General features: G+C 64.1%; 55 protein-coding genes, 2 tRNA genes and 1 pseudogene (2 of these 58 running past the window's edge). 22 read left to right on the top strand and 36 right to left on the bottom strand.

Annotated elements, in window-relative coordinates; translation table 11 throughout:
* The 6 genes from ACZ1JX_RS11655 to ACZ1JX_RS11680 all read right to left on the bottom strand — a co-directional run.
* Window positions 1-427, bottom strand: partial view of an enoyl-CoA hydratase-related protein gene (locus ACZ1JX_RS11655; protein ID WP_465123712.1) — the 5' portion only. It extends 356 nt beyond the left edge of the window; the window shows 427 of its 783 coding nt (coding positions 1-427); it begins with the start codon at window positions 425-427; its stop codon lies off the left edge, out of view.
* Window positions 424-1,494 carry an enoyl-CoA hydratase/isomerase family protein gene (locus ACZ1JX_RS11660; RefSeq protein ID WP_465123713.1) on the bottom strand — a complete coding sequence of 357 codons (1,071 nt, stop codon included), beginning with the start codon at window positions 1,492-1,494 and terminating at the stop codon, window positions 424-426. The genes ACZ1JX_RS11655 and ACZ1JX_RS11660 overlap by 4 nt, the downstream gene beginning before the upstream one ends.
* On the bottom strand, window positions 1,491-2,633 hold the full coding sequence (locus ACZ1JX_RS11665; protein WP_465123714.1) for an acyl-CoA dehydrogenase family protein: 1,143 nt from the start codon (window positions 2,631-2,633) through the stop codon (window positions 1,491-1,493). The genes ACZ1JX_RS11660 and ACZ1JX_RS11665 overlap by 4 nt, the downstream gene beginning before the upstream one ends.
* An 85-nt stretch (window positions 2,634-2,718) precedes the next feature.
* Complete coding sequence (locus ACZ1JX_RS11670) at window positions 2,719-3,018, bottom strand: I78 family peptidase inhibitor (RefSeq protein ID WP_465123715.1); 300 nt, start codon at window positions 3,016-3,018, stop codon at window positions 2,719-2,721.
* 11 nt (window positions 3,019-3,029) lie between these two features.
* Complete coding sequence (locus ACZ1JX_RS11675) at window positions 3,030-3,521, bottom strand: hypothetical protein (RefSeq protein ID WP_465123716.1); 492 nt, start codon at window positions 3,519-3,521, stop codon at window positions 3,030-3,032.
* Between the two features lie 77 nt (window positions 3,522-3,598).
* A complete protein-coding gene (locus ACZ1JX_RS11680; RefSeq protein ID WP_465123717.1) occupies window positions 3,599-5,095 on the bottom strand; it encodes a CoA-acylating methylmalonate-semialdehyde dehydrogenase in 1,497 nt (498 codons plus the stop codon).
* A gap of 106 nt (window positions 5,096-5,201) precedes the next feature.
* Between ACZ1JX_RS11680 and ACZ1JX_RS11685 the strand changes: the two genes are divergently transcribed.
* On the top strand, window positions 5,202-6,098 hold the full coding sequence (locus tag ACZ1JX_RS11685) for a LysR family transcriptional regulator (RefSeq protein ID WP_465123718.1): 897 nt from the start codon (window positions 5,202-5,204) through the stop codon (window positions 6,096-6,098).
* Between the two features lie 115 nt (window positions 6,099-6,213).
* Here the strand turns inward: ACZ1JX_RS11685 and ACZ1JX_RS11690 are convergent, their stop codons facing one another.
* Window positions 6,214-6,537 (bottom strand): DUF3297 family protein, encoded by a 324-nt coding sequence (locus ACZ1JX_RS11690; protein WP_465123719.1) that lies wholly within the window; start codon window positions 6,535-6,537, stop codon window positions 6,214-6,216.
* Window positions 6,538-6,636: 99 nt separating this feature from the next.
* Between ACZ1JX_RS11690 and ACZ1JX_RS11695 the strand changes: the two genes are divergently transcribed.
* A tRNA-Val gene (locus ACZ1JX_RS11695) sits at window positions 6,637-6,711 on the top strand.
* Between the two features lie 41 nt (window positions 6,712-6,752).
* On the opposite strand, the gene ACZ1JX_RS11700 is transcribed toward ACZ1JX_RS11695, so the two are convergent.
* Window positions 6,753-7,523 (bottom strand): class II aldolase/adducin family protein, encoded by a 771-nt coding sequence (locus ACZ1JX_RS11700; protein ID WP_465123720.1) that lies wholly within the window; start codon window positions 7,521-7,523, stop codon window positions 6,753-6,755.
* Between the two features lie 86 nt (window positions 7,524-7,609).
* Here ACZ1JX_RS11700 and ACZ1JX_RS11705 point away from each other — a divergent pair, with 86 nt between their 5' ends.
* The 4 genes from ACZ1JX_RS11705 (at window position 7,610) to ACZ1JX_RS11720 (ending at window position 10,674) form a co-directional block, all read left to right on the top strand.
* Window positions 7,610-8,305 carry a Crp/Fnr family transcriptional regulator gene (locus ACZ1JX_RS11705; RefSeq protein ID WP_465123721.1) on the top strand — a complete coding sequence of 232 codons (696 nt, stop codon included), beginning with the start codon at window positions 7,610-7,612 and terminating at the stop codon, window positions 8,303-8,305.
* Window positions 8,306-8,398: 93 nt separating this feature from the next.
* Entirely contained in the window at window positions 8,399-8,590 is a 192-nt protein-coding gene (locus tag ACZ1JX_RS11710) for a YgaP family membrane protein (RefSeq protein WP_465123722.1), read from the top strand.
* Window positions 8,591-8,632: 42 nt separating this feature from the next.
* Complete coding sequence (serS, locus tag ACZ1JX_RS11715) at window positions 8,633-9,913, top strand: serine--tRNA ligase (protein WP_465123723.1); 1,281 nt, start codon at window positions 8,633-8,635, stop codon at window positions 9,911-9,913.
* Window positions 9,913-10,674 (top strand): peptidoglycan DD-metalloendopeptidase family protein, encoded by a 762-nt coding sequence (locus tag ACZ1JX_RS11720; RefSeq protein ID WP_465123724.1) that lies wholly within the window; start codon window positions 9,913-9,915, stop codon window positions 10,672-10,674. Before serS ends, ACZ1JX_RS11720 begins: the two co-directional genes overlap by 1 nt.
* A gap of 10 nt (window positions 10,675-10,684) precedes the next feature.
* On the opposite strand, the gene ACZ1JX_RS11725 is transcribed toward ACZ1JX_RS11720, so the two are convergent.
* Complete coding sequence (locus tag ACZ1JX_RS11725; RefSeq protein WP_246415479.1) at window positions 10,685-11,113, bottom strand: DUF1761 domain-containing protein; 429 nt, start codon at window positions 11,111-11,113, stop codon at window positions 10,685-10,687.
* A gap of 88 nt (window positions 11,114-11,201) precedes the next feature.
* Here ACZ1JX_RS11725 and rimO point away from each other — a divergent pair, with 88 nt between their 5' ends.
* On the top strand, window positions 11,202-12,608 hold the full coding sequence (gene rimO, locus ACZ1JX_RS11730) for a 30S ribosomal protein S12 methylthiotransferase RimO (protein WP_465123725.1): 1,407 nt from the start codon (window positions 11,202-11,204) through the stop codon (window positions 12,606-12,608).
* Here the strand turns inward: rimO and ACZ1JX_RS11735 are convergent.
* The 3 genes from ACZ1JX_RS11735 to ACZ1JX_RS11745 all read right to left on the bottom strand — a co-directional run bounded on the left by ACZ1JX_RS11735 (window position 12,605) and on the right by ACZ1JX_RS11745 (window position 16,744).
* Window positions 12,605-13,897 carry an HD-GYP domain-containing protein gene (locus ACZ1JX_RS11735; RefSeq protein ID WP_465123726.1) on the bottom strand — a complete coding sequence of 431 codons (1,293 nt, stop codon included), beginning with the start codon at window positions 13,895-13,897 and terminating at the stop codon, window positions 12,605-12,607. The two genes, rimO and ACZ1JX_RS11735, sit on opposite strands and share 4 nt — an antisense overlap.
* Before the next feature lie 130 nt (window positions 13,898-14,027).
* Window positions 14,028-15,647: a M20/M25/M40 family metallo-hydrolase gene (locus ACZ1JX_RS11740; RefSeq protein WP_465123727.1), complete on the bottom strand. Its 1,620-nt coding sequence runs from the start codon at window positions 15,645-15,647 to the stop codon at window positions 14,028-14,030.
* A gap of 74 nt (window positions 15,648-15,721) precedes the next feature.
* Window positions 15,722-16,744: an SAM-dependent methyltransferase gene (locus ACZ1JX_RS11745; RefSeq protein WP_465123728.1), complete on the bottom strand. Its 1,023-nt coding sequence runs from the start codon at window positions 16,742-16,744 to the stop codon at window positions 15,722-15,724.
* A 155-nt stretch (window positions 16,745-16,899) separates the two neighbouring features.
* Between ACZ1JX_RS11745 and ACZ1JX_RS11750 the strand changes: the two genes are divergently transcribed.
* On the top strand, window positions 16,900-18,201 hold the full coding sequence (locus tag ACZ1JX_RS11750; protein WP_465123729.1) for an NAD(P)/FAD-dependent oxidoreductase: 1,302 nt from the start codon (window positions 16,900-16,902) through the stop codon (window positions 18,199-18,201).
* Window positions 18,201-18,959 (top strand): DUF1365 domain-containing protein, encoded by a 759-nt coding sequence (locus ACZ1JX_RS11755; RefSeq protein ID WP_465123730.1) that lies wholly within the window; start codon window positions 18,201-18,203, stop codon window positions 18,957-18,959. Before ACZ1JX_RS11750 ends, ACZ1JX_RS11755 begins: the two co-directional genes overlap by 1 nt.
* Here the strand turns inward: ACZ1JX_RS11755 and ACZ1JX_RS11760 are convergent, their stop codons facing one another.
* The 3 genes from ACZ1JX_RS11760 to ACZ1JX_RS11770 all read right to left on the bottom strand — a co-directional run bounded on the left by ACZ1JX_RS11760 (window position 18,960) and on the right by ACZ1JX_RS11770 (window position 21,732).
* A complete protein-coding gene (locus ACZ1JX_RS11760) occupies window positions 18,960-19,958 on the bottom strand; it encodes an anion permease (RefSeq protein ID WP_465123731.1) in 999 nt (332 codons plus the stop codon).
* A gap of 24 nt (window positions 19,959-19,982) precedes the next feature.
* The gene (locus tag ACZ1JX_RS11765) at window positions 19,983-20,630 is read right to left on the bottom strand and encodes a DUF47 domain-containing protein (RefSeq protein ID WP_465123732.1); all 648 of its coding nucleotides are present in this window, start codon (window positions 20,628-20,630) and stop codon (window positions 19,983-19,985) included.
* 127 nt (window positions 20,631-20,757) lie between these two features.
* Complete coding sequence (locus ACZ1JX_RS11770) at window positions 20,758-21,732, bottom strand: magnesium and cobalt transport protein CorA (protein ID WP_465123733.1); 975 nt, start codon at window positions 21,730-21,732, stop codon at window positions 20,758-20,760.
* Window positions 21,733-21,821: 89 nt separating this feature from the next.
* Here ACZ1JX_RS11770 and ACZ1JX_RS11775 point away from each other — a divergent pair, with 89 nt between their 5' ends.
* The 4 genes from ACZ1JX_RS11775 to ACZ1JX_RS11790 are packed head-to-tail and all read left to right on the top strand — an operon-like array spanning window position 21,822 to window position 25,398.
* A complete protein-coding gene (locus ACZ1JX_RS11775; RefSeq protein ID WP_465123734.1) occupies window positions 21,822-23,345 on the top strand; it encodes a flavin-containing monooxygenase in 1,524 nt (507 codons plus the stop codon).
* A gap of 40 nt (window positions 23,346-23,385) precedes the next feature.
* Window positions 23,386-24,147 (top strand): competence/damage-inducible protein A, encoded by a 762-nt coding sequence (locus ACZ1JX_RS11780; protein ID WP_465123735.1) that lies wholly within the window; start codon window positions 23,386-23,388, stop codon window positions 24,145-24,147.
* Window positions 24,148-24,149: 2 nt separating this feature from the next.
* The gene (locus tag ACZ1JX_RS11785) at window positions 24,150-24,848 is read left to right on the top strand and encodes a peptidylprolyl isomerase (RefSeq protein WP_465123736.1); all 699 of its coding nucleotides are present in this window, start codon (window positions 24,150-24,152) and stop codon (window positions 24,846-24,848) included.
* 16 nt (window positions 24,849-24,864) lie between these two features.
* On the top strand, window positions 24,865-25,398 hold the full coding sequence (locus tag ACZ1JX_RS11790) for a hypothetical protein (protein WP_465123737.1): 534 nt from the start codon (window positions 24,865-24,867) through the stop codon (window positions 25,396-25,398).
* Here the strand turns inward: ACZ1JX_RS11790 and ACZ1JX_RS11795 are convergent.
* From ACZ1JX_RS11795 to rplK, 3 genes are all read right to left on the bottom strand, one after another.
* Window positions 25,379-25,561 carry a hypothetical protein gene (locus tag ACZ1JX_RS11795; protein ID WP_465123738.1) on the bottom strand — a complete coding sequence of 61 codons (183 nt, stop codon included), beginning with the start codon at window positions 25,559-25,561 and terminating at the stop codon, window positions 25,379-25,381. The two genes, ACZ1JX_RS11790 and ACZ1JX_RS11795, sit on opposite strands and share 20 nt — an antisense overlap.
* A gap of 91 nt (window positions 25,562-25,652) precedes the next feature.
* Window positions 25,653-26,354, bottom strand: a complete 702-nt coding sequence (gene rplA / locus ACZ1JX_RS11800) for a 50S ribosomal protein L1 (protein WP_465123739.1) — start codon at window positions 26,352-26,354, stop codon at window positions 25,653-25,655.
* A gap of 4 nt (window positions 26,355-26,358) precedes the next feature.
* Window positions 26,359-26,790: a 50S ribosomal protein L11 gene (gene rplK, locus ACZ1JX_RS11805; protein WP_465123740.1), complete on the bottom strand. Its 432-nt coding sequence runs from the start codon at window positions 26,788-26,790 to the stop codon at window positions 26,359-26,361.
* Between the two features lie 221 nt (window positions 26,791-27,011).
* On the opposite strand from rplK, the gene ACZ1JX_RS11810 reads away from it, so the two are divergent.
* On the top strand, window positions 27,012-28,475 hold the full coding sequence (locus tag ACZ1JX_RS11810) for a S41 family peptidase (protein ID WP_465123741.1): 1,464 nt from the start codon (window positions 27,012-27,014) through the stop codon (window positions 28,473-28,475).
* A gap of 28 nt (window positions 28,476-28,503) precedes the next feature.
* Here ACZ1JX_RS11810 and nusG read toward each other — a convergent pair whose 3' ends face one another.
* The 3 genes from nusG to ACZ1JX_RS11825 form a co-directional block, all read right to left on the bottom strand.
* Window positions 28,504-29,043, bottom strand: coding sequence for a transcription termination/antitermination protein NusG (gene nusG, locus ACZ1JX_RS11815; protein ID WP_465123742.1), 540 nt, complete (start codon window positions 29,041-29,043; stop codon window positions 28,504-28,506).
* Between the two features lie 35 nt (window positions 29,044-29,078).
* On the bottom strand, window positions 29,079-29,273 hold the full coding sequence (gene secE / locus ACZ1JX_RS11820) for a preprotein translocase subunit SecE (protein WP_144905279.1): 195 nt from the start codon (window positions 29,271-29,273) through the stop codon (window positions 29,079-29,081).
* Between the two features lie 633 nt (window positions 29,274-29,906).
* Window positions 29,907-29,982 (bottom strand) — tRNA-Trp (locus ACZ1JX_RS11825).
* 68 nt (window positions 29,983-30,050) lie between these two features.
* Here ACZ1JX_RS11825 and aat point away from each other — a divergent pair.
* Window positions 30,051-30,827 (top strand): leucyl/phenylalanyl-tRNA--protein transferase, encoded by a 777-nt coding sequence (gene aat / locus ACZ1JX_RS11830; RefSeq protein ID WP_465123743.1) that lies wholly within the window; start codon window positions 30,051-30,053, stop codon window positions 30,825-30,827.
* 35 nt (window positions 30,828-30,862) lie between these two features.
* Here aat and ACZ1JX_RS11835 read toward each other — a convergent pair.
* The 4 genes and pseudogenes from ACZ1JX_RS11835 to ACZ1JX_RS11850 form a co-directional block, all read right to left on the bottom strand.
* A pseudogene (locus tag ACZ1JX_RS11835) lies at window positions 30,863-31,279 on the bottom strand (DUF2155 domain-containing protein); the annotation flags it as partial.
* Window positions 31,279-31,707, bottom strand: coding sequence for an NADH:ubiquinone oxidoreductase subunit NDUFA12 (locus ACZ1JX_RS11840; protein ID WP_465123744.1), 429 nt, complete (start codon window positions 31,705-31,707; stop codon window positions 31,279-31,281). The pseudogene ACZ1JX_RS11835 and the gene ACZ1JX_RS11840, both read right to left, overlap by 1 nt.
* A gap of 79 nt (window positions 31,708-31,786) precedes the next feature.
* Complete coding sequence (locus tag ACZ1JX_RS11845) at window positions 31,787-32,284, bottom strand: DUF192 domain-containing protein (RefSeq protein ID WP_465123745.1); 498 nt, start codon at window positions 32,282-32,284, stop codon at window positions 31,787-31,789.
* On the bottom strand, window positions 32,268-32,855 hold the full coding sequence (locus ACZ1JX_RS11850) for a regulatory protein RecX (protein ID WP_465123746.1): 588 nt from the start codon (window positions 32,853-32,855) through the stop codon (window positions 32,268-32,270). The genes ACZ1JX_RS11845 and ACZ1JX_RS11850 overlap by 17 nt, the downstream gene beginning before the upstream one ends.
* A 164-nt stretch (window positions 32,856-33,019) precedes the next feature.
* Between ACZ1JX_RS11850 and ACZ1JX_RS11855 the strand changes: the two genes are divergently transcribed.
* The 3 genes from ACZ1JX_RS11855 to ACZ1JX_RS11865 all read left to right on the top strand — a co-directional run bounded on the left by ACZ1JX_RS11855 (window position 33,020) and on the right by ACZ1JX_RS11865 (window position 37,159).
* Window positions 33,020-34,777 carry a fatty acyl-AMP ligase gene (locus tag ACZ1JX_RS11855; RefSeq protein ID WP_465123747.1) on the top strand — a complete coding sequence of 586 codons (1,758 nt, stop codon included), beginning with the start codon at window positions 33,020-33,022 and terminating at the stop codon, window positions 34,775-34,777.
* A 91-nt stretch (window positions 34,778-34,868) separates the two neighbouring features.
* Entirely contained in the window at window positions 34,869-35,135 is a 267-nt protein-coding gene (locus ACZ1JX_RS11860; protein ID WP_465123748.1) for a hypothetical protein, read from the top strand.
* An 86-nt stretch (window positions 35,136-35,221) separates the two neighbouring features.
* Window positions 35,222-37,159 (top strand): alkyl/aryl-sulfatase, encoded by a 1,938-nt coding sequence (locus ACZ1JX_RS11865; RefSeq protein ID WP_465123749.1) that lies wholly within the window; start codon window positions 35,222-35,224, stop codon window positions 37,157-37,159.
* A gap of 9 nt (window positions 37,160-37,168) precedes the next feature.
* Here ACZ1JX_RS11865 and ACZ1JX_RS11870 read toward each other — a convergent pair whose 3' ends face one another.
* Window positions 37,169-37,558: a c-type cytochrome gene (locus ACZ1JX_RS11870; RefSeq protein ID WP_465123750.1), complete on the bottom strand. Its 390-nt coding sequence runs from the start codon at window positions 37,556-37,558 to the stop codon at window positions 37,169-37,171.
* Window positions 37,559-37,722: 164 nt separating this feature from the next.
* On the opposite strand from ACZ1JX_RS11870, the gene ACZ1JX_RS11875 reads away from it, so the two are divergent.
* Window positions 37,723-39,126 carry an FAD-binding oxidoreductase gene (locus ACZ1JX_RS11875; protein ID WP_465123751.1) on the top strand — a complete coding sequence of 468 codons (1,404 nt, stop codon included), beginning with the start codon at window positions 37,723-37,725 and terminating at the stop codon, window positions 39,124-39,126.
* A gap of 264 nt (window positions 39,127-39,390) precedes the next feature.
* Here the strand turns inward: ACZ1JX_RS11875 and ACZ1JX_RS11880 are convergent, their stop codons facing one another.
* The 6 genes from ACZ1JX_RS11880 to ACZ1JX_RS11905 form a co-directional block, all read right to left on the bottom strand.
* Window positions 39,391-41,412: an ATP-binding protein gene (locus tag ACZ1JX_RS11880; protein ID WP_465123752.1), complete on the bottom strand. Its 2,022-nt coding sequence runs from the start codon at window positions 41,410-41,412 to the stop codon at window positions 39,391-39,393.
* Window positions 41,413-41,432: 20 nt separating this feature from the next.
* Window positions 41,433-42,716, bottom strand: a complete 1,284-nt coding sequence (locus tag ACZ1JX_RS11885) for an O-acetylhomoserine aminocarboxypropyltransferase (RefSeq protein WP_465123753.1) — start codon at window positions 42,714-42,716, stop codon at window positions 41,433-41,435.
* 35 nt (window positions 42,717-42,751) lie between these two features.
* The gene (gene scpA / locus ACZ1JX_RS11890) at window positions 42,752-44,893 is read right to left on the bottom strand and encodes a methylmalonyl-CoA mutase (RefSeq protein ID WP_465123754.1); all 2,142 of its coding nucleotides are present in this window, start codon (window positions 44,891-44,893) and stop codon (window positions 42,752-42,754) included.
* A 120-nt stretch (window positions 44,894-45,013) separates the two neighbouring features.
* A complete protein-coding gene (mce, locus tag ACZ1JX_RS11895; RefSeq protein ID WP_465123755.1) occupies window positions 45,014-45,454 on the bottom strand; it encodes a methylmalonyl-CoA epimerase in 441 nt (146 codons plus the stop codon).
* A gap of 1 nt (window position 45,455) precedes the next feature.
* Window positions 45,456-46,634, bottom strand: coding sequence for an acetyl-CoA C-acyltransferase family protein (locus ACZ1JX_RS11900; protein WP_465123756.1), 1,179 nt, complete (start codon window positions 46,632-46,634; stop codon window positions 45,456-45,458).
* Between the two features lie 27 nt (window positions 46,635-46,661).
* Window positions 46,662-48,188, bottom strand: a complete 1,527-nt coding sequence (locus tag ACZ1JX_RS11905) for an acyl-CoA carboxylase subunit beta (protein ID WP_465123757.1) — start codon at window positions 48,186-48,188, stop codon at window positions 46,662-46,664.
* Between the two features lie 213 nt (window positions 48,189-48,401).
* On the opposite strand from ACZ1JX_RS11905, the gene ACZ1JX_RS11910 reads away from it, so the two are divergent.
* Window positions 48,402-49,811 (top strand): helix-turn-helix domain-containing protein, encoded by a 1,410-nt coding sequence (locus ACZ1JX_RS11910; RefSeq protein ID WP_465123758.1) that lies wholly within the window; start codon window positions 48,402-48,404, stop codon window positions 49,809-49,811.
* Between the two features lie 114 nt (window positions 49,812-49,925).
* On the opposite strand, the gene ACZ1JX_RS11915 is transcribed toward ACZ1JX_RS11910, so the two are convergent.
* From ACZ1JX_RS11915 to ACZ1JX_RS11930, 4 genes are all read right to left on the bottom strand, one after another.
* Complete coding sequence (locus tag ACZ1JX_RS11915) at window positions 49,926-50,306, bottom strand: VOC family protein (protein ID WP_465123759.1); 381 nt, start codon at window positions 50,304-50,306, stop codon at window positions 49,926-49,928.
* Window positions 50,307-50,399: 93 nt separating this feature from the next.
* Window positions 50,400-51,650 carry a dipeptidase gene (locus tag ACZ1JX_RS11920; protein ID WP_465123760.1) on the bottom strand — a complete coding sequence of 417 codons (1,251 nt, stop codon included), beginning with the start codon at window positions 51,648-51,650 and terminating at the stop codon, window positions 50,400-50,402.
* Between the two features lie 39 nt (window positions 51,651-51,689).
* Window positions 51,690-53,027, bottom strand: a complete 1,338-nt coding sequence (locus ACZ1JX_RS11925; RefSeq protein ID WP_465123761.1) for an MFS transporter — start codon at window positions 53,025-53,027, stop codon at window positions 51,690-51,692.
* A gap of 46 nt (window positions 53,028-53,073) precedes the next feature.
* Window positions 53,074-53,547, bottom strand: a complete 474-nt coding sequence (locus ACZ1JX_RS11930) for a MarR family winged helix-turn-helix transcriptional regulator (RefSeq protein ID WP_465123762.1) — start codon at window positions 53,545-53,547, stop codon at window positions 53,074-53,076.
* Window positions 53,548-53,615: 68 nt separating this feature from the next.
* Here ACZ1JX_RS11930 and ACZ1JX_RS11935 point away from each other — a divergent pair, with 68 nt between their 5' ends.
* Complete coding sequence (locus ACZ1JX_RS11935; protein ID WP_465123763.1) at window positions 53,616-55,100, top strand: carotenoid oxygenase family protein; 1,485 nt, start codon at window positions 53,616-53,618, stop codon at window positions 55,098-55,100.
* Window positions 55,097-55,205, top strand: partial view of a DUF3237 domain-containing protein gene (locus tag ACZ1JX_RS11940; RefSeq protein WP_465123764.1) — the start only. Its footprint extends 353 nt past the window's final position; 109 of the gene's 462 nt are visible here — the first part of the coding sequence; its start codon is at window positions 55,097-55,099; its stop codon lies off the right edge, out of view. Before ACZ1JX_RS11935 ends, ACZ1JX_RS11940 begins: the two co-directional genes overlap by 4 nt.

Consider the following 55,205-nt stretch of genomic DNA (forward strand, 5'->3'; position numbering starts at 1 on the left):
TGCCGGGGGCGACGCCGAGCTTGATCTCGGGCTGACCGAACTTGGCGTTGTCAGACGCGATGATGAAATCGGCCATCATGGCGAGTTCGCAACCACCGCCCAGCGCAAAGCCGTTCACCGCCGCGATCCACGGCTTGCGCGTGGTCTTGACGAGGTGGCTGGTCCACTTCGAGAAGAAGTCTTCGTTGTAGAAATCGGCGGCCGGCTTGTCCGACATTTCCTTGATGTCGGCCCCTGCGGCAAAGGCCTTCTCGCCCGAACCGGTGAGCACCGCGCAACGCTGCGAGGCATCCGCCTCATAGGCAGCAAAAGCTTCGATCAGCTCGGCCAGAACCTGCGAGTTGAGCGCGTTCAGTGCCTGCGGGCGGTTCAGCGTGATGAGGGTGACGGCACCCTTCTGTTCGACGAGGATGGTTTCGTAAGTCATAGCGGTTTCCATTCGTCAGCAGCGCCCAGCGGCGCAAAGATGGCATCGAGAAGATCGTCGGTGACGCCTTCCGGCGTGGCGGGATTCCACTTCGGCGCGTGGTCCTTGTCCACGATCACCGCGCGAACGCCCTCCGCAAAATCCGGCAGGACCAGAACCTTGGCGCCCACACGATATTCCATCGCCATGTTCGCGGCAAAGTCCGGCAGAGTCAGGCTGGTGGCGAGCTGACGCAGGGCGACCTTGCAGGTCTGCGGGCTCTTGGTGTGCAGGGTCATGAGCGTTTCGGTCGCGAAGTCCGAGCCTTCTGCCTCCAGCGCGGCGAGGATGTCCTCGTAGCGGTTGGAGGCAAACAGGCGTTCGATCTCTGCGGCATGGGCAGCGATCTTCGGCTCGGGTGGAACTGCCGAAAGCTCGCGCAGGATCGCCGGGATCGAAGCGGGATCGGCAGCGATGCGTGCCTTGGCCTCAGCCAGATTGGCAGCGGGCAGATAGTGCGTCGCAAGCCCCGCCCAGAGGCATTCCGCACCATCCAGCCGTGCTCCGGTCAAGGCAAGATACTGCCCGAGACGTCCCTTGAGACGCGACAGGAACCAGCCACCGCCAACGTCCGGAAACAGGCCGATGCCGGTTTCGGGCATGGCGAGCTTGGTGTTCTCTGTCGCCACCCGGTAGGAGGCAGGGCCTGCCAGACCCACGCCGCCGCCCATGGTAATGCCATCCATGAATGCCACGACCGGCTTGCCGTAGGTCATCAGAAGATGATTGAGCTGGTACTCGTCGTGGAAGAACTTGCGCCCCGAAGTGCCGCTATCGTTGAGTGCCGAATTGCGCAGGAAGGCAATGTCCCCCCCTGCACAGAACCCGCGCGAAAGCTTGGGATCGCCGTCGGCTGCGACCTGATGGTCGAGCATGACGACGTCCACGCCCTCGTCCCCGCGCCATTCGAGCAGCGAAGCGGTCAGGGCATGGACCATGTCCAGCGTCAGCGCGTGAATGGCCTTGGGGCGATTGAGCGACAGGATGCCTGCGGCACCATTCCGCGTTGCGAGGACTTCGTCGGTCACTTGAGCAGGTCCCTTCCCACGATCATGCGCATGACTTCGTTGGTGCCCTCGAGAATGCGGTGTACGCGAAGATCGCGCCAGAAGCGCTCGATCGGATAGTCACGCAGATAGCCATAGCCGCCGAACATCTGCAGGGCGCGGTCGACGATCGAGGAGCCGTTGTCGGTCGCCAGCTTCTTGGCCATGGCCGAGAAGCGCGTCTTGTCGGGCGCACCAGACGTGACCTTGGCGGCTGCCATGTAAAGCAATGCGCGGGCGGATTCGAGATCGGTCGCCATGTCGGCCAGCACGAACTGGGTGTTCTGGAACTCGGCAATCGCCTTGCCGAACTGCTTGCGATCCTTGACGTACTGAACCGCTTCATCAAGGCAGCGCTGCGCACCACCAAGCGAACAGGCGCCGATGTTGAGGCGCCCGCCATCCAGCCCGGCCATCGCGAACTTGAAGCCATCGCCCTCTGCGCCGACGCGGTTGGCGACCGGCACGCGGACGTTGTCGAAGATGACCTGCGCGGTGGGCGAGGCGTTCCAGCCCAGCTTGCGCTCGGGCGCGCCGAAGCTGACGCCCTCCATGTCCTTGTCGATCACGAGGCAGGAGATGCCGCGCGCGCCGTCGTCGCCGGTGCGGACCATGGTGACGTACACGTCGTTCACGCCGCCGCCCGAGATGAACTGCTTGGTGCCGTTGACGACGTAGTGGTCGCCATCGAGACGTGCAGTGGTCTTCAGCGCTGCCGCGTCCGAGCCCGAGCCGGGTTCCGTCAGGCAGTAGCTTGCGATCTTGTCCATGGTGACGAGATCGGGAAGATAGCGGCCCTTAATCTCGTCCCCGCCGAAGCAGTCGATCATCCAGGCGGCCATGTTGTGGATCGAAATGAACGCGCTCGTGGCCGGGCAGCCATAGGCCATGGCTTCCATGATCAGCGCGGCTTCCAGACGGCCAAGCCCGATGCCGCCCGCTTCTTCGCTCACGTAGATCGCGGCAAAGCCCAGTTCGGCGGCAGCCTTGATCGTTTCGCGCGGGAAGATGTGGTCTTCGTCCCATTGCGCAGCGAACGGCGTTATCGCATCAGCGGTGAAGCGTCGCGCCATGTCCTGGATGGCAATCTGGTCTTCGGTCAGTGAGAACTGGTCGGTCATCTTCTCTTCCCGTCACGCAGCGTTAACCGCGCCCTTAAATCCGTCATGGGCGGCGGATATGGTCCACCGCCCATGCTGTCCAGACCTATCCGCAGGAAATGCGGACGATCGTGTAGTCATCGTCATAAGCCACTGTCAGACGGTCGGCACGGTAGTCCATCGTCACGGCGCTGCGCGGCGGAACCCAGCGCAAGGTGCGGGCTCCGCTAAGGCGCAAAAGCTCGACACCGCTCGCGGCACTGGCCTTGTGGCCGACATGCGATTGGACTGCGTCGGCATTGCAGGAGCCTTCAGGCATGGCAGGCAGGTTCTCCGGTGGCGGGGTGCCTTGCGTGCAAGCGGAAGCACCGAGCAAAGCGACAATGGCAAGAGCTGGCAGTTTCATAACACGCTCCCTCACTTGCACCGGCTGTGGCGGCGCGGGCCTTCGGGTGCGTCGGCGCCATATTCGGTCAGCACCAGCGTCTTTCCGCCATCTTCGAGCTGGTAGCTCGCTTCGCGCTGCCACTTCATGCCCTCGCCTTCATAGTCGAAGACAGCGCGAACTTCGGTGGCCGTGGCGATCTTGGCCGTGCCCAGATCTGCGACCGATTCGTAGAACTTTACCGACTTCTCGCCAACGGTGATCGCACCCTTGTCGTCCCCGCGGGTCGGGTTGCAGTCAGCCGCGTTCATGCCCCACTTGCCGCGCATGGCAGGGGGGAACGCGGCACCTTCAACCAGCGCGGCTTCGCTTGCCTCCGAAGAGGCTGGCGGCGCCATGGCTTCGCTCGCACTCACCACCGGCGCAAGGCTCGGGGTCGCAGCTTCGCTCGGCTCGGGCGATGGCTTCGAGCAAGCGGCCAATGCCAGCGGCAGGGCAAGAAGGGGAAGGACGAGACGCTTCATCGGGAAAACTCCGGTGCTGTTGCAGATGGCATAACCAACGCGCACCGGAGCATTCCTTTCCTCAAGCGGACCTGATCTTAGCCCATCGTCGGGATGACGAAGGCGTTGCCGCCATCAGGCGAGCCATCCGGCCAGCGCTGCGTGACAGTCTTGACCTTGGTCCAGAACTTCACGCCTTCCATGCCGTGCTGGTTGGTGTCACCAAAGGCCGAGCGCTTCCAGCCGCCGAAGGTGTGGTAGGCCACCGGCACCGGGATCGGCACGTTGATGCCGACCATGCCGACGTTGACGCGGGCGGCAAACTCACGCGCGGCATGGCCGTTGCGTGTGAAGATCGCCACGCCATTACCGTACTGGTGCTTGCTCGGCAGTTCGAGCGCCTGCTCGAAGTTCTCGGCACGCACGATCTGCAGCACGGGACCGAAGATCTCGTTGTGGTAGCTGTCCATGTCGGGGGTGACATGGTCGATCAGCGTCGGGCCGACGAAGAAGCCGTTCTCGTGGCCCTGCAGGGTGAAGCCGCGACCGTCAACGACGAGTTCGCCGCCTTCCTCGATGCACTTCGAGATCCAGCCTTCGACCTTCTCCTTATGCGCCTGGGTCACGACCGGACCGTAGTGCGCTTCGGGATCGGTCGAGATGCCGACCTTGAGCGCATGGATCGCCGGGATCAGCTTGGCGCGCAGACGCTCTGCGGTGTCATGGCCGACCGGGACCACAACGGGCAGCGCCATGCAGCGTTCGCCAGCCGAGCCGAAGGCCGCGCCGCACAGATCGTTGACCACCTGATCGAGATCGGCGTCGGGCATGACCACGCCATGGTTCTTGGCTCCGCCCATCGCCTGCACGCGCTTACCGGCAGCAACGCCGCGGTTGTAGACGTAGTGCGCAATGTCCGACGAGCCGACGAAGCTGACCGCGCCGATGGCCGGGTGATCGAGGATCGCGTCGACCATTTCCTTGTCGCCATGGACGACCTGGCAGATGCCTTCGGGCAGGCCTGCTTCGATGAACAGTTCGGCCAGACGCACCGGCACCGAAGGATCGCGCTCGGAAGGCTTGATGATGAAGGCATTGCCGGTGGCGATGGCAACTGCGCTCATCCACAGCGGGATCATGCCGGGGAAGTTGAAGGGCGTGATGCCAGCGCCGATGCCGATGGGCTGGCGGGTCGAATAGACGTCGATGCCCGGGCCTGCGCCGTGAGTGTACTCGCCCTTCAGCACGTGCGGGATGCCGCAGGCGAACTCGACCACTTCAAGGCCGCGCTGGATGTCGCCCTTGGAGTCGGCAATCACCTTGCCGTGCTCGGACGAGAGCATGTGGGCGAGGCTGTCCATGTTGGCCTCGACCAGTTCCTTGAAGCGGAACATCACGCGGGCGCGGCGCTGCGGGTTGGTCGCAGCCCAGGCGGGCTGGGCCTTGAGCGCGGCCTGCACCGCACGCTCGAGCGTCTCTGCGGTGCCGAGAGCGACTTCGGCCTGCACGCCGCCGTTGTTCGGATCGAAGATCTGGCCCTTGCGGGCAGGCGCGCCGCCGGGGCCGCCGACGATGAAATGGTCTACGAGACGCATGGGGAATCCTCTTTCGCCAAAAACTTGGGTTGCGTGATGCGCCGATGACGGATTGCAGGCAACAAGTGAATATGCGACATGGGCCTGCATTTTTGCAGGTGATCTCATGCAATCGAGCGACTGGAACGACTTTCAGGCATTCCTCGCCGTGGCACGAGCCGGACAACTCGCCCGCGCCGCCGCCGCCATGGGCGTTGACGCGACGACGATTGGTCGCCGCCTGCGCCGTCTCGAGACTCGCGTTGGGGCGACCTTGTTCGAGCAGACGCGCGAGGGGCAGGTGCTGACCGAAGCTGGCGAGGAGATGCTGGCCGAGGTCGAGGCGATGGATCAGGCCGCCAGCCGCATCGCCGAGCATGCCCTGAGTGGGGGGGGAGTTGCGGGTAACTTGCGGGTGAGTCTGTCCGAAGGGTTCGGGAGTTGGATTGTTGCCCCCGCCCTGCGCGGCTTCGTCGATTCCAACCCGCGCCTGATGGTCGACCTCGTAGCATCGTCGGGATTTCTAAGCCCTTCCAAGCGCGAAGCCGACCTCGCGGTGACGCTTTCGCGCCCGCGTGCGGGTCCAGTGATTGCGGGCAAGCTCTCGGACTACTCGCTGCGCCTATACGCCACGCGCGGCTACCTTTCGCAGAAGGGCCTGCCCGAAAAGCCCGCCGAACTGGCACAAGGACACCGCCTCGTCGGCTACATCCCGGACCTGCTCTATGCCCCGGAACTGCGCTATCTCGCTGAAATCGAACCGGATCTGACCGCCAACTTGCGCTCGTCCTCAATCATCGCGCAGCACCGCATGATCGCGGCAGGGGCAGGAATCGGCGTCCTGCCCTGCTTTATCGGTGATTCGGACAAGTGGCTGGTCCCGGTACTCCCGGATCAGCGCATCACCCGCTCATTCTGGCTGGTGACGCACAAGGACACGCACAACCTCGCGCGCGTACGGGCTTTCAAGGAGTGGCTGACCGCGCTGGTAGCTAGGGAGCGCGGGCGATTGTTGCCGCGATAATTCCACAAACGAAACAATGCGCCCCCGCGAAGGCGGGGGTCTCCGTCGATTTACACCAAAGCTCCGTAAGACCACCGAGGTCCCCGCCTTCGCGGGGACGCAGCAAATCGTCGGGTCAGGCCTTCGCGACCGGCGCGTCTTCGCCGAGGTCTTCGTACCAGGCTTCGACCGGGCCGTTGAGCTTGATCGTCAGCGGGTTGCCCTTGCGGTCCATGCTCTTGCCGGCCTGCACGCGCACCCAGCCTTCGGAGATCGAGTATTCCTCGACGTTGTTGCGGACCACGCCCTTGAAGCGGATGCCGACGCCACGGCGCAGCTTTTCGGCATCGAAGTGCGGGCTGCGCGGGTTGATCGCAAGGCGATCGGGCGGCACGTCCGGACCCGAGGTGACAGGTGCGGTTTCGGGCGCGGCTTCCGGCGAGGTGGTTTCTTCGGTCATGGCCAGCGCAAATATCTTGATTGCCCCACTTGTCAATCGAAGCACGCCGTCGTAGAGGCGCGCCCCTGTCAAGCGGCCAGATCGTTGGCCTTCTCTGACGGGCGCGTAGCTCAGCGGTAGAGCACACCCTTCACACGGGTGGGGTCACAGGTTCAATCCCTGTCGCGCCCACCAGAAACAGCCCGCGAACACTCGCGGGCTTTTCTGTATCCGGTTCAGTCGAGCACCGCCGGGTCCAGCCTGATCTCGCGCCGCGCCATGGCTTCCCACAGGAACGGCATTCCCAGCGGGTCGGACATGCGGGCGATGCGCAGGCTGTCGTCGTTGATGATCGGCTGCCCCGAACCCAGCACCTCGACGTGCCAGGCAAGGCGGCAACGGTGTTCCAGCGTGATGGCCCGCAAGTGCGCCTGCCGCACATCCTTTGCGACGACAAACACGCCGTGATTCTTGAGCAGCGCCCATTTGCCATCGCCCAGAGCCTCCGCAGCAGCCTGCGCTTCTTCCGCACCGTCAACCGTGCCCGCGTATTCGTCATAGAGGCGCGGGTCCTCGTCGACATGACCCGAAGTCTGGTCATAGACCGGCGGAATCCGGCCCGAAGCGGACCATACCGAGCCCCAGCGCGAATGGTTGTGGATCACCACCCGCAAATCGTGGCGGCGCTGGTGCACGGCCAGATGGAGACCGATGGCAGGGGTGACGTTCCATGCGCCTTCGACCACTTTGCCTTGTCCGTCGACGCAGATGATGTCCGATGCAGTCAATTCGTCCCACGCCAGTTCCCACGGATTGACGAGGAACGTGCCGTCATCCTGCGCAAGGGTGATGTGCCCGGCGATATGGTCGTCATAACCTTCGCGGTGCAGCGTGCGACACAGCAGCGCCAACTCCTGCGGGGCGGATAGCGGCGGCAGCAGCGGATGCCGTCCCGGATTGGGAGCCAGTTCCGCCATGGTGGGAATGCGGTTCCTGTCGAGTTCCATCTGTCTGTTCCTGCCTTTGCCTGCTTCCGGGTGGGGGGATAAACCCGTCATTGCCCCCACACTGTCACTTGCGTTACATTTGATCGATGAAATCCAACGACCGCGATGAAGCCCTGCGCGTGATCGGAAGCGCCAGTTGGCTGCAGCGCTACCCTGCGGGTCTTGCCGAGCGTCTGGTAAGCGAAGGCAGACTGGTTCCGCTCGCCAGAGGCGAATGGGCGCAAGGCGAGGGCGACCAACGCGGCGGGCTTTTCGTGGTGATCAGCGGCCTGCTCCATTCCTACTGCGCCGCGCCCGGTGATCGCGAAGTGATGATCGGCCTTGTCACGCCGGGCTCGGTGCTGGGTCATGCCACGCGCTTCAGCGGCGGCCCGCGCCTCGTCACCGCCGTATGTGTCGAACCTGCCGTGCTGCTGGAGCTGACCGAGACCGCAATCGAGCGCGTGGCCGCCGTGCATCCCGAAGTCTGGCGGGCTATTGCCGATTTCACTTATGCCAACGTCAGCCGGGTCCTGCGCATGGCAGCCGAGGCGATCTGCCTTGGGCCCCGCCAGCGCATCGCAGCGCGGCTTGTTGCTGCAGCCGAAGCGCAGGGCTTTGCAGGTCCAGCCGACATGACGATCCGGCTAAGTCAGGAACTGCTGGGCGAGATGACCGGGCTGACGCGCAAGTCGGTGAACGGTCACCTTTCGGCGCTGGAGCACGAAGGGATCATCGACGTTCTCTATGGACGCATCCGCGTGATCGATCTTGAGCGGCTGAAGCAGGTGATCGAGAGCTGACATTTGCAAAGATCGATGATGGTTTGCGCGAAATCAAGGAAGTTCTAATATAAGGGGGTATGGTGGTCTTGTTCACCAGAAGGGACCAGACCCATGTTCAATACCAATGTCGGCGGAATAGACCGCGTGCTTCGCATCGTTGTCGGCCTCGTGCTGATTGCGCTCGTCTTCGTGGGACCGCAGACGCCGCTGGGATGGATCGGGATCGTGCCGCTGCTGACCGGCCTGTTGCGAACGTGCCCGCTTTATTCGCTGATCGGGCTCAATACCTGCCCCCGCAAGTAAGCCCGCTTGCCACTCGCGGGTCGAGGCGGCATAGCGCGGCCCATGCATGATATCCGCCTGATCCGCGAAAACCCCGCCGCTTTTGACGCTGCCCTTGCCCGCCGGGGCGTGGAGCCTGCGGCTGAATCGATCCTTGCGCTCGATGCGCGCCGCCGCGAGATCGCGACGCGGATGCAGGAGGTACAGGCTCGCCGCAACGAGGCGTCGAAGGCCATCGGTGCGGCCATGGGCAAGGGCGACACGGACACCGCCGAAGCCCTGAAAGCAGAAGTCGCAGCGCTGAAGGTGGAACTGCCTTCGCTTGAAGAGGAAGAGCGGCAGCTTACTGCGCAGCAGAATGCAGCGCTCAGCGCCTATCCCAATGCGCCTGCTGCAGACGTGCCCGACGGCGCGGACGAGAGCGAGAATGCCGAAGTGCTGCGCTGGGGCACCCCGCGCGAGTTTGCCTTCACGCCCAAGGAACACGCCGATCTTGGCCCAGTTCTCGGCCTCGATTTCGAGACGGGGGCGCTGATTGCAGGCGCGCGGTTCACCTTCCTCAAGGGCGGCATGGCGCGCCTGCACCGCGCGCTGGCTCAGTTCATGCTGGACCGGCAGACCGGCGAGAACGGCTACCTCGAATGCATCCCGCCGCTGCTGGTCAAGGACGAGGCGGTGTTCGGGACGGGGCAGTTGCCCAAGTTCTCGGAAGACCTGTTCAAGACCACTGACGGGCGCTGGATGATCCCCACCGCCGAAGTGAGCCTGACCAACGCCGTGCAGGGACAGATCTTGGGCGAAGCGCAACTGCCCTTGCGCATGACGGCCCTCACCCCATGCTTCCGTTCGGAGGCGGGCGCAGCCGGGCGCGATACGCGCGGGTTCATTCGCCAGCACCAGTTCGAGAAGGTAGAACTGGTCTCGATCACGCGGCCCGAAGACTCGGAAGCCGAGCATGAGCGGATGACCGCCTGTGCCGAGGGCGTGCTGCAGGCGCTGGGCCTGCCCTATCGCAAGGTGCTGCTGTGCACCGGCGACATGGGCTTTACCGCGCGCAAGACTTACGACCTTGAAGTCTGGCTGCCCGGACAGGGTGCTTATCGCGAGATCTCGTCTTGCTCCAACTGCGGCGATTTTCAGGCACGGCGGATGAACGCACGCTATCGCCCGGAAGGCGCAAAAGGCACCGAGTTCGTTCATACTCTTAATGGTTCGGGCCTTGCCGTGGGCCGCACGCTGGTGGCAGTCTTGGAAAACTACCAGCAGGAGGACGGATCGGTGGACGTGCCTGAAGTGCTGCACCCCTACATGGGCGGGCTGACACGCCTGATGCCGCCGGCTTGATGAAGCGGATCGCGGCCGCGCTGGCGCTGCTGGCCGCCGCGCCGCTTTGTGCGCAAGGCACGTCGCGCCCGCCGATCGTGGCGTGGAGCTACACCGTGCAGGCGGGCGATACGTTCTCTGACATCGCACGGCGCTGGGGCGTGGACATCGCGTCGTTGGGTGAAGCGAACGGAATTCCCAGCCCTTACGTGATCCGCATCGGCCAGGTGCTGAAAAGGCCCGAATTGTCCGGTACGCCATTGCCCGGCACGCCCAAGCCGCGAGCGAGCGCTACGCCGACAACGCCGGTCGAAACGCCAAAGGCCGTGCCCCGCCCTGCCCCGACCCTGCGCCCGGCCCCTCCGCCGCGCCCCGCGATTGCGCCGCGCGAATCCGATGCACCGCGGCTGCAATGGCCTACGGCGGGTGCCATCGTCAGCCACTTCCGCGACCGGGTATCGGGCATACCATCAAACGGGATCGACCTCATTGCCCACCCCGGCCAGAAGGTCCGCGCCGCTGCCACCGGCACCGTGCTCTATGCCGGAAAGGAACCGGAGCGCTTCGGCCAGCTGATCCTGATCGACCATGGCGGCGGCTTCGTCACCGCCTATGCCTATCTCGGCACGATGACGGTGAAGGAAGGCCAGAAGGTCATCGCCGGGGAGCGCATCGCACTGGTCGGCAAGAGCGGCGAGGCGAAGCGGCCGACGGTCCACTTCGAACTGCGCCGCAACAACGTTCCGCGCGATCCTGAATTGTACCTGCCACCGCGACTCTGAAGCGCCTTGTTCAGCCGAGCAGGAAGAAGGCGAGACCCATCGACAGGTAGGCGAAGAGCCAGAAGCCGCCATCGATCAGCGCCAGCCGCGTGCTGATGCGCTGCTGGCTGTAGCTGATCCACAGCGACGGAATCACGAAGGCGATGGCGAGGCCTCCAGACATCATGAAGTAGAGCCACCACTTCACATCCAGTGTCGCTTCGCCGACGCGGGCGAACATGTGGCCCATCATCGTTGCGGTGATCAGCAGGAGCGCTGCGGTGATCGCGGCCGTGCGTCCGGGCGAGCGGCGAATGCCCAATTTGCCGGGGCCGACTTCCTCCAGACGCGCACGACCGAACAGCGGCCCGTACCACAAGGTGGAGAAACCCAGCGCAACCAGAGTTGCAACAATGACGCCTATCCAGTTGACCGGGCCCATCTTTTCCTTCTTTTCCAAGCCCCCGCTGCAGATCTGTTGCTACGCCCCTGACCGACGCATTGCAACGCCACTCCCGCCACAGGTGACGCGGCGTGCATTTTAGCCTATGGGCCGCGCCATAATGGCAACCCAGACTCCCCCTCTCGAGATTCCCGAAGCCCCCAAGGTCGGCATGGTCAGCCTCGGCTGTCCCAAGGCGCTGGTGGATTCGGAACGCATCCTCACCCGCCTGCGCGCCGATGGCTATGCCATCAGCGCCGACTATGCAGGCGCCGACGTGGTGCTGGTCAACACTTGCGGCTTTCTCGATTCCGCCAAGGAGGAAAGCCTTGCCGCAATTGGCGAGGCGATTGCCGAGAATGGCCGCGTGATCGTGACCGGCTGCATGGGCAACGAAGCCGACGCGATCCGCGCCAAGTTCCCCCAGGTCCTCGCGGTGACAGGTGCGCATCAGTACGAAGCGGTGGTCGAGGCCGTGCACGAAGCCGCTCCGCCGAGCATGGGGCCGTACATCGACCTGATCCCGCAGGCCGAACCGGGCGACGTCAAACTGACCCCGCGCCACTATGGCTACCTCAAGATTTCAGAAGGCTGCAACCACGCCTGCGCCTTCTGCATCATCCCGAGCCTGCGCGGAAAGCTTGCCAGCCGCCGGATCGATGCCGTGCTGCGCGAGGCCGAGAAGCTGGTGGCGGGAGGCACCAAGGAACTGCTGGTGATCAGCCAGGACACCTCGGCCTATGGCGTGGACGTGCGGCATGAAGAGCGGATGTGGAAGGGCCAGCCGGTCCGCACACACATGACCGATCTTGCCCGCGAACTGGGCAAGCTGCGCACGCCGGAAGGCGAGACGCCGTGGGTGCGCCTGCACTACGTCTATCCCTACCCCCACGTCGATGCCGTGATCCCGCTCATGGCCGAAGGGCTGGTGACGCCCTATCTCGACATTCCGTTCCAGCACGCCAGCCCCAGCGTGCTGCGCGCGATGAAGCGCCCGGCCAACGAGGCCAAGGTGCTGGACCGGATCAAGGCATGGCGCGAAGTGTGCCCGGACATCACCATCCGTTCGAGCTTCGTGGTCGGCTTCCCCGGCGAGACCGAGGCCGATTTCGAATACCTGCTCGAATGGCTCGAGGAAGCGCAACTGGATCGCGTCGGCGGGTTCCGCTTCGAGCCGGTGGCGGGGGCCGCTGCCAATGATCTGCCCAACCCGGTGCCTGAAGCGGTCAAGGAAGAGCGCTACGCCCGCCTGATGGAGAAGACCGAGGCGATCAGCGCGGCCAAGCTTGCCGCCAAGGTCGGCCGGACGATCAAGGTGATCATCGACGAGGTAGGCGAGCCCGACGAGGACGGCGATATCGGCGCGACGGCCCGGTCACAGGCAGACGCGCCCGAGATCGACGGCGCGGTCTATCTGCGCAACGTTCCTGCATCGCTGAAAGCCGGCGACTTTGCGCAAGTGCTGGTCGAGGATGCGGATGCACACGACCTCTATGGCGTGATCGAAGGCTAACAGGCCTCCTTGCAGGCCGTGGCGAACAGGGTCTCGCGCAGCTTGCCGACATCCGGCAAGTCGAGGCCCGAGAGGTCGGCAATGCCCTCGATGGCGTCGTCGCCGTAGCAGTGCGCCAGAGCGACTGTCTCGCCCTTGAGCCGTTTGCCTAACGGGATCGACCAGAAGGTGCGCACGGTCGGAAGCGCGGCATCGGCAGGGTCTTCATCGACCACCATCGCCAGCCGGTCAGACCTCAGACGGACAAACGAGCCGATCGGATAGACGCCCACCGTCTCGACGAAGCGCTCCAGGATGTCCGGATCGAACTTTTCGGGCTGGCCGCGAAGTTCGCGGATGACTTCGGCCGGGTCGAGCCTGCCTTCTGCATCGCCGCATGCGATTCGGGAATCGTAGACGTCGCAGATCGCCGCCATGCGGCTCAGCGTGTCGATCTCCGCACCGCCGATCCCTTGCGGATAGCCGCTGCCGTCGAGCCGTTCATGATGATGCAGAATGACGCGCAGCACTTGCGGGGGAATGTCGCCCGCCGCCTTGAGGAAGGAATACCCCAGCACGACGTGCTGTTCCCGCAAATCGGGACGCAACAAGGTATAGTCGCCACCAACCGACGTCAGATCGACTGGCATCTGCCCTACCCCGACATCCATCAACAATCCTGCCATTCCGGCATCGCGGATGTCGATAGGGGACATCCTCATATGCTTGGCCAAGGCGATCATCAGTGCGCTCACGGCAAGCGAGTGGCGATAGACCGGTTCGTTGTCGGTCTGGCAGCGCAGCAGGCCATTGAAGGCATAGAGGTTGCGCTGGACCGAAGCATAGACCGCATCGATCACCGGCTCGACATCATGTGTGCGAATGGCCTTGCCCAAACGCACCTGGAAGAACGCTTTGCTGACGACCCGAAGTGCATCCCCGGCAGCACGTTTGGCACGGCCGAACTCTCGGGCAACAGGCATTGCGGCGGGTGGGCGGGCGAAACCTGCGCGTTGCGGGACCGGCGCCACTTCCGGCCGTCTGGCAAGAAATGGAACTGGCGCGGGCTCACCGGCATTGCGAGGCCCGGAGATGATCTGTGCGGCTCGATCGGGCAAATCGCCCGCAGACTTTCCCCGGCTGGTATCGATGACCACCCCGTCCACCGCACTGTCGCGCAGGATTTCGAGCATGGCCGGATCATCAAGCAGGAAGCGCCGCTTCCAGAAGGGATGCTTGAACCAGCTCCCTTCCAGCTTGTGGATGAACATCCCGAGTTCGATTTCACCGGTAGAAATACGCTTCAGCATGGCTTGCCCGTTCGAGTGACGGAATAGCCTAGGTTAGCAAGCGTATGTCTGGTCCGGACAAGGCCATCCGGAAAAACGCGTAGAGGACACGTTCCCCGCCCGAATCAGGTCGGACGGGGAACGCCGTGCCTTACTGATTGGGGTCCTGCACCTTGAACGGATCGGTCGCATCCGGCTTGGTCGGCAATGGCGAGCGCGGCAGTTCCTTGTCGCTCATCGCGGCCTGCAGCAGCATGCCTGCAAGGATCACCGAAGCCTGACGCATGTCGTCCGCGCGCATGTGGTCGAGCGTGTCGAGGCTCGAGTGGTGCACGCGACTATCGTAGTCGAGCGGGTCCTGGATGAACTGGTAACCGGGCAGGCCGATGGCCTGGAGATAGACGTGGTCGGTGCCCCCGGTCTTGCTCATCACCACCTTGTCGGCGCCCAGCGAATTGAACGGAGCAAGCCATTCGCGCAGCGTGGAAGCCGCACCGATGTTGCCCTCGGCATAGATGCCGCGGAACTTGCCCGAGCCATTGTCCATGTTGAAGTAGGCCTTGAGCTGCGAATACTCCGGCTTGGGCGTGATCGGGTAGGCATTGCGCCAGGCCGCATAGCTGTCGATCCCCTTCAGACTGGGGTCGACCGGGCGTGTGGCGAGGTGTTGCTCGATGTAGGCCTTGGAACCCAGCAGCCCCTGCTCTTCCCCGCTCCACAGCGCAAAGCGGATCGTGCGCTTCGGCTTCACGCCCAGCTTCGACAGAAGCCGTGCAGCCTCGATCACGGCAACGCTGCCCGCGCCGTTGTCCGAAGCGCCATCGCCCGCGATCCAGCTGTCGAAGTGCGCACCAGCCATGACATAGCCCGCCTTGGGATCGCTGCCGGGGATTTCGGCGATGACGTTGTCGGCCATCAGATCCTTGTCATCGAAGCTGGCATCGATCGAGAGCGAGAGTTGCGGCGCGACTCCGGTCTTCTCGAGGCGGACAAGGCGGCGATAGTCCTCCTGCGCCATGTCCATCGCCGGGATCGCGAGCGTCTGGCCGGGGATGAAATCATAGCCTTCGCCATGAACCAGCTTGCCGTCGCGATAGGTCATGCGGACCATCGCCAATGCGCCTTCGGCCTTGAGAAACTCGGAAAGCTTGCGCGCAAAGCCACGGCGAGCGGTCTGCATGGCGAGACCCTCGGGATCGTGGCGCGGCAGGGTGTACTTGTCGAGCTTGCCGATGTCCTCGCCCGAGAGGCGCTCGAACACCGGGTCTTTGGATTCGCTGGTTTCGCCGGGCAGGCTGACGAGCACGATCTTGCCCGCAAGTTTGCCCTTCCACGCATCGAAATTCTCGACCTTGCTCATCGGCGCGACGATGACCGGAGCGGTGATCGTGCCGCCCGTGGCAGGCGACCATGCCACCGGGAGGACGGTAAGCGGCAGGCTGCGCGGCGCAGTCATCGTGGCGGAGTAGCTCCTGAGGTTCCACCCCAGACCAAATTCGAACGGTTCGCGGTGGATGTTCTTCAGCCCGAAGGACGCGAACTTGGCGGTGGCCCATTCCTCGGCCTTGCGGTGGTTTTCCGAATTGGTCAGACGTGGGCCGATACGATCCATCAGTTCGGAAGCGGTCTCCATCACGTCGGAGCGATTGAGGCCTTCATCGAGCAACTGGGCAATAAGCTTGTCTTCGGCAGGACCTGCAAGAACGGGTGCTGCGGTGGCGCAAAGCGCAATGGCCGCAACGCCAATGGCGATGCGCGAACGGACGGTCATGTCTGGAAAGCTCCCCTGGGCAAGTTTCTATCGCAACCAGTCTTGCCGCTATGGCGCGGATTGCCAAGTGCTTTTTACGCCGGTTTGAGCAGCCAGTGACTGACTCCCCATTCCTTGCCGCCGCGATGGCCGAACAGGCCGGCGGTGGCGAGATAGAACAGACGCCATCTGCGGAGCCAAAGCGGGGTTTGCGCGCCATAGACATCGCGAAGCACCGGCTCGATCTCTGCGACTTTCGCATCGAACAGCGCCAGCCAGTCGAGCGCGGTCTTCTCGTAATGGGTGCCCTCCCACCACCAGTCCTTTTCCAGTGCGAACAGATCGGAAAACTGCCCGATCAGGCCGTGGCTGGGCATGATGCCGCCAGTGAAGAAGTACTGCGCGATCCAGCTCGACTTGTCGGCGGTGTCGAAACGGTACGGATACTGGCGGTGACTGAACACGTGGAGGAACAGACGACCGTCAGGCCTGAGCCAGCTTTTCACCCGTCCCAGCAGTTCACGCCAGTTGGCCATGTGCTCGAACATCTCGACCGAGACGACGCGATCGAACCGGCATTCAGGCGCAAAAGCGTTCATGTCGGCTGTCAGGACGGTGAGATTGGTGATCCCCCGCGCCGCTGCCTTCGCCCGGATGTGCTCGCCTTGCGGGCGTGAATTGGACACGGCGGTGATCCGCGCGTTCGGGAAGCGCGCGGCCATGTAGAGGCTGAGCGAGCCCCAGCCGCAGCCGAGTTCGAGAATGTCCTGACCATCCTCGAGAGCAGCATGCTCGACCGTGGCAGCCAGCGCCGCCCGTTCAGCCTGCTCCAGCGTTTCGGTGCCGTTGGGATAGAGACAGCAGGAATACTTGGCGTTTGGCCCGAGGCTCAGCTCGAAAAAGCGCGGCGGGAGTTCGTAGTGCTGCTCGTTTGCGGCATCTGTGTGCTCGGCAACGGGGCGCTGTGCCATCCATGCAGCAAACCTGCCGTCCGTCGGCCGTTCCGTCAGCAGCGCTCGCAGGCGCTTCTCGCACATGAAGGTAACGCCCGCGCGAGTAAGTGCGTCGGGCAGCGGGGCTCGCTCGACGAGCGATATCACGGGGGCAAGCAGGCTCACGCAGCGGAACTAGCCATCCGGGTGTGACTTGTGTCAACCTGTCACGACGGGAGCGCTCTATAACAGATGATGGACGGGTAAGGACGCTACGGTATCGTTGCCGTGCGCGATGGGGATCTTGGGTTGTGAAGAGCCGTGGTGGCATGCCGGGGGGCATGCTTGATATTGCCGTGGTCGGGAGCGGGATCTCCGGGCTTTCTGCCGCGTGGCTGCTGTCGCAGCGGCATCGCGTCACCCTGTTCGAGGCCGCGGACCGGCTCGGCGGGCATAGCAACACGGTCGAGGCTGATGGCGTGCCGGTGGATACCGGCTTCATCGTCTACAACGAGCGCACTTATCCCAACCTCACCGCGCTCTTTGCCCATCTCGGCGTGCAGACCCGCGAGACAGTGATGAGCTTTGGCGTCACGCTTGATCAGGGACGGCTTGAGTATTCCGGCGATCTGCGAGGTCTGTTCGCGCAGCGGCGCAATCTCGTCTCCCCACGCTTCTGGTCGATGCTGCGCGACCTGGCGCGGTTCTACAAGGCGGCCCCGCGCGACCTGCCGGACCTCGGCGATCTGGGCCTGGGTGCCTATCTCGATGGCCTCGGCTGCGGGCCTGCCTTTCGCGACGATCATCTCTACCCCATGGCCGCCGCGATCTGGTCGACTCCGGTGCGCGATATCCCGCACCACCCGGCCGCAGCCTTCATCCGCTTCTTCGAAAACCATGGATTGCTCCAGTTCCGCGAACGGCCGCGCTGGCGCACGGTCGATGGCGGCAGTCGGGAGTATGTGAAACGTATCAGCGCTGACTTTGCCGAGCGCGTGCGGCTTTCATCGCCCGTGCGACAGGTTCGCCGCTTGTCTGATGGCGTGGACATCGAGGCCGGACGCGGATGGGAGCGCTTCGACCACGTCGTTCTCGCCTCGCACGCCGACCAGTCGCTCGCCATGCTGTCCGATGCCGACGCCGAGGAGCAGCGTCTGCTCGGTGCCTTCCCCTATCGCCACAACGAAGCCGTCCTTCACGCCGACCCGCGCCTCATGCCACGCCGACGCAAGGTGTGGTCGGCATGGAACTACGCGGCTGAGCGCGGTGCAGACGCGCACCAGCTTTCCGTGACCTACTGGATGAACCGCCTGCAGCACTTGCCGACAGACAAGGACCTGTTCGTCACCCTGAACCCGCTGGTAGAACCCGACCCTGCACTGGTTTACCGGCGTGAGAGCTATGACCACCCCGTGTTCGACGTTGCGGCAGGTGCCGCGCAGAAACAGCTCTGGTCCCTTCAGGGCCGCCGCCGCACCTGGTTCTGCGGGGCATGGTTCGGCGCAGGCTTCCATGAGGACGGTCTGCAGTCGGGTCTGGCCGTGGCCGAGCAGCTTGGTGGTGTGCGTCGTCCGTGGAACGTCGAGGAAGAATCCGGGCGCATCCATGTGACGCATCAGGCGCGGGTACCGGAACTGGCGTGATGGAAGATGCGGCGCTCTATCACGGCCATGTCCTCCACCGCCGTCTGCGCCCTGCCGTCCACGTCCTGCGCTATCGCGTCCTGCACCTGTTGCTGGACATTGACCGGATCGACGAGGTAGCCGCACGCCTGCGCCTGTTCTCGCGCGGGCGGTTCAACCTGTTTTCCTTCCATAACCGCGACTGCGGCGACGGCAAGGACCTGCGCGCCCATGCAGAGCACCTGCTAAGGTCGGCGGGGATCGAACCGGACGGTGGCCGCATCACGCTTCTGACCATGCCGCGCATGCTGGGTTACGCGTTCAATCCGCTCAGCACCTGGTTCTGCCACGGTGTGGACGGCGAACTGCGCGCTGTGATCTACGAGGTTTCGAACACCTTTGGCGAACGGCACAACTACGTCATCCGTGCGCAGCCCGGCGCGCGGTCGCTGCACCAGCATGCTGCAAAGAGCTTCCACGTCTCACCCTTCCTGCCTATGAACATGGCCTACGCATTCCGCGTCTCTCCGCCGGGTGAGAAGTTGGCGATCGGCATCACTGTGTCCGACGCCAGCGGGCCAGTGCTCGCCGCAGTCCACACCGCACGGCGCGAGGCCTTGACCGACGCCGCCCTGCTGCGCGGCGCCCTTGCCTACCCGCTGATGACGCTCAAAGTCACCGCTGGCATTCACTGGGAAGCGCTCAAGCTATGGCTCAAGCGCGTGCCACTGTTCCGCAAGCCACCGCCTCCCCCCGAGACGGTCACCGTCGGGCGATAATCAGAACAGCCGCGTCAGCAGGTAGAAAAGCGCGCCGACGCCAGCGCTTGCCGGGATGGTAATGAACCACGCCGTGACGACGCGCTGCGCCACGCCCCACCGCACCGCGCTGGCACGACGGGCGGCGCCTGTGCCGATCACGCTTCCGGTGATCGCATGGGTGGTCGAAACCGGGATGCCCATCGCACTCGCCCCGAGCACCACGATAGAGCCTGCCGAAGAGGCACAGAAGCCGGTGTGGTGATTGAGCTTGGTGATCTTGGTGCCCATCGTCTTGATGATCTTCCACCCGCCCGACATCGTGCCCAGCGAAATGGCAGCATAGCACGACAGCACGACCCATTGGGGAATGTGGAATTCGCCCTTCAGGTAGCCGGTCGAGTAGAGCAGCACGGTGATGATGCCCATGGTCTTCTGCGCATCGTTGCCGCCATGGCTGATCGAGTAGGCCGCCGAGGACATCAGGTGCAGGCCCTTGAACACGTTCTCCGCGCGACGGGGCTGAAAGCCTCTGAACAACCAGCTGGTGAGCAGCACGAAGAACATTGCCAAGGCCATGCCGATCATCGGCGACAGGAAGATCGCGACGAACGTCTCGATGGTCTTCTTGGATTCGATCACATCGAAACCGCCGTGCATCACGCCCGCCCCCAGCAGCCCGCCGATCAGCGCATGGCTGGACGATGAGGGTATGCCCTTGATCCAGGTCACGACGTTCCAGAACATCGCACCAACCAGCGCACCAAACACCACCGCGGGCGTCACGATGTCCTTGTCGATAATGCCTTTGCCGATGGTGTCGGCCACATGCAGGCCGACCAGCCAATAGGCGGCAAAGTTCCCTGCAGCGGCAAAAACAACCGCGGCGACAGGCGAAAGCAGCCGCGTCGAGACAACCGTGGCGATGGAGTTGGCGGCGTCGTGCAGGCCGTTAAGAAAGTCGAAGGCCAGCGCCAGGGCGATCAGGCCGACCAGCAACGGAAAGGCGATCTCGTGCATCGGATCAGCTCCTGTGCCGCGCCGTCAGGCGTGGTCGATGACGAGGGCGTCGATCTCGTTCGCGACGTCCTCGAACGCGTCTGCGATCTTCTCGAGGTGTTTGAAAATCTCGCGCGCGACGATGAACGCGATCTGATCTCCATCGGCACGGTGCCTTTGAAAATTGGCCTTGAGCCCGGCCTGATGGATCAGGTCAACCTCGCCTTCGAGCTTGACGATCCGTTCGGTAAGCGCGTGGAGACGTCCACCGTTGCGCTCGATGTCGCGCAGCAGCGGCATCGCCTCGGCAATCAGGCCGACAGCTTCGACGATCTTGTCGGCCATGGCCTGCATTTCGGGTTCGAATGCAGCAATCTCGTAAAGCTCAATGGCCGAGGCAGCCGCCTGCATCTCGTCGATCGTGTCGTCCATCGCGCCGATCAGCGACGTGATCGCCCCGCGGTCGAACGGGGTGAGGAACGTGCGACGCACAGTGAACAGCACTTCGCGGATAACGTCGTCAGCCGCATGTTCGCGGTCGCGGATCTTGCCGACCCACTGCGCCGCATCGCCGTGCGATCGGGTCAGCTTTGCCAAGGCATCGGCCGCATCAACGCAAGCCGCCGCGTGGCGTTCGAACATGCCGAAGAAATCGCCCGTCTTGGGCAGGAGACGCTGGAACCAGCCGAACATCGCTATGCTTCCCGAATTGCCATCACGCATTAGGCGAAACGACTCATTCCCGCCCATGGCGGCACTAAGTCAGTCAGGTTTCAGTCTCAATCACACACTGCGAGATTGTCCACACAAGCGGCGTCGGTCAAAGCCAGCCGATACTGCGAAAACGAAGCCACAACCCGCCGCAGATCGTGATGATCGCGCCCCACACCACGAAATAGCCATAGTGCCATTTCAGCTCGGGGAGGTACTCGAAGTTCATCCCGTAGATTCCGGCAATGGCAGTCGGCACCGCAAGGATCGCGGCCCACGCCGCAAGCTGGCGGGTCATCTCGCCCTGACGATGCTGTTCGAGCAGGCTGGCGGTTTCGACAATCGCGGCCAGCGTTTCCTTGAGCCCGCGCATCCGCGCCATGGCCCGGCGCACATGGTCAAGGACGTCGCGGAACCAGATACGGGCGGCTGGGTCGATGCACGGCAGGTCGGCCACCACCAGGCGCTCGCACACTTCCTCCATCGGCCCGATCACCCGCTCGAACCGACGCAACTGGCGGCGCAGGCGGAAGATGCGGCGGATCACCGACTGTTCGGGGAAGACGTCGATGGCTGCCTCCTCCATCTCCTGCGCCACTTCCTCGAGCTTTTCGAGCAGGGGAAGGTAACCGTCGACGATGAAGTCGAGCACGGCATGGAGAACGTAGTCCGGACCTTCCGATAACCTGTCGCCCTGCGCCTCAAGCTCCTCGCGCAGAGTCAGGTGCGCGCGGGTGCTGCCGAAGCGGACGCTGATCAGGAAACCGGGCCCGACGAAGAACGCGGTCTGGCCATAGGCGATCTCCTCTCCCGCCTGCAGTTCCGCCGTGCGCGCCACCACGAACAGCGTCTTGCCATAGACCTCTACTTTCGGGAGCTGGCGCGGATTGAGCGCATCCTCGACTGCCAGCGGGTGCAGGCAGTATTGTCTACGCACAAGATCCATCTCCGCCGCGTCCGGTTCGCACAGTCCAATCCAGTCGAACGTGTGCGGCGGGAGGGCTGGCGCAGGCTCACCGGTCAGGTCGAGCACTTCCTCATGGGCGGTGCCATTGCTGTAGCGACGAGCGGCGATCACGGTCATGGCACCATCACTGGCAAAGCTTTGAGCCACTGGCAATCACGCTTGAGTGTGCTAACATCCCTGTAAATAGACAAGCATGGAGAGAGAGCGTGGGTGCAGAGCAGTCCACTTTTGCGGCAGGCAAGCCAGACGTCGACGTCCTGATCGTTGGTGCCGGCATTTCCGGGATCGGCATGGCCGCACACATGAAAATGCTCTGCCCAGACCGCAGCTTCGCGATCATCGAGCGTCGCGCTCAGATCGGCGGAACGTGGGATCTCTTCCGCTATCCCGGCGTACGCTCCGATTCGGACATGCACACGCTCGGCTTCATCTTCGAGCCATGGAAGCATGAGAAGTCCATCGCCGACGGTCCGGCCATTCTCGATTACCTGAACCGCATCGTCGACGAACGCGACATCCGCCGCAACATCCGTTTCGAGAGCAAGGTCGTCAGCGCCGATTTCGACTGCGAAGCAGCGCACTGGGTGGTCACCCTCGAAGGCAACGACGGCCAGCGGAGCCGGGTAACAGCGGGCTGGATGTACCTCGGCTCAGGCTACTACGATTACGACAAGCCTTACGAAGCGCAGTTCGAAGGCCGCGAGGACTTCAAGGGCGAGATCATTCACCCCCAGTTCTGGCCGGAGAATCTCGATTACACCGGCAAGCGCGTAGTGGTGATCGGTTCGGGCGCCACGGCCGTCACCATCGTCCCCTCTATGGCTGCCAAGGCTGCGCACGTGACCATGCTCCAGCGCACGCCGACCTGGTATGGCATTCGCCCCGCGCGCGATGCCATTGCCAACTTCCTGCGCAAGATCCTGCCCGAAGAACTCGCCTATCGCATCACACGCTGGAAGAACGTGCGGCTGCAGAACCTCGTGTTCAAACGCGCGAAGACCAAGCCCGAGCAGGTCAAGCAGTTCCTGACCAAGCGGATCAAGGAAGCTCTGGGCGACAAATACGACGAGAAGGCATTCACCCCGCCCTACGATCCCTGGGACCAACGCCTGTGCCTGGTGCCCGACGCCGACCTGTTCGAGGCAATCAAGGCCGGAAAGGCCAGCGTCGTCACCGATCATATCGACCGCTTCGACGCGACGGGTATCAAGCTAAAGTCCGGCAAGCACCTTGATGCCGACGTCATCGTGACTGCAACGGGCCTCAAGATGGTCATGGCAGGCAAAATCGCGATCAGCGTCGATGGCGTGCCGGTCGATTTCGCTGACCGCTACTACTACAAGGGCGTGATGTTCTCGAATGTGCCGAACCTTGCGACCGTGTTCGGCTATCTCAACGCCTCCTGGACACTGCGAGCCGACATCAACGCCCGCTACATTTGCAACGTGCTCAATGCGATGAAGGCGCGAGGGATGGAAGTGGCCGTCCCCAAGCTCGCTCCCAACCATAGGCTCGACGACGACGACATCTACGCCCTGTCCTCTGGCTATATCGAGCGGGCCCGCCACCTCCTGCCCAAGTCGACCAGCGACATGCGCTGGCGCCTGAACCAGGACTACTTGCGCGACGTGGCATGGATGCGCGCGGATCCGGTCGAGGACGGCGTGCTGCAATTCGGCCATCCCCGTCCGGCAACCGTGCACAAGGAGCACATGGAAGCGGCGGAATAGCGCTTTTGCGGCGACCGGCCATGCGGTATCCCTCCCGCCCATGACCGACGAATCCCGCATCTGGACCGCCGCGCTTGTCGTGGTCGGAGACGAAATCCTCTCCGGCCGCACGCAGGACAAGAACATCGCGCAAGTCGCGACCTGGCTCGGCGTGCAGGGCATCCGCCTGCGCGAGGTTCGGGTCGTGCCTGACGACATGGTGGCGATCATCGAAGCGGTGAACACGCTGCGCGCCCGCAACGACTATCTGTTCACCACCGGCGGCATCGGCCCCACGCATGACGATATCACCGTGGACGCGGTTGCCGAGGCCCTCGGCGTCGACGTCGTCATCCACCCCAAGGCCCGCGCCATTCTCGAAAGCTACTACGCCACACGCGGTGGCCTCAACGACGCTCGCCTACGCATGGCACGCGTTCCCGATGGCGCAGACCTGATCGAGAACCGCGTATCGGGTGCGCCCGGCATCCGCGTCGGCAACGTCTTCCTCATGGCAGGCGTCCCAGGCATCACCGCGCAGATGCTTGATGGCCTAACTGGCCAGCTCGAAGGCGGATTGCCCCTCCTGTCGACCACCGTCGGCTGCTGGGTCGCCGAAAGCGAAATTGCCGATCTTTTGCGCGAGACCGAACTGGCGTTCGATGGCGTGCAGATCGGCAGCTATCCGTTCTTCCGCGAGGGCAAGACCGGCGCGAACTTCGTGATCCGCTCGGTCAGCGAAAGCCAGTTGAAGGCATGTGCCCACAAACTGGAAGAAGGCTTGGCAGCGATCGGACGCTTCCCGGTCGCTGGCGGAATCTGAGCATGCTGACACGCCGCTTCGCCCTTCTGGCCCCGCTCGCCATCCTGTTCATTGCCGCGGCACCAGCAAAGAAGCGGGTGGCATCGCCTCGACCGCCTGCGCCAGCCTATCCTGCGCCCTCGACAGCCCCGTTGCCCGAAAAGGTTCGCGTCGCTCTGGATACCGAAGCAGGCCGCATCGTGGTCGAGCTGGACGTGAAGCGCGCTCCTGCCAGCGCCACGAACTTCGTCCGTTATGCCGAGACGAAGCGCTTCGACGGCACGGTCTTCTATCGCGCGATGCACCTGCCTTGGGGAGAGCAACCCAACGGCCTGATCCAGGCTGGCACGCGCGGCGATTCAAAGCGCAACATGCCACCCATCGCGCATGAGCCCACCGACGTGACCGGCATCCTGCACAAGGCCGGCACGCTTTCCATGGCGCGCTACGCGCCGGGTACGGCCACCGGCGATTTCTCGATCATGGTCTCCGACCAGCCCGGCCTCGATGCCCAGCCGGATTCCGCCGACCCCGAAGCCAAGGCCGGATACGCTGCCTTCGGACAGGTGGTCGAAGGCATGGACGTGGTGAAGGCGATCTTCGCCGCCCCGATCTCGGAGACCGAAGGCGAAGGCATCATGCGCGGACAGATCCTCGCCAAGCCGGTCAAGATCCTGACGGCCCGCCGCCTTCCAGAGACTGCGCCTGCCCCTGCGCCCTGAGCCTGCGCTTGCCGCAATGCTCGCCTTGCTGCTGGCCGGATGCGCCGGATCGGCTAACCGGGCAGGTCTGGAGCGAACGCTTGCCGCCAATGACAGTGCGACCGTAGCCCTTGGTCAATGGTGCGCAGCCAGACATATCGCCGATCCGCCAACCATCCGCGCCCTCGCGGACCGGTCGAAACGACTTCCGGCACCCCCGCAAGTCCGGACGGTCCTCGGCGTCGGCCCCGATGAACCGGTAGCCTATCGCCATGTCCGGCTGGCCTGTGGCGACACCGTCCTGTCGGTCGCCCACAACTGGTACGTGCAAGCCCGCCTGACCCCGGCGATGAACCAGATGCTCGAGAGCACCGACGTCCCGTTCGGCAAGGTCGTTGCGCCGCTGGGCTTTCGTCGCGAGCGCCTCGCGGCCATTCGCGGGCGCATGACGGAATGTCCCCCCGGCACGATCCTGTCGCATCGCGCCGTGCTCCGCATGGCCGATGGCCGTGCGATCAGCCTGGTCGTCGAATGCTACACCCGCGAAAACATCAATCCCGCGAAGGGTTGACCGTCCAGTCGCCCACCGCGCCTTCCATGGCGGCTTCGGCATAGGCCTCTAGTTCGCGCCAATGCCGGTCCCAGCCGGGGCCTCGCTTTTCCGGCGGAATCACCGCCTCCACTTGGTGGCGGGCGACGGTTACCGGGTTTTGCGAGGCTTCAGATGCGGACATGCCCCGCTCCTAGACGCCTTCCGCGAACAGAAAAAGGGCCGGAGAGGTTTCCCTCCCCGGCCTTCTTTTTCTTTGCCTAAGGCAGCTGAAATCAGCCGCCGTGGACCTGTGCCACGTCGACCTTGAGGCCGGGGCCCATCGACGAGGAAAGACCGATCTTGCGAACGTACTTGCCCTTGGCGCCGGCAGGCTTCGCCTTGACGATCGCATCGACGAAAGCGTCGAAGTTAGCGCGCAGCGCTTCGTCCGAGAACGAGAGCTTGCCGATGCCGCCGTGGATGATGCCGGCCTTCTCGACGCGGAATTCGATCTGGCCGCTCTTGGCTGCCTTGACCGCATCGGCGACGTTCGGGGTGACGGTGCCGAGCTTCGGGTTCGGCATCAGGCCCTTGGGACCCAGCACCTTGCCGAGGCGGCCGACGATGCCCATCATGTCGGGCGTCGCGATCACGCGGCCATAGTCGAGGTTGCCGTTCTGCATGTCCTCGAGCAGGTCTTCGGCACCAACCTTGTCGGCACCGGCTGCGAGAGCGGCTTCAGCCTTGTCGCCACGAGCGAACACGGCAACCTTGACATCCTTGCCGGTGCCCGAAGGCAGCACGACCATGCCACGGACCATCTGGTCGGCGTGGCGCGGATCTACGCCGAGGTTCAGCGAGACTTCAAGGCTCTCGTCGAACTTGGCGCTCTTGAGGTCCTTGAGCAGCGCGATGGCTTCATCGACGCCATAGAGCTTCTGGTTGTCGCCCAGCTTGGTGGCCAGGGCCTTCTGCTTCTTGGTCTGCTTGGCCATGGGATCAGCCCTCCACCACGGTGAGGCCCATCGCGCGCGCGGAGCCTTCGATGATCTTCGTTGCGGCGTCGATGTCGTTCGCGTTCAGGTCCTTCATCTTGGCCTGGGCGATTTCTGCCAGCTGCGAACGCTTGATCGTGCCGGCCGAAGCCTTGCCCGGGGTCTTCGAACCCGACTTGATGCCAGCGGCCTTCTTGATGAAGAAGGTGGCGGGCGGGGTCTTGGTCACGAAGGTGAACGAGCGGTCAGCATAGACGGTGATCACGGTCGGAAGCGGCGTGCCCTTCTCGACTTCCTGCGTGGCAGCGTTGAACTGCTTGCAGAATTCCATGATGTTGACGCCACGCTGGCCGAGCGCGGGACCGATCGGCGGAGCGGGCTTTGCTTCACCGGCTGCAACCTGCAGCTTGATATAGCCTTCAATCTTCTTGGCCACGATGGGCCTCCTTTCTTCCTGTTGGCCGCGCCTGTTCAGCCCGGACCTCAGAGTGAGCGGTCAGACGCCCCGGAACCGGGACTCCCGCACGGACCTTTTGGACGGATTCGCCCGCAAGAGTGCGCGCCCTTAGCGGCAATGGCCCGCAAAGCCAAGCCCCGGCGGTTTTCTGCTGCAAATCGCATGCGGCGCTGGCGGTGAAGCGTGATAGCTTTCCCGTCATGAAGATCGACCGCCGCACGCTGCTAGCAACCGCCCCTGCCCTTGCCGCAACCCGCGCCTTCCCCGCCACTGGCCCCACTGCCGCAGTGTCATCTGCAGCGGTCCGGCGGGATTTTGCCGTCTTCGCCGAGGCCTACGACCGGCTGCATCCGGGGCTGGATCGTTACCTCGGGCGCACGCGGTTCCAAACCCTTGTCTCGCAGGAAGTAGCCCGCCTCACCAATGGGCCCTGCACGGTGCAGGATCAGTTCCTGACGCTCGCAAGGATCACCGCAGCCGTCAGGTGCGGGCACAGTTATCCCAATCCGGCCAACCAGTCGAAAGCGGTCGTGACGGACGTCGTGGGCACCAGTGCGCCCGTTCCCTTCGCTTTCCGCTGGATCGACGGGCAGATGGTGGTGACCGGAACTTTGCGCGACGACGTTCCCCTCGCCCCGGGCACCGTCGTCACCGCCGTCGATGGCACGGCCGCGCCCACGCTTCTGCGCCGCCTGATGCCATTGGCGCGTGCCGATGGTGGCAACGATGCCAAGCGACTGGCACTGCTTGGCGTCGAGAACCAGTCGTGGCCCAATCCCTTTGACGTCTATCGCCCGCTGATCGCCCCGCGCGGACAGCCAGACCGTGTACAGCTTGCGCTTGCCGACGGGCGCACGCTCGATCTTCCGGCCTTCAAGCGCGCCAACGGCGGTGGAGGGTCGCGGCGTACCGATCCTGCCAGCAGCGGTTGGCGCTTTGACATCAGCAAAGGCGTCGGGAGCCTGCGCATGGACACTTGGGCACTCTACGACGCCAAGTGGGACTGGAAGGCATGGCTGGACGCCGCATTTGACCGCCTGATCGCAGAAAAGGCGCAAGGCCTCGTCATCGACTTGCGCGCCAACGAAGGCGGCATTGATTGCGGCGATGCTGTGCTTGCCCGACTGATTGACCGTCCCATGCCGGTTGCGGTGATGGAGCGGCATGTGCGCTACAGGCGCATTCCCGATGCCCTGCGCCCCGTGCTCGACACCTGGGATCGCAGCTTCGACGACTGGGGAGATGCCGCAAGGCCATCGCCGCGCAAGGGCAGGTTCCGACTGGTGCGCGGCGATTTCGATCTGCCCGGCGCAAAGATCGAACCTTCAGGGCAACGCTTTGGCGGCAAGGTCGCGGTGCTGGTCGGGCCTACCTGTTCGTCGGCGACCTTCCAGTTTGCCGAAACCATCAAGCGCAGCGGCATCGCCCGGCTCGTGGGTGAACCAACCGGCGGAAACCTGCGCGGCATCAATGGGGGCGCATTCTACTTCCTGCGCCTGCCCGAAACAGGGCTGGAAGTCGACTTGCCACTGATCGGCTATTTCCCCTCGACGCCGCAGCCGGATGCAGGCGTGCTGCCCGACATAGCGGTCCGCACCACGGCGCTGGACCTTGCCTCCGGTCGCGATCCCGCAATGGAAAAGGCGCGCCAGCTGGTGAGCTGACGCGCCTTTGCGAAGTGCTTGAAGCCGATCAGCCGCGAACGAGTTCGACTTCCTCGAAGCCCAGTTCCACCGGCGTTGCGCGCCCGAAGATTGAGACCGAGACCTTCACGCGGCTCTTGTCGAAGTCCAGTTCCTCGACGATGCCGTTGAACGAGGCAAACGGGCCGGCGTTGACCTTGACCGAATCGCCGATCTCGTAATCGACCACCACGCTCTTGCGCGGCTCGGCAGCAGCCTGCTCGCGCGCGCCGAAATAGCGGGCGGCTTCCTTGTCGGAAATCGGCTGCGGCTTGTTGTTGGTGCCAAGGAAGCCCGTCACCTTCGGAGTGTTCTTCACGAGGTGATAGATGTCGTCGTTCATCGAAAGCTTGGCGAGGACGTAGCCCGGCATGAACTTGCGCTCGACCTGGACCTTCTTGCCGCGCTTCACTTCGGTGACGGTCTCGGTCGGCACTTCGACCGCCTCGACCAGCTGCGAAAGACCGATGCGCTCGGCTTCGGAAATGATCGCTTCCTTCACCTTGTTCTCGAAACCGGAATAGGCGTGAATGATGTACCAGCGGGCCATATCTTTGTTCTCTTTGGTCCTGGAGGTTGGTCTGATCAGGCGAGCGAAAGCAGGAAGCGGACGATTGCGCTGAACAGCGAATCGATGCCGAGGAAGAACACCGCGAGGATCAGCATCATGATGCCAACGAAGATCGCCGTGGTCGTCGTCTCCTGACGGGTCGGCCACACGACCTTGCGCGCTTCTGCCTTCACCTGGTTGAAGAACTCGCCGGGGCTGGTCTTGGCCATTGCTCTCGTGCCTTGCTTGCTGCGGGGAAATACCGCGTGAAAACTCGTTTCTTCCAGCTAGGGGGCATCGCCGCCCCGGACAAGTCCGGGAGGGGCTGGCGATTTTCCGATGTCGGAAGTTCCGTTCATTTAGTCCGCATGGGCCGCGATGGCAAGGGCACGCGTGGAATGGGGCGCTCCGCGTTCCCGACAGACGGACGTCTCGCACAGGAACGCCAGTCACCGGAATGGGTCACGCCAGTGGCGGACTTGGCGGCATAAGCCGAAACTGAAGCGCTTCGCCGCCAGGTGGCGCGACAGGACAGGCCCTCGCGGTTCGTCCCTTTTTGTGCCGAGTTCGTCGGCAGATCATCGGATCGACTGGCATTGCCGGATCGCGGTGATAGTCTTTGCACACATCTCAGGCGAACCAGACGCATGAGACGAACTCGGGGCGAGCGCCAAGGCGTTCGCCTCTTTTTTTGCGTCCGGTTTCCACAGGCGGACGAGCTCGCGCCTCGAACACCTTCTTGAAGAGAGCATGGCAGCAGGCATCAACCGCCATGTCACGCTCGCAGAAACTGCATCTGATGGAAATACGAAGCGCGGCGGAAGAAATCCGATCCGGCGCTTATGACTCGCCCTTGCGGCGAGTGGCAGGAGTGGGGGGACTCGAACCCACGGCCCTCGGTTTTGGAGACCGATGCTCTACCAACTGAGCTACACTCCTGTACTCTGACCGGCCCCTTAAAGGCTTGACGCCGGGAGCGCAACCGACCGAAACACATTATTGTCATCATGGCCCGAAATGATCCCCACACCATCCCGCCCGAGCTTCTACTCAAGGCCTATCGCGCGGGCATCTTCCCGATGGCGGACAGCCGTGACGATCCCGAAGTCTTCTGGGTTGAGCCGCGCATGCGGGCGATCCTGCCGCTCGATGGCTTCCACCTGTCGAAATCGCTGGCGCGCACGCTACGACGCGGCAGATTCACGGTCACCTGCAACGCCGCCTTCGAAGCGGTGATCGATGCCTGCGCCGCCCCGCGACCGGGGGCCGACGAAAGCTGGATCAGCACCCGGATCCGCGAAAGCTACATTGGCTTGCATGAACACGGCCACGCGCATTCGATCGAATGCTGGAGCGAGGGACGCCTCGTCGGGGGCCTATACGGTGTAGGCTTTGCCCGGGTCTTCTGCGGCGAATCGATGTTCAGCCGCAAGACCGACGCCTCAAAGGTCGCGCTGGCCTGGCTGGTGGCGGCATTGCGGCGAATCGGGGCGGAACTGCTCGATTGCCAGTTCACCACCTCGCACCTCGCCTCGCTGGGCGCAGTGGAAATTCCTCAGAGCCAGTACCTGCAACTCCTGTCGCAGGCGCAGCGGCCTTATTCCTCGGGCGAAGTGTCGGCGGCGCGGGCGCTGGCCGACGCAGTGGGCGACGGGCTTGCGAGGGGCGCAGGCGAAGCGGCCTCGCTCGGGCTGCCCGCAGGATTCGCCGCGTTGCGCGCTGATGCCAGCGGCTCTTCCTCGCCAGGGAACCTCATCGCGCAGTCCTTGACCCAGACGTCATAGACCGGATGCTCGACGACGTTGAGCGACGGCGCATTCCTGAACAGCCAGCCCGAAAAGACCTTGTGCCAGGCCAGCGGCTGCTCGGTGGTCGCGCGTTCTTCCACGAACAACTGGACGAAGGCCCCGATCTCCGGCGGGTCCTCCCACGGCGCGGTCTTCTCGCAGGTGGCGAGCTTGACGATGGCATTGCCGATCCGCCGCGATTCGCCGCTCTTGAGGACGATGTCCTGCGTGATGTTGTTGCGCTTGTTGAGAAAGCCCAGCGTCGCCACGCGGTCCTTGATCGGCGTGCCGAACTCGCTTTCCACGGCCGCACCCGATGCGCTGGCGATGGCAGAGCCGGTCTCGGTCGCCTCGGGCGGTGGTGGGGGAGCCTTGTCGTCGCAACCGGCAAGCGCCAGCAGGCCCGCAAATGCGAGCGCCTTACTGGCCGCCGATGCGACCGATGGCATCAGGCTTCCGGAACCCAGGCTTCGTAGTCGCCCGTTGCCGCGGCGCGCTTTCCGCCACGCTCCAGAGCGCCTTGCGGGCGATAGGCGTTGACCGTGCCGGTGGCGTTGGGCGTGTAATCCACTTCCCAGATACGCGCAGGTGGCAGGTTGCTTTCAGGCACGCCCCCACCAAGTTCATCGGCAAACGAGCCGTGCAGCCAGCCGTGCCATTCCGAAGGAACGCGGCTCGCATCGTTCGCGCCGTTGTAGATCACCCAGCGGCGCTCGCGCCCGGCAAAGGGGTGGCCCTTGGGATAGGGCTTCTTCGCGCGGAAGTACTTGTTGCCTTGCGCGTCGGTGCCCACCTGCTCGCCGTTCAGCGCGCTGAACAGCATGGTGGTGACGGTGGCGCCATTCCACCATGTGAAGATCTTGCCGAGGATGCTCATGGTACCTGCCTTGGATATTGGGCGCGCTTAGCCGCTGATGGGGGTAGTCGGCAAGCGCGTTGATGCGCCCGCCTGTCGGTTACCATGCAACCTTGTCGCCCGCCTTGATACCGAGCTTGGCCGCAAGCCCGCCATTGATCTCCAGCACGGCCAGCGTCGGCCCCGCAGCCGGAAGCGGCGTCTCGTCATAGGGCACCGCATTGGCGGCGATGTTCAGGATACGATGGTCAGTGCCGATGAAGATGATGTCGAGCGGGATCACCGTGTTGCGCATCCAGAATGCTGCGATGTCGGGCGGATTGCGCAGGAAGATCATGCCTTCGTCATCGCCCAGTTCGGTTCGGAACATCAGACCCTTGGCCTGCTCGGCAGACGTGCGCGCGACTTCCGACTTGAAGACGTGGTTCGCCTTGCCGCTCGTCACCGTCACCGGCTGCACCTGCAGGCCCGATACAGGGTGGACCGCAGGCGTCGACGTCTGCGCTGGAGCCTTGGCTCCGGCGTCTGCCGCACCGGGCGAGCAGCCCGCGATCAGCGCGAGGGCGGCAAATGCAATGATTCTAGTCACCTGCTTCATCGGTCCACTCTTCCAGAGCCTCTTGGCTCAACGCATTCACCACCTCGCGCGCATGCGCAAGGGGGTGCCCTGCCCTTAGCATGGCAGCCACCTGCTTTTCACGGGTTGCCGGGTCAAGCCTCTCCGCGGTGCCGAACGGGCCGAACCGCCGCTTGCGCGCCATGACCAGAGCTGCGCGCCGCCGCTCCGCCTCGCTGCCACGCGCGTCTTCCCGCAATGTCTCGGCTATGCCTGCCGCATCCAGAGCCTGATCGATCCGCCGCGCGCCATAGCCCCGCCGCAGCAGCCCTTGCGCCTTGCCGCGCGCAAACGTGGCATCGTCGATGTATCCCAGTTCCACGAACCGCGCGACGATCCCGGCAACGTCGGCCTCGCCCTCGCCTTCCCAGCCCCGCTCGCGCAGCTTGCGCCGCAGATAGTCCGAAAGCTTGCCCGCACTCGTCGCAAATCGCGCGACATAATGCAGCGCCGTTTCGTCGAGCCGTCGTGCATCGAGCGGCTTCGGCGCCCTGCGCTCCCGACTCGGGCGCTCCCGGCGTTCTCCGCCACTATCTGGGGAATTGCGATCCATTCGCCACATTCGTGCCACAGTCGCGACTAAATGAGAACGTCCGTACCGTGGTGGCGTTGTTTTCGCGTCACGGACCAGTAATGGGCCGTCCGAAGCTAATGGACCGTTCATCGGCGGGCACGCAAAGGCCCGCAGGACGAATGAAGAGAACATCGGGGTATCGCATGACTGTTTCGAACGCTGTCGCTGAAAAGGCGGCTCTCGTTCCCACACCCAATCTCGACGTGCAGCCACGTCGGTATTCGGAGTTCGACACGTTCTGCGATGCGCTGGACTACGCCGCAAAGGGCGTGCTCGGCTTCAACTTCCACGATCCGCGCGGCACCCTTTCTCGCGTCTATCCCTATTCCGAACTGCGCGCCGATGCGCTTGTCGCCGCCCGCCGCCTCATCGCCATGGGCGTTGCTCCCGGCGATCGCGTGGCCCTCGTGGCAGAGACCGGGCCTGAGTTTGCCGCGATCTTCTGCGGTGCAATGTACGCTGGCGCATGGCCGGTCCCGCTCCCCCTGCCCACCAGCTTCGGCGGCAAGGAAAGCTATATCGACCAGCTCGCCGTTCAGCTCGGCAGCTCGGACCCGAAGATGCTCGTCTATCCGGGCGAGATCGCCGAGATGGCCGGTGCCGCCGCCGCCCGCCAGGGCTGCAAGGGCCTGTCATGGGCCGAATTTGACGCAGGCGAGCTGTCGGACGCGCCGCTGCCCACGCCCGACCCCGACGCGATCAGCTACCTGCAGTACTCGAGCGGCTCGACCCGCTTCCCGCACGGCGTCGCCGTCACCCACCGCGCCCTGCTCGCCAATCTGGCTGGCCACGCCCACGGCATGAACATTGCCGATCCGGACCGCGCGGTCTCATGGCTGCCGTGGTATCACGACATGGGCCTCGTCGGCTGCTTCCTCTCGCCGATCGCGAACGGCGTCTCGGTAGACTATCTCAAGACCGAGGATTTCGCCCGTCGCCCTCTGGCATGGCTCGATCTGGTCAGCCGCAACACCGGCACGACGCTCTCCTATTCGCCCACCTTCGGCTACGACATCTGCGCCCGCCGTATCTCGAGCCAGACACACGTCTCTGATCGCTTCGACCTTTCGCGCTGGCGCGTGGCGGGCAACGGGGCCGACATGATCCGCCCCGACGTGATGCAGAACTTCGTCAATGCCTTTGCCGAAGCCGGCTTCAAGGCCGAGGCCTTCCTGCCAAGCTACGGCCTTGCCGAAGCGACGCTGGGCGTCACCATCATGCCGCCGGGCGAAGGCATCCGCGTCGAACTGGTGGAAGAAGAGCGCCTATCGGGCACCCCGCGCGACCTGTCGCGCCCGGCCCGCTATCGCGCCATGGTCAATTGCGGCGTGCCAATCAGGGGCATGGAACTGGCCATTCGCGGCGAGAACGGCAACGAGCTGCCGCACCACCATATCGGCAAGGTGTGGTGCCGGGGCTCGTCGGTCATGCATTCCTACTTCCGTGATCCCGAAGCGACCACTGCCTGCATGGTCGATGGCTGGCTCGACACCGGCGACATGGGTTACGTCGATGAAAAGGGCTACCTGTTCATCGTCGGTCGCGCCAAGGACATGATCATCATCAACGGCAAGAACCACTGGCCGCAGGACATCGAGTGGGCCGTGGAACAGCTTCCCGGATTCCACCAGGGTGACATCGCCGCCTTCTCGGTCGAGACGGAAAACGGCGAGGAAGCCCCAGCCGTTCTGGTCCACTGCCGTGTCTCCGACCCTGCCGAGCGCGTGAAGCTGCGTGACCAGATCCGCGACAAGGTCCGCTCAATCACTGGCATGAATTGCGTGGTCGAACTCGTGCCGCCGCGCACCCTGCCGCGCACCAGTTCGGGCAAGCTCAGCCGCGCCAAGGCCAAGAAGCTCTACCTTTCCGGGGACATCGCGCCTTACCAGTTGGCCGCCTGATCGTTCCGAACCGGTACGGGTCTCTTTCTTAAAAGCTTGACGAAATTGTCATCTTCCGATTCCTTGGCGCTCGGGCAGAGGGAGAAGAGAGATGGCAACCGCAGGTTTGCCGAGCGATGACGCGCCACACGAGCTTTCAGGCGTGGTCATCGGCTGGAAGCATCGCGACTTCGCGCGCAACATCCATTTGACGGTGCAATCAACAAGCAAGTCGCGCCCGACGCCCGAAGCGGTCGACACGCACCACCTGTTGATGACCCGCAACCAGGCCATGCTCCTCGCCAACTACCTGATGCGCGCGACCGGACAGGAATTGCCAATGCGGCGGCGCAGCTGGTGGCAGAGGTTGTTTGGATAGGCCTGCCTTTTTGCCGCTTCCCTAATCGCGCGATTAAGGCCACTCTGGCTCGCGGAACTCCACGAAGATCGGAGCCGGGAGAGGACATGCGTTTCACCAAGTTTCGCCGCGCGCTTGTCGCCGGTGCCCCGCTTATGCTGCTAGCCGGTCCGGCCAGCGCAGACACGCCCACCGACGCAACCCGCAAGGCCAATGCCACAGCCCTTGCCGAACTGCCGATGGCCGACAAGCGCGACTTCGATTTCGCCTCTCGCGGTTTCGTCGCCACGCTCAAGGACCCGGTGATCCGCGATGCTGCGGGCAAGCCGGTGTGGGACACGGCGGCCTTCGCCTTTGCCAAGGGCGAGGCTCCGGCCACCGTCAACCCCAGCCTGTGGCGTCATGCGCAGGTCCTTGGCAAGGCAGGCCTGTTCAAGGTTACCGACCGCATCTGGCAGGTGCGCGGATTTGACGTTTCGAACATCACGTTTGTGCGCGGTGACAAGGGCTGGATCGTGATCGATCCGCTCACCGCCACCGAAACGGCTGCCGCAGCCTATGCGCTGATCTCGGAGAAAGTGGCGAAACTGCCGGTCACCGCGATGATCTACACGCACAGCCACGTCGACCATTTCGGCGGCGCGGGCGCGCTCACTTCGGCGATGGCCAAGGACGCACCGATCATCGCACCCGTCGGCTTCACCCGCGCGGCGGTCAGCGAGAACGTCATCGCAGGGCCTGCCATGGGACGCCGCGCAGGCTACCAGTTCGGCCTCACCCTGCCCAAAGGCCCCGAAGGCTCGATGGGCTCTGGCATAGGCATGGGCGTTGCAGCAGGCGGCCGCAGCCTCATCCCGCCCACGCGCGAGATCAGCGAGACCGGCACCGAACTCGTGCTCGATGGCGTGCGCGTGCGCTTCCAGATCACGCCGGGCACCGAAGCGCCTGCCGAGATGAACTTCGGCTTCCCGGACTGGAAAGTCGCCGATCTCGCCGAGAACGCCAACGTCAGCCAGCACAACATCCTCACCCCGCGCGGCGCGGTGATCCGCGATGCCAAGGCATGGGCGCAAGGTCTGACCGAGGCGATGGATTTCTTCGCCGGTGCCGAAGTGCTGATCACCAGCCACGGCTGGCCACGCTTCGGCGCTGCGCAGATCACCGACTATCTCGGCAAGCATCGCGATGCCTACGCCTACCTCCACGACCAGACCGTGCGCCTGATGAACAAGGGCCTGACCGGGCCGGAGATCGCCGCCAGGCTCACCCTGCCCCCGGCGCTTGCGCAGCAGTGGTATGACCGGCCCTACTACGGCTCGTACAGCTTCAATTCCCGCGCGGTCTATCAGTTCTATATGGGCTGGTACGATGGCAACCCGGCCCACCTCGCGCCATTGCCGCCCGAGGAAGGTGGCCGCCGCTATGTCGAGGCGATGGGTGGGGCGGCGCGTGTCAAGGCGCTGGCCGAAGCGGCCTTTGCCAAGGGCGATTATGCCTGGACCGCAGAACTGCTCAACCGCGTGATCTTCGCCGACGGGACGGACACGGCAGCCAAGGCACTGCTCGCGCGCACCTACCGCCAGCTCGCTTACCAGAGCGAGAATGCCCTGTGGCGCAACATGTACCTGACCGGCGCGGGCGAACTGGACAACGGCGTAGCCGCCACCGACCCAACGGGCGGCGCCGGGCTGATCAGCCAGCTGCCACCCTCGGACTTGTTCGAAGTGCTTGCTGTCCGGCTAGACCCTGCCAAGGCGGCCGACGGCTCGGCATCGCTGGGCTTCGTCTTCCCCGACAAGGGGCAGGACTGGACCGTGACCATCGCCAACGGCGTGCTGGTCCATCGCAAGGGACTGCGCGATGGCAGGCAGGCGACGCTGACGGTGCGCTATGCCGATCTGTTGGCATCCCTGTTCGCGGGCCAGCCCTTGGCCGCAAAGGTCGCTTCCGGGGAAGCGAAGATCGAAGGGGACCCGGCTGCCTTCGCCCGCCTCGTCGGCTGGCTCGACAAGCCGGATCCCGCCTTCAACATTGTAACGCCCTGAGAAGCTTATTCAGTTGGGCTTCTTCAGGTATGCGATCACGTTTGCACGGTCTGCCGGGTTCGGCAGACCGGGGAACGCCATCGAGGTGCCGGGAACGAGCGCGGAAGGCTTGGTCAGCCACTTGTCGATCGTGGCTTCGTTCCAGGTCAGCTTGGCCTTCTGCATCGCCGCCGAATACTTGAAGCCTGCAGCCGAGCCGGACTTGCGCCCGACGACACCTGCAAGGTTCGGCCCCATCTTGGCGCCAGCGCCAGGCTGGACAGCGTGGCAGGCCACGCAGCGCATGAAGATCTTCTTGCCCGCAACCGGGTCGCCCTTGGCCTGCGCGAAGGCGGTACCGCCCGTCAGCGCCGAAGCCGCAAGACCCGCAACGATCATCGCACCCGTAAACTTCTTCATCGATACACCCTGCCTTGTTTCAACGTACCAAAGGTTCGTCAGAGCCCCACGCCTGAACGCCCGGGGATCATTCTGCATTCGCGCTTTATCCCGCCTGAACGCGCATGCACCATAGCAATTGGGGTACACCTGCAAAAAAGGTGGCAATGCGCTAGGACAGGAACATGGACCAGATGATCGCGCACTGCCCTCGCCCGCTGCCCGCCGACTTTCTCGATCGGATGTCCGCCCGCTTCGGCCCGGCCTGCCAGACCGGCGAGGCGATCCGCAACCAGCACGGCGCGAGCGAATCGCAATATCCCACCGTCCTGCCGGACGCAGTGGTCTTCGCCGCATCGACGCAGGATGTCGTGGATTGCGTCAACCTGTGCCGCGAGGCCGGGATTGCCATCGTCCCCTATGGCGCAGGAACCTCGCTCGAAGGCCATACCCTGCCGCTGGAAGGCGGCATCAGTCTCGACTTGTCGCGCATGGATGCAGTCCTGAGCGTCAACCACGCCGACTTCGACTGCACCGTCCAGCCCGGCATCCGACGCGAGGCCTTGAACGCACACTTGCGCGACAGCGGCCTGTTCTTTCCGATCGATCCGGGCGCCAACGCCACCATCGGCGGCATGGCCTCGACCCGCGCATCGGGCACGAACGCCGTCCGCTACGGTACCATGCGTGAAGCCGTGCTCGGGCTGGAGGTTGTCACGCACCAAGGCAAGGTCATCCGTACCGGCAAGCGCGCCAAGAAGTCTGCTGCCGGGTATGACCTGACGCGACTTTACATCGGTTCGGAAGGGACGCTCGGCGTGATCACCGGCGTGACCCTGCGGCTCCATCCGGTGCCCGAGGCGATCATGTCGGCGGCCTGCCCGTTCGAAAGCCTCGCCGGTGCCATCGAAACGGTGGTGCAGGCCTTCCATAGCAGCGTGCCGATGGCGCGGATCGAACTGCTCGACGCGATGCAGGTGCGCGCCGTCAATCTGCGTTCAAAACTTGGCCTGCCCGAAGTGCCGACCCTGTTCTTCGAATTCCACGGCACGCCTGCCGGTGTTGCCGAACAGGTCGAGACGGTAAAGGCACTCGCCGCGGCCAATGGCGGCGGGGAGTTCCAGTGGGCAACGCTGGCCGAAGACCGCAACCGCCTCTGGCGCGCGCGGCACGAGGCCTATTACGCCGCGGTCAACCTGCGGGCGGGCGCCATCGGCCTGACGACCGACGTCTGCGTGCCGATGAGCCGACTTGCCGAATGCATCCTCGCCACGCGCGCCGAACTGGACGAATGCAGCGTGCCCGCCACCATCGTCGGCCATGTGGGTGACGGCAACTTCCACCTGATTTTCTCGATCGACCCGAACGCGCCGCACGAGATGGCAGAGGTCGAAGCGCTCAACCACCGCATGGTCGCCCGCGCCCTTGCGATGGACGGCACCTGCACCGGCGAACACGGCGTTGGGATAGGCAAGCAGCAATGCCTCATCGATGAACTGGGCGAGGATGCGGTGAACGTGATGCGCACTCTGAAACGCGCGCTTGACCCGGAAAACCTGTTCAATCCGGGCAAGATTTTCTCGCTCTGACCCGAAAACAGAATCCTCCCGTCAAAGCGGTAAATGCCGGGAGCCATCACGCCTCAGTCTTGCACGAGAGGTCGTAGGCCCCGGCCTGCGCCGGGGCGACGGTTGAAGGCGCCCATGGCAGCGTAGGCCCGAACGCGATAGCCCCAACCGCGTCATCCCGGCGAACGCCGGGATCCATTACGCCTCGGTCTTGCGCGAGAGGTTGTGGGCCCCGGCCTGCGCCGGGGCGACGCTAGGATCTTGATTTGGCGTCAGGCCGAAGCCTCACTCCATTTCGAGAATGATCGCATCCACTGCCAGGCTGTCACCCGCCTTGGCGTTGACCGACTTCACCTTGCCTGCCTTCTCGGCGCGCAGGATGTTCTCCATCTTCATCGCTTCGACCACGGCGAGCGGCTGGCCTGCTTCCACGGTATCGCCCTCGCCCACGTTGAGCGAGACGAGCAGACCCGGCATCGGGCAAATCAGGAACTTCGAAAGATCGGGCGGGATCTTTTCGATCATGTGCTGGGTGTAGGACGCGATGTGCGCGGGCAGGACCTGCACCTGATGGATCGCGCCGCGCGTGGTCAGCTTGAACCCGGCGCGCGTGGGCTCGACCTTCACCGACAGAGGCGCGTCGTCGATCTCGCAATGCACGATCCGGTCGCCCGGCGTGTATTCCAGCGCGAGGTCGATGGCCTTGCCGTCCACCGTCACTTCGTCCTCGTCGAGCGTCACGGCAAAGGTATCGCCGCCGATCTTCACCGCCCATGCGTAAGGCGGATCGAGTTCGTCACCCAGTTGCTGGTTCACGCGGCGAGCGCGGTCGGCCCGAGCCGTGGCGAGGAAGCCTGCCAAGGCCGCCAGCGTCTGCTTCAGCTCGTCAGACGTCGCCGCCCCGCTGAACCCTTCGGGATATTCCTCGGCGATGAAGCCGGTGGTCAGTTCGCCCGAGCGGAAGCGCGGGTGCTGCATGATGGCCGAGACGAAATCGATGTTGTGGCCAAGCCCCTCGATCTCGAATGCATCCAGCGCTGCGATCTGCTTGTCTGCCGCCTCGTCGCGCGTCGGCCCCCAGGTGATCAGCTTGGCGATCATCGGGTCATAGAACATTGAGACTTCGCCGCCTTCATAGACGCCATCGTCCACGCGCACGCCATCGACGCCGCGCCGACCGTTGGCCTGGCCGTCGTCTGTCCAGCCAGCCAGCGGTGGATTGTAGCGGATCAGGCGGCCGGTCGAGGGCAGGAAGCCGCGATAGGGGTCTTCAGCATAGACGCGGTTCTCGATCGCCCAGCCGTCGATCTTGATGTCGTCCTGCGTCATGGCGAGCTTCTCGCCATAGGCGACGCGGATCATCTGCTCGACGAGGTCGATCCCGGTAATCGCCTCGGTGACGGGGTGTTCCACCTGCAGGCGGGTGTTCATCTCGAGGAAGTAGAAGCTCTCGCCCGTCGGGTCAGCGCCCGAGACGATCAGTTCCACGGTGCCTGCCGAATAGTAGCCGACCGCCCGGGCCAGCGCGACGCACTGTTCGCCCATCGCCTTGCGCATCTTGGGCGTCACGAAGGGCGAAGGCGCTTCTTCGACCACCTTCTGGTGGCGGCGCTGGATCGAGCATTCGCGCTCGTTCAGGTAAAGAATGTTACCGTGCTTGTCGCCGAGGATCTGGATCTCGATGTGGCGCGGGTTGAGGATGAACTTCTCGATGAACACGCGGTCATCGCCGAACGAGTTCAGGCCTTCGCGCTTCACCGCCTCGAAGCCCTCGCGCACGTCCTTCTCGTTGTAGGCAAGGCGCATGCCCTTGCCGCCACCGCCGGCCGAGGCCTTCATCATCACCGGATAGCCGATCTCGTCCGAGATGCGCACCGCATGCTCGGTATCCTCGATCTCGCCGACGAAGCCGGGGACAACGTTGACGCCCGCCTGCTTGGCCAGCTTCTTGGACTCGATCTTGTCGCCCATCGCGGCAATCGCGCCGACCGGCGGCCCGATGAACGCGATGTTCTCTGCCGCCAGAGCCTCGGCAAAAGAGGTGCGCTCGGACAAGAAGCCATAGCCCGGATGCACGGCTTCCGCGCCCGTCTGCTTGCACGCCGCGATGATCTTGTCGGCGATCAGATAGGACTGCGCGGCAGGCGCAGGCCCGATATGCACCGCCTCGTCCGCCATCTGCACGAACGGCGCCCGCGCATCGGCATCGGAATAGACCGCCACCGTCTGAATACCCATCCGACGCGCCGTCTTGATCACACGGCAGGCAATTTCACCACGGTTGGCGATGAGGATTTTCTTGAACATTGGCGATTGCTTTCCGTTTCTCAAATCTGTTCGAGCGCCTGCGCGAGGTCGGCCACGATGTCGTCGATGTGCTCGATCCCAACCGACACGCGTACCGTGTCCGGCCCGGCGCCTGCGGCCACCAGTTCTTCCTCGCCCAGCTGGCTGTGCGTGGTCGAGGCGGGGTGGATGATCAGTGAGCGGGTGTCGCCGATGTTGGCGAGGTGGCTGAACAGCTTGACCGACTGGACCAGCTTCACGCCAGCCTCGTAGCCGCCCTTCACGCCGAAGGTAAACACCGCGCCGCCCTTGCCGCCGAGGTACTGGCGGGCAAGCTGGTGGTAGGGGTCTTCCGGCAGGCCTGCATAGCTGACCCAAGCCACCTTGGGATGGTTCTGCAACCACTGCGCCAGATGCAGCGCATTGCTGCAGTGCCGCTCCATGCGCAGCGCCAGCGTTTCCATGCCGGTCAGCGTCAGGAACGCATTCATCGGCGCCATCGACGGCCCGAGATCGCGCAGGCCCAGCACGCGGCAGCCGATGATGAAGGCGATGGGGCCGACCGGCTTCAACGCCTCGGTCAGCACCGTGCCGTGGTAGCTCGGGTTGGGCTGGGTGAGCGAGGGGAACTTGGTCGTAGCCGCCCAGTCGAACTTGCCCGAATCCACGATCAGGCCACCGATGGAATTGCCGTGGCCGTTGAGGAACTTGGTGCACGAATGGACGACGATGTCCGCGCCATGCTCGATCGGGCGACACAGCGCGGGGCTCGCCATCGTGTTGTCGACGATCAGCGGCACGCCGGCCGCGTGGGCGACTTCGGCAATCGCCGCGATGTCCTGCACCACGCCGCCGGGGTTGGCGAGGCTTTCGATGAACACGCCACGCGTCTTGTCGGTGATCGCGGCGGCAACGGCTGCGGGATCATCGGCATCGACGAACACCGCCTTCCAGCCGAACTTGGCAAAGCTGTGCGCGAACTGATTGAGCGTGCCGCCATAGAGCTTCTTGGCCGCCACGATCTCGCAGCCCGGCTCCATCAGGGTATGGAAGACGATGAACTGTGCGGCATGGCCCGATGCCACGCCAAGCGCGCCGACGCCCCCTTCCAGCGCCGCGATCTTGGCTTCGAGCGCGGCATTGGTGGGGTTCATGATGCGCGTGTAGATGTTGCCGAACTCGGCCAGCGCGAAGAGATTGGCCGCGTGCTCGGCAGAGTCGAACACATAGCTTGCCGTCTGGTAGATCGGCGTGATCCGCGCCTTGGTGGTCGGATCAGGCTCGCACCCGGCATGGATCGTGAGCGTCTCAAGCTTCTGCGTCATGGCATCTCTCCTCCACAAATGTGGCGTGCACTCTATCAGCCGGCTTCGATCTCGCTACCCAGTGGAGGCATGTTGTGCCCCAGCAGGCGCAGCATGTCGGCTGCACATTCCACCACGTTCGAGCCCGGACCGTAGATGCCCTGTACGCCTGCCTCACGCAGGAAGTCGTAGTCCTGCGGCGGGATCACGCCACCTGCCACGACCTTGATGTCAGAGCGGCCCGCTGCGCGCAGATGCCCGATCAGTTCGGGGATCAGCGTCTTGTGCCCGGCGGCGAGCGAGGATGCACCGACCGCGTCGACGTCCTTCTCGATGGCGAGCTGCGCAGCTTCCTCGGGCGTCTGGAACAGCGGGCCGCTGGTCACGTCAAAGCCCATGTCCGAGAAGGCCGAGGCGATCACGTTTGCCCCACGGTCATGCCCGTCCTGACCCATCTTGGCGACGAGCATGCGCGGCGTGCGGCCCAGGCGGCGGGTCACGGCCTCAACGCCATCGACAACCTGCTGATAGCGGTTGTCGCCAGCATAGGCGGCGCCATAGACGCCCTTGACCGGCGTCGGGAACGTGCCGTGGCGGCCGAACACGACTTCCATCGCATCCGAAATCTCGCCCAGCGTGGCGCGATGGCGCGCAGCCACGACCGCGAGTTCGAGCAGGTTGCCGCCCGTCTTCGCGCCCTCGGTCAGGGCATTGAGCGCTGCGCGGCACTTGGTCTCGTCACGCGTCTCGCGCACCCACTTCAGGCGGGCGATCTGGCCCTGGCGGACCTTGTCGTTATCGACTTCGAGCGTTTCGAGCAGGTCTTCGTTGGCAAGGCGATACTTGTTGACGCCGACGATCACGTCCTCGCCACGGTCGACGCGTGCCTGACGGCCAGCAGCGGCTTCCTCGATCATCGCCTTGGGCCATCCGGCCGCCACGGCCTTGGCCATGCCGCCTTCGCTCTCGACGCGCTCGATAATCTCCCACGCCTTGTCGACCAGTTCCTGCGTCAGGCTCTCGATGTAGTACGACCCGCCGAGCGGATCGACCACGTTGCACATGCCCGTCTCTTCCTGGATCACGATCTGCGTGTTGCGCGCGATGCGGGCGGAGAAATCGGTCGGCAGCGCGATGGCTTCGTCGAGCGCATTGGTGTGCAGCGACTGCGTGCCGCCCAGCATCGCGGCCATCGCCTCGATCGTGGTGCGGATGACGTTGTTGTAGGGGTCCTGCTCCTGCAACGACACGCCCGAGGTCTGGCAGTGGGTGCGTAGCATCTTCGACCGCTCGTCCTTCGCGCCGAGCTTGGTCATCACGCGATGCCACAGCACGCGCGCGGCACGCAGCTTGGCCACTTCCATGAAGAAGTTCATGCCGATGGCGAAGAAGAACGACAGGCGCCCGGCAAACTTGTCGATATCCAGACCACTCGCCACGCCGTACTTCACATATTCCATGCCGTCGGCGATGGTGAAGGCAAGCTCCTGCACCTGCGTCGCGCCCGCTTCCTGCATGTGATAGCCGGAAATCGAGATCGAGTTGAACTTGGGCATCTCGCGGCTGGTGTAGCCGAAGATGTCCGAGATGATCCGCATCGAAGGCTCGGGCGGGTAGATGTAGGTGTTGCGGACCATGAACTCCTTGAGGATGTCGTTCTGGATGGTCCCGTCGAGCAGCTTGCGGTCGACGCCCTGCTCTTCGCCCGCAACGATGAAGAACGCGAGGATCGGGATCACCGCGCCGTTCATGGTCATCGAAACCGACATCTGATCGAGCGGAATGCCGTCGAACAGGATCTTCATGTCCTCGACGGAGTCGATGGCCACACCCGCCTTGCCGACATCGCCGACGACGCGCGGATGGTCGGAGTCATAGCCACGGTGCGTCGCAAGGTCGAAGGCGACCGAAAGGCCCTTCTGCCCTGCGGCAAGATTACGGCGATAGAATGCGTTCGATTCCTCGGCGGTCGAGAAGCCCGCGTACTGGCGGATGGTCCACGGACGCCCGGCATACATCGAGGCGCGCACGCCGCGCGTGAACGGCGCAAAGCCCGGCAGGCCCGGATCAACGGTCACGTCCTCGGCCGTGTAGAGCGGCTTGACGGCAATGCCCTCTGGCGTCTGCCATGTCAGGTCCTTGCCCTTGACTTCCTTGGCGGCAGCGGCCTGCCAGTCTGCCAGTGTCTTCTCGCTCATCTCGCTATCCTTAAATCGTCACCCCGGGCTTGACCCGGGGTCCCGCTTTTCCTTGGCCGCACCGCCGTCCGAAGGCAGCGGGACCCCGGGTCAAGCCCGGGGTGACGGTTATCTCAAACCTCAGTGGTGCCCGCCCTTCGGCGTCTCCATGATCTCGGTCAGCTGCCCGCCCATGTCCTTGGGGTGGACGAAGAAGATCAGCGTCCCATGCGCCCCGATCCGAGGCTCGCCGAGAACGCGCTTGCCCTGCCCTTCAAACCACGCCTTCGCCTCATGAATGTCAGGCACTTCGTAACAAAGGTGGTGCTGACCCCCGAGCGGATTGGCCGCCAACCACTTGCCCACCGCGCTGTCCGGGCTGGTCGGCTGGATCAGCTCGATCTGCGTACCAGCGGTCCCGTTTTCACCCGGCGTGTTGACGAAGCACACCCGCACCTGCTGGCTTTCCAGCACGAACGGCTCGGTAATGTCGTCAGCCCCCATCACGTCGCGATAGAACGCGATGGAAGCGTCGATGTCCGGCGTTGCTACGCCGACGTGGTTCAGGCGGCCGAGTTTCATATCAGACCTTCTCGATAACCATGGCGATGCCCTGACCGCCGCCGATGCACATCGTGATCAGGCCATACTTGCCGCCCGTGCGGTGCAGTTCGTACATTGTCTTGATCGTCAGGATCGCACCGGTCGCGCCGATGGGGTGGCCCAGCGAAATGCCCGAGCCGTTGACGTTGGTCTTGGCCGGATCGAAGCCCAGCTCCTTGGCCACGCCGCATGCCTGGGCCGCAAACGCCTCGTTGCTCTCGATGATGTCGATCTGGTCGAGCGTCAGCCCTGCCCGCGCCAGCGCCACCGGCACGGCCTTGACCGGCCCCAGACCCATCACGTTCGGTTCCACGCCCGCATGGCCCCAGCCGAGGATCTTCGCCATCGGCTTCAGCCCGTGCTCTTCAACAGCCTTGCCGCTGGCGAGCACAATCGCCGCCGCACCATCGTTGATGCCCGAGGCGTTGCCTGCCGTAACCGTGCCGTCCTTCTTGAACACCGGCTTGAGGCCTGCGAGCGATTCCACCGTGGTCTCGCCACGCACGTGCTCGTCGGTGTCGAACACCGTCACGCCCTTGCGCGTCTTGATCTCGACCGGAACGATCTGTTCCTTGAAATAGCCTGCCGCGATGGCGGCAGCCGCGCGCTTCTGGCTCTCGGCCGCCAGCGCGTCCTGCGCTTCGCGGCTGATGTCCAGACGCTCGGCCACGTTTTCGGCTGTCACGCCCATGTGGATGCCCTCGAACGGATCGTGCAGCGCGCCAAGCATGGCGTCCATCAGCACCTGATCGCCCATCTTCTGGCCGTTGCGCGCGGTCAGCACCATGTGCGGCGCATTCGACATGCTTTCCGCACCGCCGCCGATGGCAATGTCCTGCTCGCCCAGTGCGATGCCCTGCGCCGCCGAGACGATCGCCTGCAGGCCCGACCCGCACAGTCGGTTCACGTTCATGGCCGGAGCCTCGATCGGAATGCCGGCGTTCACCGCCGCCACGCGGCTGACATAGGCGTCCTTGGGCTGCGTCGGCACGACGGTGCCGATCACCACGTTCTGCACCTTGTCCGGCGTGATCCCGGCGCGGGCAATGGCTTCCTTGATCACGATGGCGCCCGTCTCTGCCGGACGCAGCGAGGCAAGCCCGCCACCGAACGAGCCAATGGCGGTACGCGCGCCCGAGACGATGTAGATGTCGGTCATGTCAGTTCTTTCAGACTGAAGCGCTCGTCAGAGCGGAATGTTGTCGTGCTTCTTCCACGGATTCTCGAGGCTCTTGGTCTTGAGCTTGCGCAAGCCCAGAGCCACGCGACGGCGGGTCGAATGCGGGTGGATCACTTCATCGACGAAGCCCTTGCTCGCCGCCACGAACGGGTTGGCGAAGCGGTCCTCGTATTCCTTGGTCTTCACCGCCTGCTCTTCGGCCGAAAGCCCGCGGAAGATGATCTCGACAGCGCCCTTGGCCCCCATCACCGCGATTTCGGCGGTCGGCCAGGCGTAGTTCAAGTCGCCGCGCAAGTGCTTGGAGGCCATAACGTCGTAGGCGCCGCCATAGGCCTTGCGGGTGATCACGGTGATCTTGGGCACGGTGGCTTCGGCATAGGCGAACAGCAGCTTGGCGCCGTGCTTGATGATGCCGTTGTGCTCCTGCGCGGTGCCGGGGAGGAAGCCCGGAACGTCGACGAAGGTCACGATCGGAATGTTGAACGCATCGCAGAAGCGCACGAACCGCGCGGCCTTCTTCGACGAGTTGATGTCGAGCACGCCTGCCAGAACCATCGGCTGGTTGGCGACGATGCCCACGGTACGGCCTTCCACGCGGCCGAACCCGACGATGATGTTGCCCGCATGCTTGGGCTGGACTTCGAAGAACTCGCCCTCGTCCACCGTCTTGCGGATGACTTCGTGCATGTCATAGGGCTGGTTGGCCGATGCTGGCACGATGGTGTCGAGGCTGTGCTCGAGCCGGTCATAGGGGTCCGACGTCGGCCGCTCGGGCACGTCGTGGCGGTTGGACAGCGGCAGGTAATCGAAGAAATCGCGCGCCGCCAGCAGCGCCTCGATGTCGTTCTCCAGTGCAAGGTCGGCCACCGAAGTCTTGGTCGTATGCGTCACCGCGCCGCCCAGCTCTTCCTGCGTGACGACTTCGTTGGTCACCGTCTTCACCACATCGGGGCCGGTGACGAACATGTAGGAGCTGTCCTTCACCATGAAGATGAAGTCGGTCATCGCGGGGCTGTAGACCGCGCCGCCCGCGCAAGGCCCCATGATCAGCGAAAGCTGCGGCACCACGCCCGAAGCCAGCACGTTGCGCTGGAACACTTCGGCATAGCCGCCCAGCGATGCCACGCCCTCCTGGATGCGCGCACCGCCCGAATCGTTGAGCCCGATCACCGGCGCGCCGACCTTGAGCGCCATGTCCATGATCTTGCAGATCTTCTGCGCGTGGCGTTCCGAAAGCGAGCCGCCGAATACGGTGAAGTCCTGGCTGAACACATAGACCAGACGGCCGTTGATCGTGCCCGAGCCGGTCACCACGCCATCGCCGGGAATGACCGTATCGGGCATGCCGAAGTCAACGCAGTTGTGTTCGACGTACATGTCGACTTCTTCGAAGCTGCCTTCGTCGAGCAGCACCTTCAGGCGCTCGCGCGCGGTCAGCTTGCCCTTGGCGTGCTGCGCGTCGATGCGCTTCTGCCCGCCACCCATGCGTGCCGCCTGACGGCGCTTTTCCATCTCGGCAATATTGGCGGACATGCGTGGCTACCCTCTCTTCAACCGTGGAACCCGGATCTGCTGCGGGCTCCGGTACGCTTCTCCTCCCCGAGCCGCGTACCGGAGCCGCACCCACGACCTGACCATAGGCCAAGGATCGCGGATCGGTGCACCAACTGCGCCACGCCGGTTGCCAAGTCCAATGTTATTCTGCAAACTTGCGAAGGATCACTTTGCAAAACAGGACCGACAGAAATGGCCAGACGCCGCCTCTTTGCAGGCGAACAGCTCAAAGGCCTGCGCACCGCGCGCAAGCTGCGCCAGGGTGAGATGGCGACCCTGCTCGGCATCAGTGCCTCGTATCTCTCGCAGATCGAGAACGACGAACGCCCGCTCACCCCGGCGCTGACCGACCGTTTGCAGCAGAGCTTCCCGGTCGAATGGCAGGATTTCGCCGCCGACCGCGTGGAACCGGTGCTCTCCGCCCTGCGCGATGCCACCGCCGATCCGATGCTCGGCCAGATGCTGCCGGGCGATCAGGTCGAGCGTGTGGCCGAGCAGTACCCCGCCTTCGCGCAGGCATTCGCCCGGCTGTGGGACCAGCACCGCCGCTCGGTCCAGCGGCTCGAGGCGATTGACGAGGCGCTGGGATCGGACAGCATTTCCGGCGGCCGCCTGCCGTGGGAGGAAGTGCGCGACTGGTTCCACCACGCCAACAACTACGTCGACAGCATAGACCGCGCCGCCGAACGCCTTGCCGTGCGCCTTTCGGGCACCGGCATGTCGCCTACCATGGGCCAGATGGCGGTATGGCTGGAAAGCCGGGGCATCGCGGTGGAGCAAGTCAGCGGCGGCGCGATGCGCAGGTTCGATCCCGAAGCGCGCCGCCTCACCCTCGATCCCAACCAGCCCATCGAATCCGGCCGCTTCCAGATGGCCTACCAGCTCGCCGCCGAGGGCCTGCGCGAGGAAATCGCCGCCATCGTCAGCGAGGCGACGCTGCAGTCCGATGCCGCGCGCCAGTTGCTCACCGTCGGGCTCGGCAACTATGCGGCCGGCGCGCTGATCATGCCCTACGAATGGTTCCGGGCCCGCGCGCGCGAGTTGCGCCACGATATCGACCAGCTGCGCCAGCTGTTCGGCGCCAGTTTCGAGCAGGTCTGCCACCGTCTCTCGACGCTGCAACGCCCGCAAGCGCGCGGGATTCCGATGTTTTTCTGCCGCGTGGACATGGCGGGCAACATCACCAAACGCCACTCCGCCACCCGTCTGCAGTTCGCCCGCTTCGGCGGCGCCTGCCCGCTATGGGTGGTGCATGAGGCCGTGGCGATCCCTGATCGCATCCACGTGCAGGCCGCCGAAATGCCCGATGGCGTGCGCTATGTCTCGATTGCCAAGGGGCTGGTGAAGCCCTCGGGCAGCTACTACCGCCCGCCGCGCCGCTATGCCGTGGCGTTGGGTTGCGAGGCAGCACTGGCCGACGAGTTCATCTATGCCGACGGGATCAATCTGGCCCGGCCCGAAGCGGTCACCCGCATCGGCATTTCCTGCCGCATCTGCCCGCGCGACAAGTGCGACCAGCGCGCCTTCCCGCCAAGCGACCGCGCGATCGTGGTCGATCCCCACGCGCGCGATCTGGTGCCTTACGGGATTACCGATCTGTAGGTCTTGGCTCAGAGGCAATGGGTCCCGGCCTGCGCCGGGACGACAAAAAGTTACAGATCATCAATAACTTGGCCGTCACCCCGGCGAAGGCCGGGGTCCATGACCTCTCAACACTCAGGCGTTGGGATTGGGCGCGAAGGCGCAGATCTTGTTGCCATCAGGATCGCGCAGGTAAGCACCGTACTGCTGACCGGGCGCATTGACGCGCACGCCGGGCTCACCCTCGCAAGTGCCGCCATTGGCAAGGCCCGCCGCATGCCAGGCATCGACCACCGAGGAATCCGCAGCCTTGAAGCCCAGCGTGTAGCCGTTCGAGACGGTGTGCGGCTCGCCATTGCCGGGCCTGGCCACGATCAGCGAGCCATTGGCCGAGGGGAATGCGGTGCCGTGCGGCAGCGGAACGGCGGTGGTGTGGCCGAGCGTTTCCATCACCGCTGTGTAGAACTTGCGTGACTTTTCAATGTCGTTGGTGCCGAGGAAGGTATGGGTAAACAAGGCGGACTCTCCGTATGGATTGTTATTGGACCGAACCATCTAACCCGCGCCGTGCGAGGGCGTCGAGAGGGAATGCGCTGGCGGAATGAAACGTCAGAACGTCGTCGGGCTTTCCTGAACCGGATCAGCGCGATGGGCTGCCGCATAGACCTCTGCCGCCTTCATCACTCGCATCATGTTGCCGCTGGCGAGTCTGGCGAGATCGCCCTTCGACCAGCCGCGCCGGGCGAGTTCGGCGAAGAGCGCGGGGTAGGTCGAAACGTCTTCCATTCCCTGCACCGTCGCCTCGACGCCATCGAGGTCACCGCCAAGGCCGACGTGGTCCGCGCCGATCAATTTTGCAATGTGATCAATATGATCGGCAACGTCGCGGACGCTCCCGCGCGGCATCGGGTTGGCCTTGTCCCACCCCGCCATCGCCGCTTTCTCAGCCTCCGGATCGCCGCGATTGAGCGCCTTGGCCCGCGCGGCCTCTGCATCGCGGGCAGCGCTCCATTGTCTCGCCGCTTCAACGACATAGGGCGGATAGAAGTTGACCATGACGATCCCGCCCGCCGCGCCGATCTGGCGCAGGGTCTCGTCCGAGACGTTGCGGGCGTGGTGGTTGATTGCCCTTGCATTCGAATGGCTTACGATCGGCGGCGGACCACCCAGCGCGAGCACGTCGCGCATCGTCGCCACGCTCACATGGGCGAGGTCCACCAGCATGCCAAGCCTTTGCATTTCCTTGACAACTTGCACTCCGAACGGCGTCAGACCGTCGTGCGCCGGGGCGTCGGTGGCGCTGTCAGCCCAGGCGTTGTTCCTGAAATGCGTCAGCGTCATGTAGCGCGCACCGAGGCTGTACATCTGGCGCAGGACGCCCAGCGAGGCGCCGATGGAATGGCCGCCTTCCATGCCGATGAGCGAGGCTATCTTCTTTGATTTCCACGCTTTTTCGACGCATGCGGTATCGCCGCAGAACTGCATTTCCGCCGGGTGCCGCGCGATCAGGCGCTTCATCACGTCGATCTGTTCGAGCGTTGCCTGGACCGCCATCGGCTCGGGCAGATCGGCCGAGACATAGACCGACCAGAACTGCGCACCGACGCCTCCGACCTTCAGTCGCGGCAGGTCGGTCATCATGCCCGCAGCACGTGAGTCGTTGAAATCAAAGCCTTCCAGCACGTCCTTGCGCCGTTCGCGGAGCTGCTCGGGGACGTCATTGTGGCCGTCCCAGACCAGCGGAGAGGAAATCTCCAACTCTCGCGAACTCTGCGGGGACTCTGCGGCAACTCCCCCGCAACTCCCCCACAACAGGGCCATGCAGACGAGGGGCGAAACGAGGCTTCTGGTCACGCGCATTTCGTCCGCTCCGATCCGGTCAAAGATCCTGAAGTGATCCTATGCGGCAGGCTGTTCCGACATCACGTCGTCGCCATCGCGCTCGGGCAGCATCAGAAACAGCGCGAGGCTGACAACCGAGCCCATCGCCATGATGATCGACACCGTCAGCAACTGGTCGTCTCCCAACCAGCCAAACAGGGTGCCCGCCAGCAACGGACTTCCCGCAGCGCCCAGCCGCCCCACGCCCAGCGCGAAACCTGTGCCGGTGGCCCGCGCATAAGCCGGGAAGCCCCGCGCAAAGGCGGCATAATAGCCGCTGATCGCCGCATTGGTGAAGAAACCAGCGATCATCGTCGCCCATTGCCACGCATTCAGCGTATCCCGCCCGGTGCCGAACCATGCCACCATCATCGCGCCGATCAGCAACATCAGCGCGGTCGGGCACCTGACCCCCAACCGCGCCATCACGAAGCCGAAAAGCGCGCTGCCCAGGAACCCGCCGATGTTTGCGTATGTCAGCACCGTGGCCGCTTGCGCCGGAGGATAGCCCGGCGGATAATCGGACACGATCTGCACACCAAACTTCAGGATGTAATAGAACGTGATGCAGTGGAACGTGTAGCCGAACGATAACAGCAGGGTGACCGGGCGCAGTCTGGGGTTGGACAGGATATCGGTTACGCGCGGCTTGGCGGCGCTCGCCACGATCGCCGGCAGATCGCCGATGGCAGGCTTGCCGAAAGCGGCGAGCGTGCGGTTCACGCCCGCGAGATTGCGCTTCGTCGCCAGATAGGCCGCCGTTTCAGGCACCAGCACCAGAATGATGGGGATCAGAACTGCGGTCACCACCGCGCCGAACACGAACACGGCGTGCCAGCTGAACGTGGGTAGCAGCCATTCCGATGCCACGATTCCGCCGACGATCGCGCCCAGCGGATAGCCCGCCACATAAACCGCGATGGAGACCGAGCGCCAACGGCTGTTGGTGCTTTCGGCGACAACCGCGTTGGTGGTGGTGAGCATCCCGCCGATGCCGATGCCGGTGAGGAACCGGTAGGCAACCATCGGCTCAACCGCCGCCGCGATGCTTGCCAGATACATGCCGATCGCCATCAGCACGAGACAGAAAAGCATTGTAAACTTGCGGCCATATCGGTCTGCCGCGCCGCCCAGGAGCACCGAACCGAAGCCCATGCCGATCAGTTCGGCCGAAAGCACCACGCCCAGCGCCGGGCGAGCGATGCCCCAATCGGCGGTGATCCCCGGCGCGGCAAAGGCGCTCGACAGCACGTCAAACCCGTCAAGCGCGTTCAACAGCACCATCAGGACCACCACGATCCACTGGCGAACGCCCATTGGCGTCTGCTCGATCACCTCGCGCGGAGTTTGTGACATGCGGCCCGATTCCTCTCCAGTTACGCTTATTGCTATCTGATATAACTTATTCGTGGATTCTGGAAAGCAGTTCGATGAGCTGCCGCACTTCCTTGTCGGTGAAGCGGCTTTTCACCCAGGCTTCGTGCTCGCCAATGGCCGTCTTGGCACGGGCGAGCATTTCGACGCCCTGCGGTTCAAGGAACAGCGCCTGCTTGCGCCCGTCCTTGGGCGACCGGTCCCGGCGCAGGAAGTGCTTGGCCTGCAAGCGGTTGATGATCGCCATCGTCGTGGCCCGGTCCATGCGCAGGCGCTGCGCCAGATCGGTCTGCGCGATGCCGGGATGATCGTCGACCAGCCAGAGCACCGAGACCTGCTTCTGCGTGAGATCGAGATCGGTGAAGGTTTCGGTGAAGTGCCGAAGGCACGCACCGTGCGCGAGGCGGATGTGGAATCCGAGAATGTCGTTGATCGCGCCGACGTCATCCTCATCGGTGTGGCCGACGGGCGCGATGGCGTCGGCGAATTTGTCCTTGATCAATGCCCTGCCCCCAACGAATGCGCTTGTCTAATTGTTAGCAATACATACAATATCGCGAGGAGGATGCCATGGCTCAATTTCCGAACACCCCCAGCTTCACGGGATTCAACACGCCATCGCGGATTGAGGCGGACATTGCCGACCTCGCGCACGAGGGCACGATTCCGCAAGGATTAAACGGCGCATTCTATCGCGTCCAGCCCGACCCGCAGTTTCCTCCGCGCCTGGCCGATGACATCGCCTTCAATGGCGACGGCATGATCACCCGATTCCACATCCACGACGGCCAGGTGGACTTCCGCCAGCGCTGGGCGAAGACCGACAAGTGGAAGCTGGAAAACGCCGCCGGAAAGGCCCTTTTCGGCGCCTATCGCAATCCGCTGACCGACGATGACGCGGTGAAGGGCGAGATCCGATCCACCGCCAATACCAATGCCTTCATCTTCGGCGGCAAGCTCTGGGCGATGAAGGAAGATTCCCCTGCCCTCGTCATGGACCCGGCGACGATGGAGACTTTCGGGTTCGAGAAGTTCGGCGGCAAGATGACCGGCCAGACCTTCACCGCGCATCCCAAGGTCGACCCTGTGACCGGCAACATGGTCGCCATCGGCTATGCCGCGAGCGGACTGTGCACCGACGACGTGACCTACATGGAAGTGAGCCCGACAGGCGAGCTGATCCGCGAGGTGTGGTTCAAGGTGCCCTACTACTGCATGATGCACGATTTCGGCATTACCGAGGATTACCTCGTGCTGCACATCGTGCCTTCGATCGGCAGCTGGGAGCGGCTGGAAAAGGGCATGCCGCACTTCGGCTTCGACACGACCAAGCCGGTGCACCTTGGCATCATCCCGCGCCGCGACGGGGTGCGTCAGGAGGACATCCGCTGGTTCACCCGTGACAACTGCTTTGCCAGCCACGTACTCAACGCCTGGCAGGAGGGAACCAAGGTCCACTTCGTGACCTGCGAGGCGAAGAACAACATGTTCCCGTTCTTCCCCGACGTGCACGGTGCGCCGTTCAACGGCATGGAAGCGATGAGCTACCCGACCGACTGGGTGGTGGACATGGCCAGCAACGGCGAAGACTTTGCCGAGATCGTAAAGCTATCGGACACGATGGGCGAATTTCCGCGTATTGACGACCGCTTTACCGGACAGAAAACCCGCTACGGCTGGTTCCTCGAGATGGACGTAAAGCGCCCGGTGGAGCTGCGTGGCGGCAGCGCGGGCGGGCTGCTGATGAACTGCCTGTTCCATAAGGACTTCGAGACGGGCCGCGAGCAGCACTGGTGGTGCGGGCCGGTGTCGAGCCTTCAGGAGCCGTGCTTCGTGCCGCGCTCCAAGGATGCCCCCGAAGGCGATGGCTGGATCGTGCAGGTGTGCAACCGGCTGGAAGATCACCGCAGCGACCTGCTGATCTTCGACGCGCTCGACATCGAGAAAGGCCCGGTCGCGACAGTCAATATCCCCATCCGCCTGCGCTTCGGCCTGCACGGCAACTGGGCCAACGCGGATGAGATCGGGCTGCTGGAAAAGGACCTGGCGGCATGATCCAGCCTGGGCTCGAGTTCGTCTATGAGGCCACGGGCGAACTTGAGCCGCCGGTGGCGATTGGCGAGACTTTTGACGGGACGCGGCGGATCATTCCGATTGTCG

This window comes from Novosphingobium sp. BL-A-41-Hi4A-0G (genome assembly GCF_055521735.1).

Coding starts and splice junctions, on each gene's coding strand:
- ACZ1JX_RS11785 (WP_465123736.1), top strand. CDS start 24,150: ATGCTGACACGCCGCTTCGCCCTTCTGGCCCCGCTCGCCATCCTGTTC.
- ACZ1JX_RS11885 (WP_465123753.1), bottom strand. CDS start 42,716: ATGACGCAGAAGCTTGAGACGCTCACGATCCATGCCGGGTGCGAGCCT.
- aat (WP_465123743.1), top strand. CDS start 30,051: ATGGCCCGAAATGATCCCCACACCATCCCGCCCGAGCTTCTACTCAAG.
- nusG (WP_465123742.1), bottom strand. CDS start 29,043: ATGGCCCGCTGGTACATCATTCACGCCTATTCCGGTTTCGAGAACAAG.
- scpA (WP_465123754.1), bottom strand. CDS start 44,893: ATGAGCGAGAAGACACTGGCAGACTGGCAGGCCGCTGCCGCCAAGGAA.
- ACZ1JX_RS11925 (WP_465123761.1), bottom strand. CDS start 53,027: ATGTCACAAACTCCGCGCGAGGTGATCGAGCAGACGCCAATGGGCGTT.
- ACZ1JX_RS11750 (WP_465123729.1), top strand. CDS start 16,900: ATGCTTGATATTGCCGTGGTCGGGAGCGGGATCTCCGGGCTTTCTGCC.
- ACZ1JX_RS11910 (WP_465123758.1), top strand. CDS start 48,402: ATGGCCAGACGCCGCCTCTTTGCAGGCGAACAGCTCAAAGGCCTGCGC.
- mce (WP_465123755.1), bottom strand. CDS start 45,454: ATGAAACTCGGCCGCCTGAACCACGTCGGCGTAGCAACGCCGGACATC.
- ACZ1JX_RS11850 (WP_465123746.1), bottom strand. CDS start 32,855: ATGGATCGCAATTCCCCAGATAGTGGCGGAGAACGCCGGGAGCGCCCG.
- ACZ1JX_RS11900 (WP_465123756.1), bottom strand. CDS start 46,634: ATGACCGACATCTACATCGTCTCGGGCGCGCGTACCGCCATTGGCTCG.
- rimO (WP_465123725.1), top strand. CDS start 11,202: ATGGGCCGCGCCATAATGGCAACCCAGACTCCCCCTCTCGAGATTCCC.
- ACZ1JX_RS11740 (WP_465123727.1), bottom strand. CDS start 15,647: ATGACCGTCCGTTCGCGCATCGCCATTGGCGTTGCGGCCATTGCGCTT.
- ACZ1JX_RS11690 (WP_465123719.1), bottom strand. CDS start 6,537: ATGACCGAAGAAACCACCTCGCCGGAAGCCGCGCCCGAAACCGCACCT.
- ACZ1JX_RS11880 (WP_465123752.1), bottom strand. CDS start 41,412: ATGTTCAAGAAAATCCTCATCGCCAACCGTGGTGAAATTGCCTGCCGT.
- ACZ1JX_RS11920 (WP_465123760.1), bottom strand. CDS start 51,650: ATGCGCGTGACCAGAAGCCTCGTTTCGCCCCTCGTCTGCATGGCCCTG.
- ACZ1JX_RS11710 (WP_465123722.1), top strand. CDS start 8,399: ATGTTCAATACCAATGTCGGCGGAATAGACCGCGTGCTTCGCATCGTT.
- ACZ1JX_RS11705 (WP_465123721.1), top strand. CDS start 7,610: ATGAAATCCAACGACCGCGATGAAGCCCTGCGCGTGATCGGAAGCGCC.
- ACZ1JX_RS11795 (WP_465123738.1), bottom strand. CDS start 25,561: ATGTCCGCATCTGAAGCCTCGCAAAACCCGGTAACCGTCGCCCGCCAC.
- ACZ1JX_RS11760 (WP_465123731.1), bottom strand. CDS start 19,958: ATGCACGAGATCGCCTTTCCGTTGCTGGTCGGCCTGATCGCCCTGGCG.
- ACZ1JX_RS11700 (WP_465123720.1), bottom strand. CDS start 7,523: ATGGAACTCGACAGGAACCGCATTCCCACCATGGCGGAACTGGCTCCC.
- ACZ1JX_RS11770 (WP_465123733.1), bottom strand. CDS start 21,732: ATGACCGTGATCGCCGCTCGTCGCTACAGCAATGGCACCGCCCATGAG.
- ACZ1JX_RS11720 (WP_465123724.1), top strand. CDS start 9,913: ATGAAGCGGATCGCGGCCGCGCTGGCGCTGCTGGCCGCCGCGCCGCTT.
- rplA (WP_465123739.1), bottom strand. CDS start 26,354: ATGGCCAAGCAGACCAAGAAGCAGAAGGCCCTGGCCACCAAGCTGGGC.
- ACZ1JX_RS11840 (WP_465123744.1), bottom strand. CDS start 31,707: ATGAGCATCCTCGGCAAGATCTTCACATGGTGGAATGGCGCCACCGTC.
- ACZ1JX_RS11855 (WP_465123747.1), top strand. CDS start 33,020: ATGACTGTTTCGAACGCTGTCGCTGAAAAGGCGGCTCTCGTTCCCACA.
- ACZ1JX_RS11865 (WP_465123749.1), top strand. CDS start 35,222: ATGCGTTTCACCAAGTTTCGCCGCGCGCTTGTCGCCGGTGCCCCGCTT.
- ACZ1JX_RS11685 (WP_465123718.1), top strand. CDS start 5,202: ATGCAATCGAGCGACTGGAACGACTTTCAGGCATTCCTCGCCGTGGCA.
- ACZ1JX_RS11680 (WP_465123717.1), bottom strand. CDS start 5,095: ATGCGTCTCGTAGACCATTTCATCGTCGGCGGCCCCGGCGGCGCGCCT.
- ACZ1JX_RS11845 (WP_465123745.1), bottom strand. CDS start 32,284: ATGAAGCAGGTGACTAGAATCATTGCATTTGCCGCCCTCGCGCTGATC.
- ACZ1JX_RS11765 (WP_465123732.1), bottom strand. CDS start 20,630: ATGTTCGGCTGGTTCCAGCGTCTCCTGCCCAAGACGGGCGATTTCTTC.
- ACZ1JX_RS11780 (WP_465123735.1), top strand. CDS start 23,386: ATGACCGACGAATCCCGCATCTGGACCGCCGCGCTTGTCGTGGTCGGA.
- ACZ1JX_RS11810 (WP_465123741.1), top strand. CDS start 27,012: ATGAAGATCGACCGCCGCACGCTGCTAGCAACCGCCCCTGCCCTTGCC.
- ACZ1JX_RS11905 (WP_465123757.1), bottom strand. CDS start 48,188: ATGTCCGCCAATATTGCCGAGATGGAAAAGCGCCGTCAGGCGGCACGC.
- ACZ1JX_RS11735 (WP_465123726.1), bottom strand. CDS start 13,897: ATGCTGAAGCGTATTTCTACCGGTGAAATCGAACTCGGGATGTTCATC.
- ACZ1JX_RS11675 (WP_465123716.1), bottom strand. CDS start 3,521: ATGAAGCGTCTCGTCCTTCCCCTTCTTGCCCTGCCGCTGGCATTGGCC.
- ACZ1JX_RS11665 (WP_465123714.1), bottom strand. CDS start 2,633: ATGACCGACCAGTTCTCACTGACCGAAGACCAGATTGCCATCCAGGAC.
- ACZ1JX_RS11860 (WP_465123748.1), top strand. CDS start 34,869: ATGGCAACCGCAGGTTTGCCGAGCGATGACGCGCCACACGAGCTTTCA.
- ACZ1JX_RS11870 (WP_465123750.1), bottom strand. CDS start 37,558: ATGAAGAAGTTTACGGGTGCGATGATCGTTGCGGGTCTTGCGGCTTCG.
- ACZ1JX_RS11935 (WP_465123763.1), top strand. CDS start 53,616: ATGGCTCAATTTCCGAACACCCCCAGCTTCACGGGATTCAACACGCCA.
- serS (WP_465123723.1), top strand. CDS start 8,633: ATGCATGATATCCGCCTGATCCGCGAAAACCCCGCCGCTTTTGACGCT.
- ACZ1JX_RS11670 (WP_465123715.1), bottom strand. CDS start 3,018: ATGAAACTGCCAGCTCTTGCCATTGTCGCTTTGCTCGGTGCTTCCGCT.
- ACZ1JX_RS11755 (WP_465123730.1), top strand. CDS start 18,201: ATGGAAGATGCGGCGCTCTATCACGGCCATGTCCTCCACCGCCGTCTG.
- ACZ1JX_RS11875 (WP_465123751.1), top strand. CDS start 37,723: ATGGACCAGATGATCGCGCACTGCCCTCGCCCGCTGCCCGCCGACTTT.
- secE (WP_144905279.1), bottom strand. CDS start 29,273: ATGGCCAAGACCAGCCCCGGCGAGTTCTTCAACCAGGTGAAGGCAGAA.
- ACZ1JX_RS11790 (WP_465123737.1), top strand. CDS start 24,865: ATGCTCGCCTTGCTGCTGGCCGGATGCGCCGGATCGGCTAACCGGGCA.